Here is a 54,665-nt window from a genome sequence, read left to right as displayed (position 1 = left end):
CGCGCGGATACGTCAAGACCGTCGCGCACCTCGTGAAGGTTGAGGAGATCGACTGATGGCTGACGACGAGAAGGTCGAGGCCGCCGAGGCCCCGGCCGCGAAGAAGGCGCCGGCTCGGAAGCCTGCCGCCAAGAAGGCGCCGGCGAAGGCTGCGCCGAAGAAGGATGCGGCCGTGTCGCGTCCGACGGTGCTCAAGGTCCACCACCTCCGTCCCGTCCCCGGCGCCAACACGCCGAAGACGCGCGTCGGTCGCGGTGAGGGCTCGAAGGGCAAGACGGCGGGCCGCGGCACCAAGGGCACGAAGGCCCGCTACCAGGTCAAGGTCGGCTTCGAGGGCGGCCAGATGCCGCTGCACATGCGCACCCCGAAGCTGCGCGGGTTCAAGAACCCGTTCCGCGTCGAGTACCAGGTCGTGAACCTGTCGAAGCTCGCGGAGCTCTACCCCGCGGGCGGCGACGTCACGGTCGGCGACCTGGTCGCGAAGGGCGCCGTGCGCAAGAACGAGAAGGTCAAGGTGCTCGCCGACGGCGACATCGCGGTCAAGCTCAACGTCTCGGTCGACAAGGTGTCGGGCGCGGCGCAGCAGAAGATCGTCGCGGCCGGCGGCACGGTGACGGCTCTGGCCGTCGCGGTGGACAGCGCCGCGGAGTAAGACCCCGGAGGGGGCCGAGACATCCTCTCGGCCCCCTCCGCCATTTCCGGTGCAACCCGCGAGTTCGCTGCCTGAGCTAACCTGGGTCATTGTGCGCTGTTGGGGGCGCCGGAACCGTCTCTGGAGGAATCCTTGTTCAGCGCTATCGCGCGGGTGTTCCGCACCCCCGACCTGCGGCGGAAGATCGCCTTCACCCTCGGGATCATCGCGATCTACCGCCTCGGCGCTCACGTGCCGTCGCCGTTCGTCGACTTCCCGAACGTGCAGGTCTGTCTTGCGCAGACGTCCGGTGCCGAAGGGCTCCTCTCCCTCGTCAACCTCTTCTCCGGCGGCGCGCTGCTGCAACTGTCGATCTTCGCCCTCGGTGTCATGCCGTACATCACGGCGACGATCATCGTGCAGCTGCTCCGTGTCGTCATCCCGCACTTCGAGACCCTTTACAAGGAGGGCCAGGCGGGCCAGGCGCGGCTCACGCAGTACACGCGCTACCTCACGATCGCGCTCGCGCTCCTGCAGTCCACGACGCTCGTCACCGTCGCGCGCAGCGGCCAGCTCTTCGGCTCGACCGGTGTCCCGGCCTGTCAGAACCTGCTGACGAACGACGCCTGGTGGGCGCAGCTGCTCATGATCATCACGATGACCGCCGGCACCGGCCTCATCATGTGGTTCGCGGAGCTCGTGACCGAGCGCGGCGTCGGCAACGGCATGTCGATCCTCATCTTCACCTCGATCGTGGCGACGTTCCCGGTCGCGATGTGGACGATCCTGCAGTCGCGCGGCTTCGAGGTGTTCCTCCTGGTGCTCGCGGTCACGATCGTCGTGGTCGGGCTCGTGGTCTTCGTCGAACAATCGCAGAGGCGCATCCCGGTCCAATACGCGAAGCGGATGATCGGGCGTCGCACGTACGGCGGCACCAACACCTACATCCCGATCAAGGTGAACATGGCCGGTGTCGTGCCCGTCATCTTCGCCTCGTCGCTGCTCTACATCCCCGCGCTCATCGCGCAGTTCAACCAGCCCGCGGCCGGCCAGCCGGTGCCGGACTGGGTGGCGTGGATCTCGAACTACCTCACGCGCGGCGACCACCCGCTGTACTGGCTGATCTACTTCCTCCTCATCGTCGGGTTCACGTACTTCTACGTCGCGATCACGTTCAACCCGACCGAGGTCGCCGACAACATGAAGAAGTACGGCGGGTTCATCCCGGGCATCCGGGCCGGACGTCCGACCGCCGAGTACCTCGACTACGTGCTCACCCGCATCACGCTGCCCGGCTCGATCTACCTCGGCCTCGTCGCGCTGCTCCCGCTCATCGCCCTGTCCGCCGTCTCGGCGAACCAGAACTTCGCGTTCGGAGGCACGTCGATCCTCATCATGGTCGGCGTCGGGCTGGAGACCGTCAAGCAGATCGACGCGCAGCTGCAGCAGCGCCACTACGAGGGGCTTCTTCGATGACCGAGTCCGTTCTCGCCCGTCTCCTGATCGTCGGTCCGCAGGGCTCCGGAAAGGGGACGCAGGGCGCTCGCATCGCCGAGGCCCTCGGCATCCCCGCGATCTCGACGGGAGACGTGTTCCGCGCGAACATCGCGGGCGGCACGGAGCTCGGTCTGCAGGTGAAGGCGATCATCGACGCGGGCGACCTCGTGTCCGACGAGCTCACCGGCGCCGTCGTGCGCGACCGGCTCGCGCAGCCGGATGCCGCGAACGGGTTCCTCCTCGACGGCTATCCGCGCAACATCGCGCAGGTCCGCGACCTCGACGAGTTCCTCGCCCCTCGCGGTGAGGGCCTGAGCGCCGTCATCGAGCTCGACGTGCCGCGTGACGAGAGCATCGCGCGTCTCCACCAGCGGGCGGTCGACCAGGGTCGTGCGGATGACACGGAGGAGGTCATCGCCAACCGCCTCGCGATCTACGAGCGTGAGACCGCGCCGATCCTCGACGTGTACCGGGCGCGTGGCATCGTCGACGCCGTGGACGGCATCGGGGCGCTCGACGAGGTCACCGAGCGCATCCTGGGCGCCCTCGCGGCGCGCAGCATCTCGGTCTGACGTGCTTCGCCGCGCGATGTACAAGTCGCCCGCGCAGCTCCGGGCGATGGTCGAGCCGGGACGCATCACGGCGGCGGCGCTCGACGCGGTGCGCGCGATCCTGCGGCCGGGCGTGACGACGCTGGAGCTCGATGCGGCCGCGTCTCGCGCGATCACGGCGCGGGGCGCCCGCTCGAACTTCCAGCTCGTGCGCGGCTACTCGCACACGATCTGCGTGTCCGTGAACGACGAGGTCGTGCACGGCATCCCCGGTGCGCGGGTGCTCGAGCCGGGCGACATCGTCTCGGTCGATGCCGGCGCCGAGTACAAGGGGTGGAACGGCGACTCGGCGTTCACCGTGGTGCTCCCGGATCCGGAGCGGCCCGAAGTCGTCGCCGAGCGCGAGCAGCTCTCGACCGTGACGGAGGGCGCCCTCTGGGCCGGCATCGCGCGGCTCGCGACGGCCCGCCACCTCGGCGACATCGGCGCCGCGGTGCAGGACCACGTCGACGGCGCCGGCCTCGGCTACGGCATCCTGCGCGACTACGTCGGACACGGCATCGGCCGCAAGATGCACGAGTCGCCGTCGGTGTTCAACTACCGCGTGTCCGATCCCGGTCCCGAGGTGCGTCCGGGTCTCGTCGTCGCGATCGAGCCGATGATCGTCGCGGGTGACGAGGCGACGTACGTAGACGACGACGGCTGGACGGTCCGTACCGAGGACGGCACAGCAGGCTCACATTGGGAACATAGTGTGGCCGTGCATGATGGCGGTATCTGGGTGCTCACCGCGCCCGACGGCGGTGCGGCGGGCTTGGCCCCGTTCGGCGTCACGCCCCGAGAGATTCGATAAGGACGGGACATGGCACAGGTTCAGCGCAAGGTTCAGCCGAAGCGCAAGGTCAACTGGTTCGCGATCTGGATCAGCGTCGGCGTGGTCGTCGCGCTGGTCGTGATCGGCGGCGTCGTGGTGTTCGCGAACAACGCCGCGAACGGCCCCGGCACGGCGCCGCAGGCGTCCAACATCAACGCGGATACCGGCGCGATCACGGTCGGCACCGGCCCGAAGACGCTCGACACGTACATCGACTTCCAGTGCCCGATCTGCAACAACTTCGAGCAGACGTACGGCTCGTCGATCCAGGGCTGGGTCACCGACGGGACGATCACGCTCAACATCCACCCGATCTCGATCCTGAACCGCCAGTCGAACGGCACCAATTACTCGACGCGCGCGGCCAGCGCGATGTACTGCGTCGCGGCCGCCGACCCGAACGCGGTGCTGCCGTTCCTGCAGGCGATGTACGCGCAGCAGCCGCAGGAGGGCTCGAACGGCCTGACCGACGACCAGATCGTGTCGATCGCGACGGGCGCCGGGGTCACGAACGCCACCGACTGCATCAAGGCCGGCACGTACAAGACCTACGTCGACGCGCAGACGAAGAAGACGCCGATCCAGCCCGGTCAGTCCAGCATCGCGACGCCGACGATCGTCGTGAACGGCACCACGCTCAGCAACCAGACCGACCTCACGGGCAAGCCCGCCGACCTGCTGGCCAAGCTGCAGTCCTAGGGCTGCGCGGACGAGGGACCCCGGATGCCGCGGCGTCCGGGTCCCTCGTCGTTCGGGCGCCCGACCTGGCGGGGCGCCGGCCCGCGGGTCTAGAGTCGGGGCCCAAAGCGGGATCCTTCGATTCCGCGCGGGTCAGAGGGGGACGACGATGTCCGATCGGCGCAGCAGCCAGGCCATGGGGCGCTTCGAGCGGTGGTTCGAGGTCGAGGTCATCGACCCGATGGCGGACTTCCAGAACCCGCGGCAGGAGTGGCGCCGGTTGGTGTCCGAGATCTTCGGCACCTTCCTGCTCGTCACGGTGGCCGCCGGCGGCGGGATGATGAGCCAGGCCTACCCGGGCGTGATCAGCCGCACGGCGGCGGTCGTCGCCCCGGGTCTCATGGTCCTGGGCATCATCCTCTTCATGGGCAAGGTGTCGGGCGCGCACCTGAATCCGGCCGTGACGCTCGCCTTCTCCCTCCGCGGCGACTTCCCCTGGCGCCGGGTACCGGGCTACATCCTCGCGCAGCTGGCCGGCGCGACTCTCGCCGCCTGGCTCCTGCACGCGATCATCGGTGTCTCCGCGACGTACGGCGCGAACTATCCGGCGAGCGGGGCGTCGAACGTGCAGGCCTTCTTCATGGAGGCGCTGCTGACGCTGGGCTTGGTGAGCGTCATCCTGGGCACCGCGTCCGGCGCGCAGAACGTCGGTATCGTCGGCGCGCTCGGCGTCGGCGGCTACATCGCGCTCGCCGGGCTGTGGGGCAGCCCGATCTCCGGGGCGTCGATGAACCCGGCTCGCACGTTCGGGCCGGATCTTGTCGGCCTCGACTTCAGCGACTACTGGGTCTACGTGGCGGGCCCCGTCGCGGGTGCCTGCGTGGCCGTGCTGCTCGCGTTCGCGCTTCGCGGATACGGCGGTGGGCGCAGCGGATCCGAGGCCGCGCAGGGCGAGCTCGACACGGAGGCGCGGCGTCCGGAGAAGTCCTGACGCGTCCCAGCGGTGCCGAGGGGGATCACGTGCGGGCGGCCGAGGACCGGCTCGCGGATAACGGTCGCGGTCAGCCCGAACACCTCGGCGAGCATCGGCTCGGTCACCACATCCTCGGGGGCGCCGGAGGTGACGATCCGCCCCTCCTTCATGGCGACGATCCGCGACGCGTACCGCGCCGCGAGCGAGATGTCGTGGAGAACCATGACCACGGTCCGGCCGTGCCGCACGTTGAGCTCGCGCGCGAGCTCGAGCACCTCGACCTGGTGTGCGAGGTCGAGGAAGGTGGTCGGCTCGTCGAGGAGGACGATGTCGGTCTGCTGGGCGAGCGTCATCGAGAGCCAGGCGCGCTGACGCTGCCCGCCGGAGAGCTCGTCGACGGGGATGTCCGCGAAGGGTTCGACGCCGGTGGCCGCCATCGCCTCGCGCACGATCCGCTCGTCGCCGCGTCCGAACTGCTCGTACCAGCGCTGGTGCGGGTGGCGGCCGCGGGCGACGAGCTCCGCGACGGTGAGGCCGGACGGCGCGGACGGACTCTGCGGGAGCAGGGCGATCGTGCGGGCAACGGTGCGCGTGGGGATGCGGTGGAGCGGGACGCCGTCCAGGAGCACCTGGCCGGCGGTCGGTGTGAGCAGACGACCGAGACCGCGCAGCAGGGTGGACTTGCCGCAGCCGTTGGGTCCGATGATCGCGGTGACCTCGCCGTCGGGCACGGCGAAGTCGAGCCCCGCGATCACCGGCCGGTCACCGTATCCGAGCGTGATCCCGTGTGCGCTGAGCCGAGGCGTCATGCGGTCCTCCGTTGCGAGACGATGAGCAGCCAGACGAGGTAGGGCACGCCGAGCACCGCGGTGCCGATCCCCACCGGAAGCGGCACCGGCGAGAGGCGCGCGGTCAGCACGTCGGCGAGCAGCATCATGAGCGCGCCGACCAGAGCGGATGCCGCGAGCGGCGGGGTGGCGGAGCGGACGAGCAGTCGGGCGATCTGCGGCGCCGCCAGCGCCACGAAGCCCACGGGGCCGGCGAGCACGGTCGCGAGCGAGGCGAGAAGGACCGCGCACAGCAGTGCGGTACTGCGGACGAGGTTCGTGCGCACGCCGAGCGCGACCGTGGTCTCTTCGCCGAATCCGGTGAGGGCGAGCACCCGCGCGAGCGCGGCGGTGAGCACCACGAGGACGGCGGTCACCGCAGCCAAGGGGCCGACCATCGCCCACTCCTCGGCGTTGAGGGAGCCGGTCATCCAGGTCAGCGCCTGAGCCGCGTTCGTCACGTCCCCGAGGGTCAGGAGCCAGGTCACGAGGCTCGCGGCGAGCCACGAGATGCCGAGACCGACCAGCACGAGCCGGTAGCCGTCGACGGCGCCGCGGTACGCGAGCAGGTAGACCGCGACGCCGGCGATCAGTCCGCCGAGGAACGCGGCCGCGGGAAGGCCGAGGAAGGCCGCGGCGCCCGACAGGCCGCCCGCCCCGCCGCCGGCCAGGACGAGCACGCCGACGGCGCCGAGCGACGCGCCCGAGGTCACGCCGAGGATGTCGGGGCTCGCGAGCGGATTGCGCGCGATCGTCTGCGTGATCGCGCCCGCCACGGCGAGGGCGGTGCCGGCGACGATCGCGGCGATGGTCCGCGGCATCCGGAACTCGACGACGGCCAGCTGCGTGCGGGCGTCGGGCGGATCCCCGACCATCGTCCGGAGCACGGACAGCAGGTCGATCGACGTGCCGCCGAGCGAGAGGTGGACGGCGGTGGCGAGCACCGTCGCCGCGGCGAGGGCGGCGACCACCGCCAGACCGCGCGGGCGCCACAGCACGGACACGGCCCCCACGCGGACGACGCGGAGCAACGGGCGCGCCGTGACGGCCCCGCTCACAGCGATGCCATCCGACGGCGCCGGGCCAGGGCGATGAAGAAGGGCGCGCCGACGACCGCGAGCACGACGGAGACGGACAGCTCGCCCGGTCGCGCGATCACCCGCCCCACGGTGTCGGCCAGGATCAGGACGGCGCTGCCGATCACCGCCGCCGCCGGCAACTGCCAGCGGTAGTCGGATCCGACCGCAGCGCGAGCGAGGTGCGGCACGATGAGGCCCGCGAACGCGATCGGGCCCGCGAGCATCACCGCGGTGCCGGCGAGCACGGTGATCGCGGCGACGCCGACGATGCGGGCCCGTTTCCGCGAGACGCCCAGTGCGGCTGCGGCATCCGGTCCGAGCGCGAGCGCGTTGAGTGCGGGGCCGTTCACGAGAGCGAGGACGATGCCGAGGATCGCGAAGGGCCACATGTACGCGATCGCGCCGTTGCGGGTCGCGAGCGAGCCGACCTGCCAGAAGCGCAGCGTGTCGAGCGCGTCGAGGTTGACCAGCACGATCGCGGTCACGAGGGCGCCGCAGATCGCGGAGACCGCGACGCCCGCCAGGACGAGCGTCACCGGCGTCGCGCCGCCTCGCACCCGGGACGCGATCGCGAAGACCAGCGTGGATGCCGCGAGCGCGCCGACGAAGGCGAAGCCGGCCTGCACGAGGCCAGAGGGGTTCCCGAGCGCCGCCACGAGCACGACCGCCAGGGCCGCGCCCTGGAAGATCCCGAGCAGACCCGGGTCGGCGATCGGGTTGCGGGTGTGGCCCTGCACGAGCGTCCCGGCGAGTCCGAGGCAGGCGCCGACCACGATCCCGAGCAGCGTGCGGGGCAGCCGCAGGCGGGTGATCGCCAGGTCCGCGTCCGTTCCGGTCGGCGCGAAGAGCGCCCCCATCACCTGCGCGGGGGTGGTCGGCATCCCGCCCACGCAGACGCTGAGGACCACCGCGAGAGCGAGCACGAGCAGGATCCCCGACAGCACGAGCGGCCGCGGGAGCCTCCGGCGGCGCACGGCGGGAAGGGTGGTCACGGGCATCCTCGGGTCGGACGGTCTTGGGGGGAGTGGTACCAAGTTAGGTAATCCTTCGCTAACCTGGGCGCACCCATCCTACCCATGACGAGAAGGTTCCCCCGTTACATGACTCTCTTGCGCGCTTCCCTCGCCACCCTCGCCGCCGGCGTCCTCGCACTCGGGCTCGCGGCCTGCCAGGCCGCACCCGCGACCCAACCCACCGCCGGCGCGACCGCCGACAGCGGCTTCCCGATCACCATCACCCACGCGATGGGCGAGACCACCATCCCCGAGCGGCCGCAGCGGGTCGTGGCGCTCGACTCCAGCTACGTGGATGCCACGCTCCTGCTGGGCGCCGACCTCGTCGGATACGCCCAGTACCGCCAGGATCCGACGCATCCGTTCGCCCCCTACCTCGGCGACGTCAGCGCGGCGACCGCGGATGCGGTCAACGTCGGCACGGTCGCGGAGCCCGATCTGGAGAAGATCCTGGCCCTCAAGCCCGACCTGATCATCTCGGCGAAGGTACGGCAGGAGGCGCTCTACCCCCAGCTGGCCAAGATCGCGCCGACCGTGTTCTCGGTCAGCACCGGGCCGACGTGGAAGGAGAACGTGGTGCTCCTCGGCACCGCGCTCGGCAAGCAGTCCGAGGCCGAGGGCATCGTCGCCGCGTACGAGAAGCGTGCCGCCGCGGTGGGTGCCGAGATCCTCGCCCAGCGCCCCGACCTCACGTACTCGCTGCTGCGCTTCGCCGGCGAGGACACCGCCCGGCTCTACGCGAGCGACTCGTTCATCGGCGAGATCATGGCGGACATGGGCCTCCCGCGTCCGGCGAGCGCTCCGGACACGACCGCGTCGATCTTCGTGTCCCTATCGGCGGAGCAGATCCTCCAGGCCGATGCCGGCCTCGTGCTCGTGAGTACCTGGCAGCCCGACGGTGCCGAGGGCGACGCGTCGCGTGCGCAGCGCACCCAGTTCGAGTCGAACCCGCTGTGGCAGCGGCTGAGCGGCGACGTGCTCGAGGTCGACGACGGTACCTTCGTCGCGTCCGTCTCGATCCAGGGCGCCAACGCGGTGATCACGAAGCTGGCCGAGCACTTCGGCGTCGACCCGCTCGCCTGACGACCCCGTGGGGTCGTGGATTCAGGAGCGCGTCAGCGGTAGTTGATGAACTGGAGGTCGACGTCAAGGTCGGCGGCCTTCAGCAGACGGATGACCTCCTGCAGGTCGTCGCGGCTCTTGCTCGTGACGCGGAGCTCATCACCCTGGATCTGCGACTTCACGGCCTTCGGGCCCTCGTCGCGGATGATCTTCCCGATCTTCTTCGCGTTCTCCTGCGAGATACCGTCCTTGAGTGACGAGGTGATGCGGTACTCCTTGCCGCTCGCGACCGGGTCGCCGGAATCCAGGCTCTTCAGCGAGATCCCGCGTTTGATGAGCTTCGACTCGAAGACGTCGAGGACGGCTTTCGCGCGCTCCTCGCTGTTCGCCTTGATGAGGATCTGCTCGCCGCTCCACTCGATGGATGCACCGGTGCCCTTGAAGTCGTACCGCTGCTCGACCTCCTTGCGCGCCTGGTTGAGCGCGTTGTCCGCCTCCTGGTGATCCACTTTGCTGACGATGTCGAAGGAGCTGTCGGCCATGCGCGCGAGTCTAGTCGCCGGGGATCGGCATCCCGCCCTGTGGGAGGGGTTCGTAGACTGAGGGACATGCGTGCCCTGACCGAGGACGAAGTACGCGAGTCGTTCGTGAACGCAGCGGACGACGAACTGCGCCTGGTCGCCCTCCCCGCCGACTTCATGCTGACCGACTGGGACCACCTCGATTTCTTCGCGTGGCCGGATCCGCACATCCGCGGCCGAGGGTACCTCGTCACGGAGCGCGACGGGCAGCCGACGGGCATCGTGCTGCGGGCGGCGCAGGGCTCCTCGCAGGCGCACGCCGCGATGTGCAATCTCTGCCACACGATGCAGCCGGCCGATCAGGTCGCGCTCTTCACCGCGCGGAAGGCCGGCCCCGCCGGGCGGAACGGCGACAGCATCGGCACCTACATGTGCACCGACCTGTCGTGCCATGAGAACGTGCGGCTCGCGGCTCCCCTCGCCCCCAGCGAGGTGCGCGCGAGCGTGGACCACCGCATCGACGGCACCCGTGCCCGCACCGAGGCGTTCGTCGAGCGCGTGGTGGAATCGGCCGTGTGATGTCGGCGCCGGCGGGCAGGGTCGTGGTGGTGGGCGATGCGCTCATCGACGAACTGCGCGACGGGGCCAACGTGCGGGAGCTCATCGGCGGCGCCGCCCTCAACGTGGCGGTCGGGCTGTCCCGCCTGGGCGTGCCGGCGACGCTCGTCGCGATGGTCGGCGACGACACGGCGGGCGACCACATCCGCGCGTACCTCCGCGACTACGGGGTGGACCTGATCGCGACGCCGTCACCGCGGGGCACCGCGCGCGCCATCGTCACCCGCAGCGAGCGGGGCGAGCCGAGCTACCTCTTCACCGAGGCTGCGCGGGAGCGGCGCATCCGTTTCGGCCGGGTCGCGCGGGCGGCGTTCGCGGATGCCGCGCTGGTCGTCGTCAGCTGCTTCGCGTTCGACGACGCGGAGCAGACCGCCGAGCTCGAGGAAGCGCTCGCCGGTACGGACGCCGTGCTGGCGGTCGATCCGAATCCCCGGGAGGGCATGCTGCGCGACAGGGCGGCTTTCGTGTCGGGCTTCGAACGGATCACGCGCGGCGCGGCCCTCGTGAAGGTCGGCGCCGACGACGCACAGCTCCTGTACGGGGCGTCGCTCGACGACGTGCGTGCCCGCCTCCTGCGGAACGGCGTCGACGTGGTGCTCGCCACGCGGGGGAGCGCGGGCGCCGAGGTGTCCGTCTCCGGCGCGGGGGCGGAGGTGCGCGTGTCCCGTCCGATCGCGTCCGTGCCCGGCCGGGTCGTGGACACGACCGGCGCCGGCGACGCCGTCCTGGCATCGGTCGTCGCCACGCTGCGGACCGATCCGCCCGCGGATGCTGCGGCATGGGCGGCCGCGCTCGATCGAGCGATGGGGATCGCCGCAGCCACGTGCCGGTTCGAGGGTGCGCTGCTGCGCCTGCCCTCCGCGCTCGACGACATCGACCTCGACGCGCTCGGTACCTGAGGTCGATTTCACGGGCCGCCGACGCGACGATAGGATAGGTGATCGCGCCTCCGGTCGACTGCACAAGCCGGGCGGGTGCGCACTGGCGAGTTACCCAAGCGGCCAAAGGGATCTGACTGTAAATCAGCCGGCGTAGCCTTCGGGGGTTCGAATCCCTCACTCGCCACTCATCGAAGAAAGCCCCGATCAGTTGCGTATTCGCACTGATCGGGGCTTTCTCGCTGGTCGGGGTCCCGACCTGCTGGAGACCTGTCGTGTATGCGATGTGTGTCCCTCGTTCTTGAAGATCTGGAGGCCGGCTCTGCGGTCGAGGTGAGCGCGTTCGCCTCGACCCAGGCACGTACAGGTCGCCGCTAGTGAGCGTCTCCGGTTCGATCCTCTTCCTCCGATGATCAGTCAACTGCTCACGGGCTGAGCCACCGGCGTTAAACGGAGATGTGAAACGAGCGATACTCGTCGGATCCGTCGGTCGCATATCGGTACTTGATAGTCAGCTTCTCGGGTGATGGGCCACCAACCCGGACGACAGCGAACGTGAACGAATCGCCGTACTCGTATCTCCCGTCGTCGTGACTCGTCAAGATCGGCACGAGGCTTTTAACCTCGTTTGGCGTCACGAGCATCTCGCTCACGAGGAGTAGCTGCCGCGACGAGTTCGTTGCTCGAAACGAGTTGTTGCCAATCTGGGCCAGGGACCAGTCGTCGGGCCGCGACTCCTCCCTCCGTAAGCGGTTCGCTTCCTCCTGCGCCTCCGCCTGTCGCACGAACGCAGCGTTTGCTTCCCCAGCCAGACGTGCACTCTCGTCCCGGGCTCGACTCGCTTCATCCCGCGCCTCGTCCGCATCCCGCCGGCTATCGGTCGCTGCCTTTGCCTGCACAAAGGCGAACACCGCTGAGGCGATCGCCGCGCACGCAGCGACCCCCGTGAACCACAACATAGCGGTATCCATCAGAGTGCCCAGCGCGCGATGAAACCGGGGGAGTTGGTGTATGTGACCGCCGTCAGTGTTGCGTCCTGCTGAACGACGAACGTAATCCAACCGCGTCGACACTCGCCGGGCGCGACGGTCTCCTCGCCGAAGGTGTAGTCCGGCTCCGGGAACTGGTTGTAGCCGATGCTGGATGGCTGAAATCTGAGGTTCCCGTTGCCGACGAGACGCCACGGCTGCGACGAGGTCGAGATCGCTGCGTTACCCGTGTTGCAGACCTCGACGTCCGCCGACGCCCACTTGCTGTTCGCGCTCTGGGGGGCGGGTGCATTGGGCGCTGAGTTGGCGTCAAGCGCGTGCACGGTGACGGTGGCGCCGTTGGCTGTTGCGGTGCTGCCGAGTGCGAGCGGGGTCGCCTGGGCAGGCGAAGGGACCGGGGCGGGCGACGCCGTGACTGTCACGGTTCTCGTTACGGTGACCGTCGGTACGGGGCCCGGCGTGCTACACCCCGAGAGGGCGACAGTGCCGGCGAGCGCAGCAACAGCAATCAGCTTCTTCACGATGATCTCCCCACGGATCCAATTCGAGAAACGACCACAGCGTACCGGCGCGTCACCTTCGCCGACAGCTCAGCCGTGTCATCGTATCCGCCGATTTCGCCAGGAGAAGAGTGCGAATTCCCGCCGTGCGGGTCGCTCTGTCGGTGGCGGGGTGCAGACTGTAGAGTCAGGGAACCGGGGCACCGGGGCAAGGAGGGGGATACGATGACGGCCGTCCAGACCCGTCTCTTCGAACTTACGAGCACCGTGAAGTTTCACGCCGTGGAGGCTGACGAGCTGGGGACGTTTGCTGCGAAGCTGAGCGCCTCGCTCGGTGATGTGCTGCCGGACTATCCGGCGGTGATCGCGTTCCTGGTAGACCCGCACCCGGGATCGAATGACATCACCTATGGTCTGCGATTCTCGACGGTTGATCCGGACTTCGCCGAAGACATGGCGACTGAGATCCTGGAGAAGGCGGTGGATCAGATAGGGGCGAGCGAGGGGGCGCAGATCAAAGCTGAACGAGAGGAGTCAGTACTCGTCCTCACACGATGAGGGACTGGCGCCATGCGACGGTCGATCGCGTGGCCGCAGCGGTGTTGTGGCTCTTCCGGCTTATCAAGGGATGGCTGCCGCGAGTACTCGGCGCAGCCGCTTCGCTGGCATTCATCATTTGGGGCGTGAGCGACGGTGACGTCTGGGAAGCGAAAGCGTGGCTGTTCTGGACCGGTGTGGGCCTCGCGGTCGTAGCATTCATCTCCGAATTCCTGGTTCAGCGCCCGAGCTACATGCGCCTCTCGCAGCTTCGTGAAGAAGCTGAGCGCAAGGCCCTCATGAAGTCCGAAGCCCTGGAGCGTGCCCTGGAGATCATGCTCGCTCAACTCGCTAGCTACTGCGGTCTCGAGAGCCACTCTGACCGGATGAGCGTCTATCACTTCCACGAGGACACGTTCTTCTTGGTGGCGCGCATCGCAAAGAATCCCGCGCTTCAGGCCCGTGGGCGCAACAGCTACCCCATGGGACAAGGCGCGATCGGTCGAGCATGGGACGAAGAAGCGGGACTTGCTCTCGTCAACATGCCCACCGGCAGTCGATGGCGTAGCGCCGCGATCAAGCAAGGATTTCCGGCTGAAGTGGCTGATGGGATGAGAATGAAGTCCCTCGGCCTGGGTGCATACCGGCTCGAAGCAGACGGACGTTCCGTCGGGGTTCTCGTAGTGGAATCTAAGAACGCTGGCCGGATCAAGCAGACCCACCTGGACAAGATCGCTGACTCTCACATCGTGGCCGCGATCGCCGAACTTGCCGCAGCATTCGCTCTCATGACTCCAGCTGGTGAAACCTTCGCCGCGACGTCATCGCCGCCCCGGCGACCCTGGCAGTCGGTTCCACCACGAGCGCCCGTGACATCGTGACGCCCTACGGGGATCGATGGCCGCGCCAGGATCGTGGCAACCAGACGATGACACCGTTGGTGGCCTCCGGCCTCGTCCCGGCCTGAGGCCCTGGGACTGGCGTGTCGATCGGCGTCACTTCGGCCTCGCAGGCCACCCGGGCCCCTCACTCAGTCTCGGGTTCCGCGCTATGGCCCACTGCGGCCAGCGCAGCCGACCATAGGCAATGCCGCGGGCTTCACTGTAAATCAGCCGGCGTAGCCTTCGGGGGTTCGAATCCCTCACTCGCCACTTTGTGTGGTCTGCGACATTCGGTGTCATCCGGACGTCAGCTCTCCGCGAGATCAGGTGATTTCGCGGAGACAGGACGTTTGCGTTCCCGAATGTCCTGCGTAGGCGCGATCACCTGATCCGGACGCGCGAGAGCGATCAGGCGGCCTCGGTCAACGGGGCGAGGTGGAGCAGGGCGCGATAGGTCTCGACCAGGTCCGTGGTGACGTCGAGCTCCACCGCCATCCCGCCGGTATGACCCTCGTGGAGGAGCTCGGCGCGGCAGTACTCGCTGAGCGCGATCAGGTGCCGCGCGGCCCACTGGTCCGCCCGCCGCTCCTGCCTCGCGTTCGCCGGGCCGAAGGGGCTCGGGACGTCCTCGAACACGGCGTGCGCGCACTCGTGCGCGAGCACGGAGCGGTGAAGTCGCCGCGGCATCCCGCGCTCGAGCCGGATCAAGCGCCGGCGGTGGTGGTACTCCCCGACGCGATCGTCGGGGAGCCGGCGGGCGTACGCGACGGAGACGCCGAGTGCGTCCAGCGTCGCGAGGAGGTCCTGCTCGTTCATGGGGTGTCCGGTGTCGTCCCTGGGTCGTCCGGGCGAGGCTTCGCCGCGGGTCTCCGAGTCTGCCGGGAGCCTCGGACACGACGACGCTCCGCCAGCTCGTCCGGCTGGGACATCCGTCGCTCCGCGTGATCGAGGACCTCCAGCACCGAGACGCCCAGGATCTGGCAGAGCCCGTTGAGCTGATCGACGTCGATGCCCTTCGAGTGGTGGAAGAAGCGCGACACCTGCGACTGCGAGATGTGCATGGGCGAATCGAGGTGATGCCGCCCGATGGCGGCCTGTGACACGCCCTTCTCGTTCGCGATCGACATCAGCACCGTTGCGACAGCGACCGTCAGCGGACCGGGCGGGAGCTTCTTCCCTGTGGGCATGGTCCGACGCTATCGCATATGGCATATCCGTGCCACCCGATCCGCCTGGGGAAAACTCCTTGACGAGTAATGCCATGTGGCATAGATTCGCGTCATGGACATCACGGGCGGAGACGTGGCGGCGGCACTGAGGGGCCAGCGCGCGATGAGCAAGAAGACGGTCTCTGCCGCGGTGACGGAAGCCGCCCGCCTCTGCGGCACCAGCCCGCGAACACTGCACCGTCGCCTCGGCAGTGGCACCGGTCTGACTCTCGACGAGGTCTCCGCGCTCGCGACAGTGCTGGGCGTGAAGGCGTCGCACATCTACCGGCTCGCGCAGCTCCACCACGAGTCGAGAACGAAGGCGCGGGCGTCGTAGACGCCGCGCGCCCACAGACCTGCATTCACCGACCGCGGCGACGCTGCGGCCTGCCATTGGAGTGGACATGACCATGACCCGTGCCGAGCCGGAGAGGCTCGTCGCGCTCGATCCCGCGCGGCCTCGAGCGCCGCGCCGCCGATCCGGTTCACGCGCGCCGTATCGCGCGCCGAAGCGTGTGCTGCTGGGGATCGGCGGGACCGTGTTCCTCCTCCTCGTCGCGGAGCTCGTCGTGCGGACGGGGGTGGTCGTCGACCCGCAGTACCTCCCGCCAGTCTCTGCTGTGCTGGCCAGGTCGCTGCAGCTGGCGGGGGACCCGGCGTTCCTCGCCGACATCGGCTCGACGATGGCGGCTTGGGTCTTCGCGCTCCTCATCGCGGTCGTGGTCGGCGTTCCCGGCGGCATCGCCCTCGCCACCTCGCGAACGGGTTATGCGGCCAGCTCGTCGGTGATCGCGGCGATCCGCCCGATCCCCGCGGTGGCCCTCATCCCACTGGCCCTCCTCGTGTTCGGCAACGGTCTCGGCATGAAGGTGGGCCTGGCCGCGTTCGGGATCGTCTGGCCGATCCTCTTCAACACGATGTACGGGGTTCGCGACGTCGACCCGGTCGCGCGTGACACGGCGCGCAGCTACGGTATCCGCGGTCCTCGGATGCTGCGTCGCGTGATCCTCCCCAGCGCGGCGCCGTTCATCCTCACCGGGGCGCGGATCGCCGCGAGCCTGGCGTTCGTCATCATCGTCAGCACCGAGCTGTTCGCCGGTGCGTCGAGCGGGATCGGGGCGTTCATCCTGCTCGCCAGCTCCGGCGGCGGCGACACGCTCACCGTCATCGCGGGGGCCGTTTGGGCGGGAGTCATCGGCCTGCTGATCAGCATCGCGCTCCTGTGGGTCGACGGCCGCTTCTTCCGCTGGGCACGTCGAGGGGAGGCCGGCTGATGGCGGCCGCGACGGTTGCTGCGACCCCTCCCCGCGCGCGCAGCGTCGCGGGCGACGTCGGGCGGGGCGTCGCCTGGGTCCTGATCCGGATCTCCGTGCCCGTGATCCTGATCGTCCTGTGGGAGATCGCGGCGCAGAGCGCGCGATCGCTCTGGTTCCCTCCGCCGTCCGCGATCGTCGCGGAGATGTACCGGCTGTGGCTCGCCGGCCCGGCGCCGCTGTTCTTCACGCCCGCCGTCTTCGCCGACATCCTCCCGAGCGTGGGGCGGATGCTGGCGGGTCTCGCCGTCGCGATCGTGGTCGGGATCGTCCTCGGCGTCGTGATCGGGCGTTCGCGCTTCGTGTCGGCGACGACCGAGCCGATCATCCACTTCCTCCGGTCGACGCCCGGGCCCGCGTTGCTCCCCGTGTTCCTGCTCCTGCTCGGCACCGAGACGCCGATGCGGATCGTGTTGATCGCGTTCGCCGCCCTGTGGCCGATCCTGCTCAACACGATCGACGGCGTCCGCGGGGTCGACCCGACGCAGCTGGAGACCGCCCGCGCGTTCGGGCTTCCTCCCTTCGCCCGCGTCATCCGCGTCCTGCTGCCCGCCGCGCTGCCGAGGATCTTCGCCGGCATCGCGATCGCGCTCGCGGTCTCGTTGACGCTCATGGTCGTGAGCGAGCTCACGGTCGCGACCGACGGCATCGGCTACCAGATCCAGCGGGCGACGCAGGTCTTCCAGATGACCGCGATGTGGGCCGGGATCCTGCTGATCGCCGTGCTCGGCGTCGTGCTCAACACGATCTTCGAACTGATCGAGCGCGGCACCCTCCGCTGGTACCGCGGCTCCAAGCGCCATCACGACTGACCGCCCGAGAGAGAGGACTCCCATGGCACTGTTGGACGTCACGTCCCTGCACCACGAGTACGGACCCGGCAACGTTGCCATCGACGACGTCACCTTCGGTGTGCCGGAGGGGCGGTTCACGTCGATCGTCGGCCCCTCCGGCTGCGGCAAGACGACCCTCATGAAGTCGATCGCCGGTCTGCTCCCGTTCACGTCGGGCGACGTGCGCCTCCTCGGGCGGGCGGTGTCGGACGTGCCGGCCGACCTCGCGATGGTCTTCCAGGACTACAGCCGCTCCCTGTTCCCCTGGCTCACGATCGGGGAGAACATCGAGCTCCCGCTGCGCTACCGACACCTGAGCGCGCGCACCCGGCGAGACCGGGCGACGCGCAGCCTCGAGGAGGTCGGCCTCGGCAACAAGGCCGACAAGTACCCCTGGGAACTGTCCGGCGGAATGCAGCAGCGCGCCGCGATCGCGCGCGCCCTCGCCTACCAGCCGCGGATCATGCTGATGGACGAGCCGTTCGCCTCGGTCGACGCGCAGACCCGGGCCGACCTGGAGGATCTCGTCGCCCGGGTGCACCGGGAGCTCGAGATGACGATCCTGTTCGTCACGCACGACATCGACGAGGCCGTCTACCTCGGTGACGAGATCCTCGTCCTCTCGAAGTCGCCGAGCAGGGTCGTGGAGCGGATCACCGTCGACCTGCCCGAGGCCCGCGATCAGGTCGAGACGAAGAAGACCCCCGGCTTCGTCGAGCTGCGGACGCGCGTGGCGGAGCTGATCCGCCGCCCCCGTCCCCAGACCGTGCCGACGACCCCCTGACGTCCCGCACCCCTGCAGCACCCGACACTCGAAGAGGAGAGTTCCATGCCCATGACCCGAGCAGCAGCACGACGGGCAGCCCCGTTGATCCTCGCGGCGGCGGCCGTCGCGCTCGCCGGCTGTGCCGGTGGAGCGGCGCCCGGCAGTCCGGCGCCCGCCGGCACCGGCGCTCCGGAGACGACGGCGATCACCTTCGGCATCCTGCCCACACCCGACTACGCACCGGTCCAGATCGCGATCGACAAGGGCTACTTCGCCGACGAAGGCCTGCAGGTCACGACGCAGGTCATCAATCAGACCGCCGGGCTCGGTCCGTTGCTCAACCAGAGCATGCAGGTGCGGGGCGTGCCCTGGACCCTGTTCGTCTCGAGCGTCGGTCAGAACGTGCCGATCGTCGCGATCGCGCCATCCGACGTGGGCGTTCTGAACCAAGGCGAGATCATGGTGAAGGCCGACTCGTCGATCCGGACTCTCGCGGACCTCGACGGCAAGAAGGTCGCGGTGATCTCGACACCCGGAAATTGCGACCTGATCCCGCTGAAGCAGCTGCACGACGAAGGGTCCGCGGCCAAGCCCAACTTCGTCAATCTCGGTATCCCCGACATGCCGGCGCAGCTGGTCCGCGGCGGGGTGGACGCGGCCTGCGTGCCTGAGCCGACCCTCAGCGCCCTGAAGGCCCAGGGCGGTTTCCGCTCGATCTACGACCTGTTCGCCGGCGACAACCAGAACTTCCCCATCGTCGGCTTCGTCGGGTCGAAGGCCTTCGTCGACGGCAACCCGAACACCGTCGGCGCGCTCCAGGGCGCTCTTGCCAAGGCCCGCGCCGATGCGGCCGCCGACGACGTTGTCGTCCGGGCGGCGTTGAAGGAGTACACCCAGGTCCCGCCCGCGGCGATCGACCACATGATCCTGCCGAGATACGTCGAGACCATGACCCCTCAGGAGCTCCAGGTCGTGGTGGACGCCGTCCGGGCAAGTGGGCTGGATCCCTCGGCCTCGATCCCGGCCGGCGCGCTCCAACTCGGATGACGGGCGGCGGCCGCCGCGCGGGATAGCCTTCGGGGGTCCGAACCACCGCCGACGCGGAGGAGCCCGATGAGCGTCGTCATCGCCCTCGACAGCTTCAAGGGCTCCCTCCGCGCGGCGGATGCCTGCGCCGCGGTCGCCGAGGGTTGGCGCGATGTCGACCCCGACGCGGTGATCGTGCTCCGGCCGATGGCGGACGGCGGCGAGGGCACCCTCGCCGCGTTCGCGGCGGCGGTCCCCGGAGCCGAGCCCATGCCGGTGCGGGTGGCGGGGCCGGACGGGGCGCGCATCGACGCGGCCTGGCTCCGGCTCCCGCCCGCACCCGACGCCCCCGGCGGGACGGGCGTCGTCGAGCTCGCCTCGACGTCCGGCATCGAGCTCCTCCACGGCCGGCTGCTGCCGTACGACGCCTCGACCCGAGGATTCGGTGAGGCGATCGCTGCGGCCCTCGACCACGGCGTCGACCGGCTCGTGCTCGGGATCGGATCCAGCGCCTCCACCGACGGCGGTGTCGGCCTGCTCACGGCCCTGGGGGCGCGGTTCGCGGATGCCGCGGGCGCCGCGGCGCCGCCCGGGCTGCGCGGCGTCGAACGCCTCGCGACCGTCGACCTCGCGGGTCTCCGGCCGCTGCCGCCCGGCGGCGCGGTCGTCCTCTCCGATGTGCGGGCGCCCCTCCTCGGTCCGGGCGGCGCCGCAGCCGTGTTCGGCCCGCAGAAGGGGCTTCGCGAGATCGACGCCGCGGATGCCGCGCTCGCGCGCCTCGCGGGGCTCCTTCCCGCCGATCCGCAGACGCCCGGCGCCGGCGCCGCGGGCGGCGCGGGCTTCGGCCTCCTCGCCTGGGGCGCGGTGCTGGTGCCGGGCGCGCCCGAGGTCGCGCGGCTCGTCGACCTCGCGGGGGCGGTGGCCGGGGCATCCTGCGTCATCACGGGGGAGGGGCGGTACGACGCGCAGTCCGCCACGGGCAAGGCCCCGGGCTTCGTCGCCGACCTCGCGGCGGCGCGCGGGGTGCGCGCGGCGCTCGTCGCCGGCGACATCCGAGCGTCGACCGAGCGCTTCGCCGACGCGATTGCCCTCACCGAGCTCGCCGGGTCGGCGGAGGCCGCGCTCGCGGAACCGAGTCGCTGGTTGCGCGCCGCGGGCCGCGAACTGGCCGCGCGGACGCGCCTCGCCTAATTTGGGGTCATGACGATCGCCTGGGACGCCGCCGGCGACGATCTCATCGTCGAGTCCGACAACCTCGAGTTCGTCCGCACGCTGCCCGACGCGAGCTTCCGCCTCATCTACCTCGACCCGCCGTTCAACACCGGTCGCACCCAGCAGCTCCGATCCGTCTCGGCGACGCGCTCGACGTCCGGCTCGCACGTCGGCTTCCACGGCCAGACGTACGACGTCGTCCGCCGCGTCCTCGCCGGGTACGACGACGACTTCGCCGACTACTGGGCGTTCCTCGAACCGAGACTGGAGGAGGCGTGGCGGCTGCTCGCCGACGACGGCACGCTCTACCTGCACCTCGACTACCGCGAGGTGCACTACGCGAAGGTCGTGCTCGACGCCCTCTTCGGGCGGGACAGCTTCCTCAACGAGATCATCTGGGCCTACGACTACGGTGCCCGCACGCGGAGCCGGTGGCCCACGAAGCACGACAACATCCTCGTGTACGTGAAGGACCCGCGGAACTACGTCTGGAACGGATCGGACGTCGACCGCGAGCCCTACATGGCGCCCGGTCTCGTGACGCCCGAGAAGGTCGCGCTCGGGAAGCTCCCGACCGACGTCTGGTGGCACACGATCGTGTCGCCGACGGGCCGCGAGCGCGTCGGATACGCGACGCAGAAGCCAGTCGGCATCCTCCGCCGCATGATCCAGGCGAGCACGCACGAGGGCGACTGGGTGCTCGACTTCTTCGCCGGCAGCGGTACGACCGGCGCGGCCGCACGCGAGCTCGGACGCCGCTTCGTGCTGGTCGACAGCAACCCCGAGGCGGTCGCGGTGATGCGCCGCCGGCTCGGCTGAACCGCATCGGTTTCATTCACAGGGGCGGGATGCTCCACAGACCCGGGATCCGGCCTGCCCCGCGACCGCCCGGCGTGCCAGGATGGGGACCGCGCGCATCGTCGCAGGGGAGAGGAGACGCCATGACCGCACCTCAACCGGGGCCGCCGGCTCCGCAGGGGAGGCCCGCCAGCGCGTCCGCGCTCCGCGCCGCCATCTGGGTGGCGATCGGGGCGCTCATCGCCGCGGCGATCGTGTGCGTCATCTGGGTCCTCGTCGGTGCGCAGAACGGCATCGTCGGCCGGGCGTTCCTCACGATCCTCCTGCTCGCCGCGTTCGCGGGCGTCGCGATCCTCGACGTCCATCTCGCCGCCCGCCGCCCCACCTGGTTCGCGCTCGTCAGCATGGGCAGCTGGATCGTGTCGCTCCTCATCGGGGCGTTCCTGATCTGGATGCCGCAGCCGCTGTACTCCTGGGGCGTCACGCGGCTCTTCTCGTTCCTGCTGATCGTGCTCGTCCTGCAGCTCGCGGTCCTGCATCTGCGCCTCTATACGCGGGCGTACCTGCGGCACCCGATGCTGTTCACCGCCATCGTCACGTGGGTCACGGTCGGCTTGGTCGCGGTGCTCGTGATCATGCTGGTCCTCCCGCTCATGCTCTGGGAGTGGGTCGACTTCCACGATGTGTATTGGCGGATCGTCGTCGCTGTGACGATCCTGGCGACCGTCGGCACGGCGCTCGTCCCGCTCGTGAACGCGCTGTTCGCGCCGCGGCGTCCGCGGCCCGTCGCGCCGCCGGCGGCGGCACCGGTCGCCTGGCCGACCTACGTCGACGGCGTGACGCCGTTGCCGATCCTGCCCGACGGCACGCCGGACTGGAACGCGTACTACACCGGGCATCCGACCTATGCGCCCCCGCCTGCCGGATCGGTCCCGCCGGCCCCGCACGCGCAGCCCGGGTACCAGGGCTATCCGCCGCCGCCCCCGCTCCCGCCGTCGTCCTGAGCCCGCGGGGTAGCGTGGACGGGTGACGACGTCCGCAGAGCCCCGTGACCTGTCCGTTCTCGCCATCGACATCGCCCGGGAAGCGGGGGGTCTCGCCGCCCGGCGCCGTCGCGAGGGTGTCGCGATCGCGGCGACGAAGTCCGGCCTCGCCGACATCGTGACGGAGGCGGACCGGGAGGTCGAGGCGCTCATCCGGGCCTGGCTCGCGGAGAGTCGCCCGTCGGACGGGTTCCTCGGCGAGGAGTCGGGTGCGAGCGAGGCGACGTCGGAGATCACGTGGGTGGTCGACCCGATCGACGGGACGGTCAACTACACGTATGGCATCCCGCAGTACGCGGTGAGCATCGCGGCGGTGTCGGGGTCCGCGGATCCCGCGACCTGGACGGCGCTGGCCGGTGTCGTCTTCAACCCCGCGTCGGGCGAGCTCTTTCACGCGTCAGCCGGTGGCGGCGCCTGGCTCGGGGACGAGCGCCTGGCCGTCGCCGAGCCCGGACCGGCCGGAGCGCTGCTCGCGACCGGCTTCGGCTACGACCCCGCGACCCACGCCCCGACCCTGGAACGCCTGGCGCGCGTCATGCCGCTGGCGCGCGACATCCGTCGGCTGGGCTCGGCCGCGCTCGATCTGGCGTTCGTCGCGGCCGGTCGACTGGACGGCTATTACGAGCGCGGCCTGCACGCCTGGGATCACGCGGCCGGGGCGCTGCTCGTCGACGAGGCGGGCGGCCGGACCGGGGGCGCGCCGCACGGGCGCCCGGGTCGGGAGATGACGATCGCCGCCGGACCGGGACTTTTCGATCGTCTCGCGGCCGCCGTCGCGGACTGACCGGCCGTAATACATGGCATTCCCAGCGCACCCCCGCTAGGGTTTATCCGTTCGTTATCTTCGCCGCTCGCGACGGGGATGATCATCTATCCGAGATGAGCCCGTCGCCGTTCCGGTGGCAAAAGATCTGAGACCCGCTGCGCCTTGACTTCTGAGAGCACGACCGAATCCGTCCCGACGCGGCGTTCACGACGCACCTCCCCGGCACCGGAATCGGCTCCCGTCGAGCAGCCCCTGACGCGCGCAGCCCTGCGCCGCGCCGCCCGGACGTCGCCCTCACCCGTAAGCGCCGGCCCGGAGCTTCCCCTCGACGCACCGGATGCCGTGACCATGGCCCCTGCGCCGGCGATCGCCGCCGCCCCGGTGCCCCTCGCGATCGCCGCCCCCGCGCAGCACGCCGCGATCGCCGCGCCGGCGCCGGAAGCCCTCGAGCCGGAAGCCGCAGAGCCGGAGGTCGACGAGTTCGCGTCGGCCGCCCGGCTCTTCTCCTTCACCGGCGAGGTCCCGACCACCCCGGTCGCCGAGGCCGCGGCCGAGCCGGAGCCTGCCCCCGACGCACCCGCGTCCGACGCGGTCGCCCGCGGCGGACGCCGCCGGCTGTCCGCGCGTCGCGCGGTGACGGCATCCTTCTCGGTCGGTGTCCTCGGCGTCGTGGGGATGCTGACGGTCGGCATGACGATGGCTCCGCAGGCCGTCGCGGCCGTGGCGGGCACGGACACGACGCGCGCGTCGTCGAACATCGTGGTCGCCGGCGACGTCCGGCCCGGTTCGGGTGACGAGATCCAGGCATACGTCGCGCCGGCGACCGTGCAGAACTCGAGCCTCGACCGCTCCGACTACTCGACGGGATCGATCGCGGCGACCGCGGCCTCCCTCGGGATCACGCAGACCTCGAACTTCTTCGTGAACAACCCGAACTCGCCGATCCAGTGGCCGTTCGCGGTCGGCGTCCCGATCAGCTACGGCTTCGGTTGGCGGACCGACGTTGACACGGGCACGGAGTTCCACGAGGGTGCGGACTTCACGCCGGGCAACGGCGCGCACGTGCAGGCGATCGCGGACGGCACGGTCCGCATCGCGACGGAGAACGGCGGGGCGTACGGTGTCACGATCGTCCTCGACCACCAAATCGACGGGCAGCTCATCTCGACCCGCTACGCGCACATGCAGGTGGGCTCGCTGCAGGTGAAGGTCGGCGACCGGGTGAAGGTCGGCCAGTACATCGGCCGCACCGGCGACACGGGCTTCTCGTTCGGCGCGCACACGCACGTCGAGGTGCTCGTGAACGGCATCACCCCGATCGACCCGATCGCCTGGCTGCGGCAGCACGCCGGGGGCTGATCGACGCGCTCGAGCGGCGCGGTCGCTCTGGTATTCTCGTCTAGTTGCCCGGGCGGATCCGGGCGCGCCCCGATAGCTCAGTGGCAGAGCACTTCCATGGTAAGGAAGGGGTCGTCAGTTCAATCCTGACTCGGGGCTCGCAGCATCCGACAGGATGCGACGCGGCAGGGTAGCTCAGTTGGTGAGAGCGCACGACTCATAATCGTGAGGTCGCGGGTTCAAGCCCCGCTCCTGCTACCAAAACCTCAGGCCCCGGAATCGGGCAGGCCGGCGAGGAGCAGCTCCTCGCGCACGGCCGTCGCCGCCAGCTCGGCTCGGGTGCGGCAACCCAGCTTCTGGAGCAGGTGCTCGACGTGGGTCGCCACCGTGCGGGTGGAGACGAAGATCCGCCGCGCGATCTCGGGGTTGGAGGCGCCGCCGGCGACCCAGTGGAGCACCTCCAGTTCGCGGATGCTGAGCCGGAACGGCGCGTCGACCTCCACCTCGGTGACCAGTCTCGCGTCGCTGCGGCACGCGATGACGTGCACACGATGGACCTTGCGGTCGGCGTCGATCCAGAGCGAGCGGCCCACCGGCGGACGCCCTCCGTTCGCGGTCAGAAGACGCCACAGGTGCCCGGTGTCGGACAGATGCGGACCCTGCTCGCGGAAGTCCAGGCTCGCGGGATCGCCGCTTCGGCTGATCAGACGGGCGGAGAAGGTCGGCGGCAGCCGACGTGCGAGGCTGTTCGGCTCCCGCATGAGGTCGAGGTCGTTCGCGAGGATCGGCATGAGCCGGGCGATCGCGTCCCGCCTCTGGTCGGTCGCCGCGCTGGCCTGGTTCCAGCTGACGTGCAGCCCGCCGACGTACCGGCCGCGCGCGAGCCGGAGGCTGGCCGACGCTCCTTCGTGGTACCCAGCCGGCGTGAGGAGGTCCTCGCCGGTCGCGGAATGCGCGAAGTCGATGTCCCAGTCGCGGCGCAGGTCCCGCCAGCGGAGCGGCATGCCCGCCGTCAGGGTCAGGCGGTGCACCGGATTCTCGAGAAAAGCGGATGTCGCGTGCCGGAGGACTTCTTCGGAGTAGCCGGTCGAGGCGAGGACGACGTGTCGATCGTCGGTGCGCAGGGGATCGAGCCCCACGAGCGTGATCGCATCGGGCTCGACGAATCCTCGGAGAGCCTCCAGCCAGGCATCCGCGCACTCGACGACGTCGGCATCGGGCGATATCGCCGTCGAGTGGATCATCGGGTTCACCTCGCAGCCCCACCGCTCCGTTGCGGAGGCCCTGTGCGTCGATGATACGAGGCCCGCGCCCGTCCCGTCGCCCCGTCGATATCGGTCGATTGACGGATATCCGTACGGATGCGCCCGATCCACGATGGGTTCCGCCGTATTCACGTGACACCCGATGGAGGGCGACGGACATGAGCGAGGATCTGTACCGCAGGGGTGCTGCGGAGTTGGCCGAACTGATCAGGACCGGGCAGGCGACCTCGGTCGACGTCGTGCAGGCCCACCTCGACCGCATCGAGGCCGTGAACCCCGAGCTGAACGCGATCACGACCGTGCTCGCCGACCAGGCGCTCGCCGAGGCGAGGGCGGCGGACGAGCGGCTCGCCGAGGGCGGTCCGGTCGGCCGGCTGCACGGCGTGCCGGTCACCGTCAAGGAGAACATCGACGTCACCGGCACGCCCACGACCTCGGGTGTGCCGGCGCTGGCTGAGGCGATCGCGATGACCGACTCCCCGGTCGTGGCCCGGATGCGCGACGCCGGGGCGATCGTGATCGGCCGCACCAACCTGCCCGACCTGGGCCTGCGGATCGCCACGGAGAGCTCCCTCAACGGGGTCACGAAGAACCCCTGGCATCCTGCTCGGACGGCGGGGGGGTCGTCGGGCGGCGAGGCATCCGCGATCGCGTCGGGGATGTCGCCGCTCGGGGTCGGCAACGACATCGGCGGCTCGCTGCGCAACCCCGCCCACTGCTGCGGCATCTCGTCCCTCAAGCCCACGACCGGGCGCGTCGCCCACGCCACGGAGATCCCGCCCGAGGACGGGGGCCTGTCCTGGCAGCTGATGCTCGTCAACGGACCGATGGCGCGCACGGTGGCGGACGTCCGTCTCGGGTTCCAGGTCATCTCCGGTCTGGATCCGCGCGACCCCGCCAGTGTTTCGGCGCCCCTGGAGTTCCCCGGCTGGGACGTGCCGACGAAGGTCGCGGTCATCGCCGAACCCCCGGGCGGACGCACGGACCGGGGCGTGGCCGAGGTCGTGTGGAATGCCGCCGCGCATCTCGCGGATGCCGGCTACGAGGTCGAGGAGATCACCCCGCCCGAGTACGAGGCCGTGCTCGAGCTCTGGAGCGACTTCCTGATGACCGAGCTGCGACTGATGCAGCCGACGCTCGACGCCGTGCTCGGTGACAGCGGGAAGCAGTTCCTGTTCGCGGCGCTCGAGGATGCCCGCGACCTGGACCTCGCCGCGTACGCCGGGCTCTTCGCCGAGCGGCGGCGTCTGCAACGGGCGTGGGCCGCCTTCCTGGCGGAGTATCCGGTGATCCTCTCCCCGACGTGGAGCCAGCCCGCGTTCGAGCACGGCTGGGACGCGCAGTCGACCGAGAACTCGCTCGCGACGCTGGAGCTCCTCCGCCCGGTCATGCCGGCGAACGCCCTCGGCCTGCCGGCCGCCGCCACCCCCGGCGGCATCGCCGACGGGATGCCTGTGGGCGTGCAGCTGATCACCGCGGCATTCCGCGAGGACCAGGCCCTTCGCGCGGCCGCCGTGATCGAGGATGCCGTCGGCCTCACCCGCCCGGTGGATCCCTTCGTCAACTACTGAGCCCAAGGAGAACCCTTGTTCCGCAGCCGGTATCCGGACGTCGAGATCCCCGACGTCTCGATCCACGACTATCTCTTCGCCGACCTCGACGGCGAAGCGCTCGATCGGATCGCGATCGTCGACGGCGCGACCGGGGCCGAGACCACCTACCGGCAGCTGGTCGCCCAGATCGGTCTGTTCGCGGGCGCGCTCGCGGCTCGCGGCATTGGGATCGGCACCCGCGTCGGCGTGCTCTGCCCCAATGTGCCCGCCTTCGCCACGGCGTTCCACGGCATCCTCCGGGCCGGGGCCACCGCGACGACGATCAACTCGCTGTACACCGCGGAGGAGATCGCGAACCAGCTGGAGGATGCCGGCGCGGACTGGCTCGTCACCGTGTCGCCCCTGCTTCCCGGTGCCCGGGAGGCCGTGGCGCGGCGGGGCATCCCGGCCGACCACCTGATCGTGCTCGACGGCGTCGCGGGGCACCCGAGCCTGGGCGACCTGCTCGGGGAGGGCCACGCGGCGCCGGACGTGGGTTTCGACCCGGCCACGCACCTCGCCGTGCTGCCGTATTCGTCCGGCACGACGGGGCGCCCGAAGGGGGTCATGCTCACCCACCGCAACCTCGTCGCTAACGTCGCACAGCTCCGCCCGGTGCTCGACGTCCGGGGCGCCGACCGCGTGCTCGCGGTACTGCCGTTCTTCCACATCTACGGCATGACCGTGCTGCTCGATTTCGCCCTCCGTCAGCGCGCGGGACTCGTGACCATGCCGAAGTTCGAGCTCGCCGAGTTCCTGCGGGTCATCGCCGCGCACCGCACGACGTGGGTGTTCGTCGCCCCGCCGATCGCGGTCGCGCTCGCCAAGCATCCGATCGTGGATCAGTACGATCTGTCCTCCGTGCGCGTGATCTTCTCGGGCGCCGCGCCGCTCGACGGTGCGCTCGCGGCGGCGGTCGCCGCGCGGCTCGACTGCCAGGTGGTGCAGGGCTACGGCATGACCGAGACCAGCCCCGTGGTCAGCCTGATCCCCGCGGATCGCACCGAGATCGATCGGTCGTCCATCGGCCCCCTGGTGCCGAACACCGAGGCGCGCCTCGTGGACCCGGATGCCGGCACGGACATCGCGCCGCCCGACGAGGGCGCCAGTGCGCCCGGCGAGCTGTGGGTACGCGGTCCGCAGGTCATGGCGGGGTACCTGAACCGTCCCGAGGCGACCGCGGAGATGCGGGATGCCGACGGCTGGCTGCATACCGGCGACATCGCCACCGCGACGGCCGACGGCGTCTTCCGTATCGTCGATCGGCTCAAGGAGCTGATCAAGTACAAGGGCTACCAGGTCGCGCCCGCGGTGCTGGAGGCGGTGCTGCTGGAGCATCCGTCGATCGCGGATGCCGCGGTCGTCGGTGCCGCGGACGAGGACGGCCAGGAGGTGCCGAAGGCGTTCGTGGTCCGACAGCCGGATGCCGAGCTGTCGGCGGGCGACGTCATGGCATTCGTCGCCGCGAGGGTCGCGCCGCACGAGAAGGTTCGTCAGGTCGAGTTCATCGACGTGATCCCGAAATCCAGCTCGGGAAAGATCCTCCGCAAGAATCTTCGCGAAGTCGGCAAACACCTCTAGCCGGCGCGGTTCTCGCGCGTTACACTAAGCACACGGCGGGCGGAAGCCCCTTAGAGCCTGGCAGTCTTCCTGGACGGTGAGACGCCAGGCTCACGTATTTCTCCCCGCAGTTCAGGCGCCCCAGCCGGCGTGCGGGACGAGTTCCTCGGCCTCGTCGAACACCTCGCCGCGGTCGCGCGTGCCGTCGGTGATCCGGCTCCACGGGGCCCGCAGGCCCTTCTCGCGACGCTCGGTCTCGATGTCGTCGTTCTCGAGGAGCTTCCGGCGCTCGTCGATGTCGATGCCGTGGATGCGCGCCATGTTCTCGCCCATGATCTTCCGCTTGATCTCCGGGGTGACCTCCGGGTATCCGCCGTCGAGCATGTCCTGGGGCATCTCGAAGTCCATGAAGGCCTCGATCACCGGACGACCGTGGGAGAACGAGCATCCGGTGGCGAACAGCAGCTTGTCCTCGCCGCCCATGAGCAGCAGTTCGCCCATGATCTGGGCGAACTTGCGCTTCTGGCTCATCGCGTAGTGCGCCGTGACCTCCATGTTGATGTACATGTTGGGGTAGCGGGCGATCTGGAAGGCCGACTCGTCGAGGAATGCCATCCCTCCGTGCACGACCTCGAAGGTCAGGTTCGGGAAGTCGCGGGCCGCGTAGTCCATGTCGCCGACGCGGTAGGGATCCATCGGGGTGACGCCCAGCGGTGCGGCCTTGTGGACGGCGACGGACTTGATGCCGATGTCCTCGATGTGCTGGAGGATCGGGTACAGCTCATCCTTGTCGGCGAGGGACATCGACTTGAACTCGCCGTCGATGAAGTCCGTCGGGTAGAACTTGACCCCCGAAAGCCCGTACTCCTCGTGCTGCCGGTCGATCTCGTCGATCGAGGCCTGCACGCCGAAGAACGTGCTGATGGGGCCGTAGAGGAGCGTGCGGTTCGGGTACCGCTTCTTGATCTCGTAGCCGATCGTGATGGGCGAGTAGTCCTTGAAGATGCCCGGCATCGGAACGCCGTGGAACACGCCCATGTCGGTGTAGCTCTCGTTGAAGACCGCCGAGATGAGGGTCTCCACGCCGGGCAGGGAGTGGAACCACTCGCCGCGCCGGTACTGCTCCGGCATGATCGACGTCTCGTAGCCGTAGTCGCCCTCCACGACAGGCTGCACGAACTTCACGGTCTCGGGTGTGGCCGCGCCATCCACTCGGCGGTTGTCGAGTGCGTGGATGACGGAGTCGATGACGAACACGTCGTTGTATGACATCTGTGTCAGCTCCTGCGTGTGAAATCGGATGTTACCCACACGCTTGCCCCGAGCCGCCCGCCCGTCACTGGCCAAGTGGCCAGAACGCCCCACGGTGAGGAGGCCGGGCTGTGAGGGTCGCGTCGAGGCTCTGAAGCGGATCGGTCACTGGAACGGACGGCTCGGGTCTCGGGGAGCCGCGGCGTTAGCGTGAAGGGTGACCGAAGAGTCGATATCCGCCTCCGATTCGACGGCAGCGAGCCGGGAGGCCGGCGCTCTCGCGGATGCGGCGCCCGGCGCCGATGCTGCACCGCTCACCCCCGGGCAGCGGAGGCTGAGGTACTGGGTCGTCGTGGGCGTCGCCGCGCTCACGGTGCTCGACCTCAGCAAGATGAACGTCGCGCTGCCGGCGATCCAGGCCGGGGTGCAGGCCGGGCCCACGGAGCTCCAGCTGATCATCGCGGGGTACATCCTGACCTTCGGGCTCGTTCTCGTGCCCGCCGGACGGCTCGGCGATCAGCGATCCCGCCGGACCCTCCTGCTCGTCGGGCTCACCCTCTTCCTGATCGCGAGCATCGGGTGCGCGCTCGCGCCGAACGCCGGCTTCCTGTTCGCCGCGCGCGTCGTGCAGGGAATGGCCGCCGGCCTGCAGATGCCGCAGGTGATCGGCCTCATCCAGCAGCTCTTCCGGGGCGAGGCCCGAGGCCGGGCCTTCGGCCTTTTCGGGGCCACGATCGGCGTCGCGACCGCGATCGCGCCGACCATCGGCGGGCTCCTCATGGTGATCGGCGGCGGAGCGGATGCCTGGCGCGTCATCTTCTGGGTCAACGTCCCCATCTGCCTCACCGGGATCATCCTCGTCGCGCGGTTCTTCCCGCGTTCCCGCCCCGCATCCAAGAGTCGGGTGGACCTCGACATCCTCGGGGTCGTGCTGCTCGGCCTGACCGTCGTGTGTCTGATGATCCCCTTCCTCTTCACGACCGGAGGACCGCAGGACGACCCGAACCGGTGGTGGTTCCTGGCCGGGTCGGCGGTGTTCCTGTTCTGCTTCCTCGCGTGGGAGCGGCGGTATGAGTCGAGAGGCCGGACGCCGCTGATCCGGCTCGGGATGTTCGCGGTCGGATCGTTCCGCAACGGCGTCCTCGTCGCATCCGCGTTCCTCGCCGCGATGAACGCCACGCTGGTCCTGACGCTCATCTACCTCCAGGTGGGCGTGGGTCTCGTCCCCGTTCAGGCGGCCCTGGTCGTCGCCGGCTTCGCGCTCTCGGAGGCGCTCGCGTCGTGGTTCGGCGGAACGCTCGTCGCGCGCTACGGACGGACCCTCGTGATCACCGGGCTGACCTCGATGCTCGGGATCATGGCGGCGCTCGTGCTCGTCGCCTGGTTGAGCGCCCCCGACGTGCTCCCCTGGGCGATGGCGATCGTCCTGACGATCGGCGGGCTGGCGTCGGGCATCATCCTCGCCCCGAACCAGACCCTCATGCTCTCCGAGGTGCCGATCACCGAGGCGAGTCTGGCGGGCTCGATCGGCCAGCTCGGCCAGCGGATCGGAACCGCGATCGGCGCGGCGATGGTCCTCGCGTCGTTCTACGCGATCGCCTCGACGCCCGGCGGCGGGACGGACTCGCACCAGGCCCTCGGCGGGTACGCCGCCGGCATGGCGGGTGCGGCCGCGATCACGGGGCTCGGCGTCGTGGCCGCCGCGTTCGACATCGCCGGCCAGCGTCGCGCCCGCCGCGCCGCGGCGAGGTCGCGTCCCTGAAACCGCTAGGCTCGGCACCGTTCACCGTGGGGAGTGATTCATGACTGTTGACGTGCTTCTTGTGCAAAGGCTGCTGACGCCGATCCGCGGGGCCGAGCAATGAGGAAGGCGCTCGCGATCGTCGCTCTTCTGAGCGCCCTGGCGCTCGCCGGATGCTCGACCAACGTCGCACGTCCGGCACCGTCGGCGCCCGCGCAGGTCGCGGCACCGAACGTGACCGGACTCGCTGGTGACGTCGCCCGCGACGCGATCCAGGCATCGGGACTCGCCGTCGAATGGGACTCGGATCGTGCCGTCGTCCTGCCCTCGAACTGGACTGTCGTGGGGCAGGACCCGGCCGCAGGTACGCTGGTCGCGGCAGGAGGGAAGGTCACCCTGAAGGTGACCAAACCCCAGCCCGCGACTCCTTCACCGGTACCGGTCGAACCCTCGCGGCCGGTGGTCCAGGAGCCGCAGCAGGTGGAACAGCCGCCTGCCCAACAAGCGCCGGCGGAGCAGCCGCCCGCGCAGGCTCCGTCATCGAACGTCTCCTATAAGAACTGCGATGCGGTGCGTGCCGCCGGGGCTGCTCCGCTCTACCGCGGTCAGCCCGGATACACCGCCAAGCTCGACCGCGACGGTGATGGTATCGCCTGCGAGTAGCCCGCCGCGCAGCGGCGAGGTCCCGCCCCTGACCCGGCGGGGGATCAGCGGGCCTTCAGGGCCGGGGGGTTCCAGGTGCCGTCGAGCGCGCTGCGCTTCGGGGCGTAGAGGCGCGTGATGATGCGGAGCGGGCCGGCCGGGGCGGGGAGCCAGTTCGCGGTCCGCTCGCCGCCCGGATCGGTCGGGCCGTAGTACAGGTCGAGGGATCCGTCCGCGTTGTAGTGGAGCGGGTCGCGGTCGCCGAGGGCGAAGCGGTTCAGCGGGTTCGGGGCCTGGAAGCTGTCCTTGTCGTACATCGTCACCGACCAGAACGCGTGGACCGGGGGCAGCTGGCCGGCGGCAAAGTGCTGCACGTAGTCCTTCTCGCCGACGATCGGATGCCCCTCGGCGTCGGCGACGACGATCGGGTAGATGGCATCCTCCGGCTGGTTGGCGCCGAGACCGACCATCGAGACGACGGCGCGCTTGATGTAGAAGTCCCCGTACACGCCCATCGTGTCCGTGTTCATGCTCCACCCGTTGCTGATGCGCGCCATCGTCGCGACCGTCGCGCGCAGGCGGGCCAGAGCGTCCTCGCGACCGGCCTCCAGCGCGTCGAGCTGCTCGCCGTCGAACGCCTCGGCATCGAACCGGTGGCCGGGGACGATCCCGATGCGCGCGATGCGCGCGAGCGTCGAGAAGTCCGTCGGATGCGGGCCGTACTCGGTGAGGAGGTCGGTCGCGTACGTGAAGAAGTCGACCGCGTGCAGACCGTTCACGATCCCGAGCGGATCCCCGCTCAGGTCGACGCTCGCGGGAGCGACCGAGGCGCGGGTCGCGGTCGACGGGGCTCCGCCGCTCGGCGTCGAGAGCCCCAGCCCGTCCTGGAACGCGTTGACCGGGGCATAGTCCGCCGGGCCGTTCGTCTGCGTGCGCCCGATCAGCCAGACGACCGAGGTCGGTGCGTGGATGACCGCGGCATCCGCCGGGATGTCCCCGCTCCAGCCGGGCGGGACGAGCACGAACCGCCCGGCGCCGTCCCCCGTCGTGCGCGTGCCCGGTACGGCGAAGGCGTCCGTCCACATGTCGAGGAGGGGCAGGAGGTAGTAGCGGCCGGCGCTGTCGGGCACGTCGATCACGACGGGCCCGTTCGCGAGGTCGATCCACGCGCTCGAATACAGCGTGTCGAAGTTCGGTGCCACGACGGCGCGGAAGTCCGCCGGTGGGAACTCCCGGATGTGGGCGAACGTGTTCGGTGCGGCGTGCCCCATGCCGCCCGCCGTGGTGGTGAACTTCGCCCGCGAGACGTCCATCGTGACCAGGGGATAGAGGTAGGTGTACGCCTCATCGGCGAGCGCGCGGATGTCGGCCAGAGCAGGAGTGGTCATGCGGCGACGCTAACCGCGCGCCTGGTTCCGGTGCATCACCCCTCCGGGGTGACGCTCGCCCGTGCCCCCTCCCTTCCTCGATCCCACCCCCTCCTCGCGGGATCACCCCCTCATCGCGCTGCGAGGGGGTGGGCTCGCGAGGAGGAGGTGGGACCGGGGGAGGGGAACCCAGGGTGGGCGCGAGGGCGGGTGCACCGGTATGGTCGGGCAGATGGAGGATCCCGTCCCCACTGTCGCCGGATCGGACCGCTGATGGATGCGGCGACCGCCACGAGTCTCTGGTGGCTGCTCGCGGTCCTCGTCGACCTCGCGATCAAAGTGATCGCGCTCATCGTGATCCCGCGGGATCGCAAGCCGACCGCGGCGATGGCGTGGCTGCTGCTGATCATGCTGATCCCGTTCGTGGGGCTGCTGCTGTTCCTCCTCATGGGGAGCTACCGGCTGCCGCGGCGCCGCCGCCGCGAGCAGGCGCGCATCGACGAGGTCATCACAGAGCGGTCCGCGGGCGTCGGCATCCATGACGCCGCATGGCCTCGCGGGTTCCAGCGCGTCGTGCAGCAGAACGAGGCACTCACCCGGCTCCCGGCCGCGGGCGGGAACGCCCTCGCCCTGATCGCGGACTACCAGGAGTCGATCGACGCCGCCGCGCGCGCGATCGAGCGGGCGACGCGGTTCGTGCACGTCGAGTTCTACATCGTGGCGTGGGACGAGACGACGCGGGCGTTCTTCGCCGCCATGGAGACGGCCGTCGCCCGCGGGGTCACGGTGCGCGTCCTCGCCGACTACGTCGCGTCGCGCCGCATCCCGCGGTGGAAGGAGACGTTCGCGGAGCTCGACCGCATCGGGGTCTCTTGGTCGTGGATGCTGCCCGTCCAGCCGTTCCGGGGGCGCTACCAGCGCCCGGACCTCCGCAACCACCGCAAGATCGTCGTGGTCGACGGGGTCCTCGCCTTCACCGGCTCGCAGAACCTCATCGACCGCACATACGACTCGCCCAAGAACCAGAAGCGCGGGCTGAAGTGGCAGGAGCTCGTCGCCCGGGTGGAGGGCCCCGCGGTCGCCGCGCTCAACGCCGTCTTCCTGTCCGACTGGCTGATCGAGACGGGGGAGAACCTCGAGTCCGAGCACGTCCCCGCGCGTGAGATCCCCGCCCGCGACGCGGACCTCGTCTGCCAGGTCGTGCCGAGCGGGCCCGGCTACGAGACCGAGAACAACCTCCGGCTCTTCCTGTCCCTCATCCACGGCGCGAATGAGCGCGTCATCCTCACGAGTCCCTACTTCGTGCCGGACGAGGCGATGGTCTACGCGATCACGACCGCCTGCCAGCGCGGACTCGACGTGCAGCTGTTCGTGTCCGAGATCGGCGACCAGGGCCTGGTCTACCACGCGCAGCGCTCGTACTACTCGGCGCTGCTCGAGGCGGGCGTGCGGATCTTCCTCTACCCCGCGCCGTTCATCCTCCACGCGAAGCACTTCTCGATCGACGACGACATCGCGGTCATCGGCTCCTCGAACATGGACATCCGCTCCTTCAGCCTCAACGCCGAGGTGTCGACGATGGTCCGCGGGGCGTCGTTCGTCACGGAGATGCGCGCGGTGGAGGAGGAGTACCGCCGTCTCGGCCGCGAGCTCACGCTCGAGGAGTGGCGCCGGGAGCCGCGTCGCGCACGGTTCCTCGACGGCCTCGCGCGGCTCACGTCCGCGCTCAACTGATCGGGCGGATCAGGCGCGCGCCGGGCGGCTGTACGTGCCGATGAGGCGGTTCATCTCCAGCACGTGGTCGCCGTAGCGGGCGAGGAACTCCTCGCGGCCGGGCTCGCCCTCGACTTTCGTATCGAGCGCGTACACCCAGAAGTAGTAGTGGTGCGTCCCGTGGCCGGGCGGGGGCTTCGGACCGAAGTACTCCGTCGTGCCGGCGTCGTTGCGACCCGCGCGCGCCGCCGCGGCGGACAGATCCGTCGCGTGTGCGGCGATGCCGTACCGCAGCCAGTGCGTGAAGCCGTGCGGCATCGGCGCATCCGGATCGTGCATGATGAGCGCCAGCTCGGCAGTGCCGTCCGGCACGCCCGTGACGGTGATCGTGGGCGTGCGGTTCTCGCCGTACGCGCTGAAGGCGTCGGCGATCGCGTGGCCCTCGGCGAGGTCGGGGCTGGAGACGGCGAGGTCGCGGGGTGCGGGCATGCGTGACCCTTCTGGGATTGTCGCGTCGGGTGTGCCGACGGCGCGAGGGGGACGTCCCGACGATAGCGCCGGCGTCCCGCCCCGGGGAAGAGCGGCGGGCCGGATAGGATGGCCGGCACCGTGATGACCTCCGCCGCCCTCTCCCGCCTGCGTCCCGTGCACGGGGAGCGGCTGCATCTCGGCCTGATGCTGGCGCTCACGCTCTCCACGGGGGTCGTCGACGCCGTCGGATACCTCGGTCTCGACCGCGTGTTCGTCGGGAACATGACCGGCAACATCGCGATCCTCGGCATGGGTCTCACGGGGGTCGACGGGCTCCCCGTCGTCGGTCCGCTCGTCGCGCTCGCGGCGTTCATCGCGGGCGCGATCCTCGCCGGCGCCGCACTTCGCCGCGTCCCTTCGGGCTGGACGCGGGAGGCGACCCTCATCCTGGGCGGAGTCGCGCTGCTCCTCGCCGCCGCGCTCATCCCGGCGCTGCTCTCGCCGCCGGAGAAACCGATGCTGCCGATGCTCACCGCAACCGCGTTCATGGGCGTCGCGATGGGGGCGCAGGCCGGGGTAGCGCGTCATGTCGCGGTCGCCGACGTCACGACGGTCGTCGTCACCTCGACCCTCGTCGCGTTCGCGTTCGACTCACGGCTCGGGAAGAACAAGCCGCAGCGCTGGTTCCGCCGCGCGGCCGCCGTCGTGGCCCTGCTCCTCGGGGCGCTCGTCGGCGCGCTCCTGCTTAAGGGCGGCGTCGCGTGGGGGATCGGCGCGGCCGCCGTCGTCGTGGGCGGCGTCGCGCTCGTCGGGGCTGTCGGCCGGCCCGAGGAGAAGCCGGCAGAAGCCTGACGTCGCGGCGTAGGTTGGACGCGTGCCCGAACCGACGCCGCCCCTGGACGAGCACGTCTGGGACGTGGTCGTGATCGGCGCGGGTCCCGCGGGATCGACCGCTGCCCGGGTCGCCCGGGAGCACGGCGCCGACGTGCTGCTCATCGACCGGGCCGAGTTCCCGCGGTACAAGACGTGCGGCGGCGGGCTGCTGGGCGTCAGCCGGTCGCTGCTTCCGCCGGAGGCGCGCGGCGCGATCGAGCTCGAGATCTCCGAGGTCGTCTTCACACACCGCGGCGGAGCTCCGGTGCGGCTGACCCGCGACGAGCCCTTCCTCGCCCTGAGCGACCGGGAGCGCCTGGATGCCGGCCTGCTCGACGCCGCGCGGGCAGCGGGCGTGCGCGTCGCGGAGGGCGTGGCCGTGCGCGGGATCGCGGAGGAGGAGGACCGCGTCGCGGTGATGACCGACCACGGCACGGTGCGCGCTCGCTTCGCCGTCGGGGCCGACGGGACCGGCGGACGCACGTCCCGGTACGTCGGGGTCCGGCCCGCGCGCGTCGACCTGGGCCTGGAGGACGAGATCGCCCGTCCGCCGGCGGCATCCGGGGTCGTGCGGATCGACTGGGGCCCGGGTCCCGGGAGCTACGGGTGGGTGTTCCCCAAGCGGGGCGTCGACACGGTCGGCGTGATCGAGACCCGCGGCCACGCCGACCGCACGCGGACGTACCTCGGCGACTGGCTCGCCCAGACGGGGCTCGCGGACCGGGAGGCGGAGCACTCGGGCGGCCACCTCACGCAGTGGCGGGCGGAGGGCTCGCCGCTCCGGCGCGGACGGGTCCTCGTGACGGGGGATGCCGCCGGGCTCCTGGAGCCCCTCACGCGAGAGGGCATCTCGTTCGCGCTGCGGTCGGGCGGTATGGCCGGGCGGGTCGTGGCGCGCGCCGTCGCCGAGCGCTCGGTGCAGGCGCTCGACGCGTATGCCGCCGAGGTCGCGGCCGTGCTCGAGCCGGAGATGCGGATGGGCGCGCTGCTGCTGCGCGTGTTCGAGAAGCGACCGCGTCTCGTCCACCTCGTGATGCGCCGCTCCCGGCGGGCGCGCCGGTTCTTCGTCGGGTTCTGCGTCGGGGCCGAGAGCCTCGCCGACCTCGGCCGGCGGCGCTGGCTCGTGCGCGTGGCGCGGGCGCTCGCAGGGCCGGAGGCCGAGGGGGTCGCGGACACCGCCGGATAGGATGGGCTCCGTGCCCGTTGACGCCGCGCTCTTGGGGCGCTCGTTCCCCGCGACATCGTCCTACCTCGTCGGCCGGGAGAAGGTGCGCGAGTTCGCGCGCGCCGTCTTCGCGACCGATCCCACGCACACCGACCCCGAGGCCGCCCGCGCTCTCGGTTACCCGGATGTCGTGGCTCCGCCGACGTTCGCGATGGTCATCCAGGATCTGACGCTGCAGCAGCTGCTCGCCGAGCCCGACTCGGGCATCGCGCTGGAGCGGCTCATCCACGCGGAGCAGCGGTTCCGCTACACCCGCCCGATCGTCGCGGGCGACGAGCTCACCGCGCAGCTCTCGATCACCGGCCTGCGCGCGCTCGGGAAGGGCGCCATGGTGACGAGCGAGTCGGAGATCACGGATGCCGCGGGGGAGCACGTCGTGACCGCCATCTCCGTGCTCCTGGTCGGAGGCGACGAGTGAGCGCGCTCGAGGTCGGCAGCGCGCTCGAGGTCGGCGACATCGTCGCGGAGCGCACCGTGCACCTGACGCGCGAGGCGCTCGTGCGCTACGCCGGGGCGTCGGGTGACTTCAACCCGATCCACTACCGCGACGACGTGGCCGCCCGCGTGGGCCTGCCCGGTGTGCTCGCGCACGGGATGCTCACGATGGGCCTCGCGATCGAGACGATCGTGACGTGGCTCGGCGACCCCGGCCGGCTCGTCGAGTACGGCGTGCGGTTCACCCGCCCGGTCGTGGTCGACCCCGAGGAGGGCGCCGACGTGCGGATCGTCGCGACCGTGGGCGTCGTCGAGGACGAGCACGCGCGGATCGACCTCACGGTCACGCACGCCGAGACGACCGTGCTCGGCAAGGCGCACGCCCGCGTGCGCACCGTCTGACATGCCGGAGATCGAGCCGATCCCCCTGTCGCAGCTGACGACGCTGCAGACCGGTGCCGCGCCCGCCCGCATGGTGGACGCGGCGACCCGCGACGAGCTCGTCGCGGAGCTGCTCGAGACCTGGGGCCGCGGCGATGCGTGGTTCGTGCTCGGCGGCGGCTCCAACCTGTTCGTCGGCGACGAGCCGTTCGACGGCACCGTCGTGCGCATCCTCACGCGGGGGATCGAGCGCATCGACGCGCCGGAAGGACGCGCGCGCGTCCGGGTCGAGGCCGGCCACGACTGGGACGCGCTCGTCGCGCACGCCGTCGAGAACGGGTGGGCGGGGATCGAGGCGATGTCCGGCATCCCCGGGACCGTCGGGGCTGCGCCGGTGCAGAACATCGGCGCGTACGGGCAGGAGATCGTGCAGTCGCTGCTCGAGGTGGAGCTGATCGACGAGGCGACGGGCGAGATCTCCGTCGTGCCCGCGGCGGACCTGGGCCTCGGGTTCCGCACGTCCGTGCTGAAGCACCACTACGGCTCCGTACCCGCCCGGTCCGCCGTGATCCTCTCCGTCACGCTCGACCTCGCCGACGTGGGGCCGGATGCCCGGGTCGAGCCCGGCGAGCAGCTGCGGACCTCGCTCGGGATCGAGCGGGGGGCCGGGGCCGGGCTCGCGGAGATCCGCGAGCGGGTCCTGTCGACGCGGCGCGGGAAGGGGATGGTGCTCGACCCCTCCGATCCCGACACGGCGAGCGCGGGCTCGTTCTTCCAGAACGCCATCGTCTCGGAGCAGTTCGCGCGGACGCTGCCCGACGCCTGCCCGCGCTGGCCGCTCGTGCCGGACGCGGATCCCGTGCTCGTCATCCCGCTCGACGCGTTCGACGGATACGTGCCCCGGGCCGCCGCGCGGTCGACCGACGTCAAGGTGAGCTCCGCGTGGCTCATCGAGCAGTCCGGGTTCCGGAAGGGGTTCGCGCTGCCGCGCTCGCGCGCCGGCCTGTCGACGAAGCACGCCCTCGCCCTGACGAACCGCGGCGGTGCGACGGCCGAGGAGCTCGCCGAGCTCGCCCGCTACATCGGGCAGCGCGTGCAGTCCGAGTTCGGCCTGCTCCTGCAGCCCGAGCCGGTCCTGGTCAACGTCGAGCTCTGACCCGGCCCCTCCGCCGGGCACCCCCGGCCTCGCCCCGGGCCCTCCGCCGGGCACCCCGGTCCCGGCCTCGGCCCCGCGGTCCCGTCACGCCGTCCCGGGGCCTGGCACGCTCCACGTGAGAACGCGCTTGTGTCACAGACACGCCGGCAAAAGATGACAGACGCGCGTTGTCGCGAGGGGGAGGACAGGGACGGGGAGGAGAGGGACCGGGGAGGTCGGCGCGGGTCAGGCGAAGAGGGCCTCGAGGCGGCGGATGCCGGCCACGAGCTGATCCTCGCCCAGGGCGTACGACAGGCGGAGGTATCCGCTCGGACCGAACGCCTCGCCCGGCACGACCGCGACCTCGGCCTCCTCGAGGATGAGGTCCGCGAGCTCCAGCGTCGTGTCGATACGGCGGCCGCGCCACTCCCGACCGAGGAGGCCGGTCACGTCGGGGTAGACGTAGAACGCCCCGAGCGGCCGGGGCACGGTGACCCCCGGGATCCGCGAGAGCTCCTCCACGATCAGCCGGCGGCGCACGTCGAACGCGCGGCGGAATCCCTCGGCCTCGTCCTGCGAGCCGGTCAGCGCAGCCAGCGCCGCCCGCTGCGCGATGTTGTTCACGTTGCTCGTCAGGTGTGACTGCAGGTTCGCGGCGAGCTTGATGGCCGCGGCGGGGCCGATCATCCAGCCCACGCGCCAGCCGGTCATGGCGTACGTCTTCGCGACGCCGTTGACGAGGATCGTCTGGCCCGCGACCTCGGGGACCGCCTCGACGACGGACGTCGCGCGCGCGCCGTCGTACGTGAGGTTCTGGTAGATCTCGTCGGAGATGATCCAGATGCCGTGCTCGAGCGCCCACTCCGCGATCGCGCGCGTCTCCTCCGGCGTGTAGACCGCCCCGGTCGGGTTCGAGGGGGACACGAACACGAGCGTCGTCGTGCGGTCCGTGCGCGCGTCCTCGAGCTGCGCGACGGTCACCTTGTAGTCCTGCGAGGCATCCGCGAACACCTCGACGGGCACGCCGTCGGCGAGACGGATCGCCTCGGGGTACGTCGTCCAGTACGGCGCGGGGAGGAGCACCTCGTCGCCGGGGTTCACGACCGCCTGGAACGCCTGGTACACGGCCTGCTTGCCGCCGTTGGTCACGACGATCTGCCCGGCCGACACCTCGAGGCCGGAGTCGCGGAGGGTCTTCGCCGCGATCGCCTCGCGCAGGACCGGGAGGCCCGCCGCGGGTGTGTACCGGAAGTTCGCGGGGTCCTGAAGGGCCGCCGCCGCGGCATCCACGATGAACTGCGGCGTGGCGAAGTCGGGCTCGCCCGCGGCGTAGGAGATGACGGGCCGCCCCGCTGCCTGCAGGCTCTTGGCCTTGGCGTCGACCTTCAGGGTGGCCGACTCGGCGATCGCGGAGAGTTTGCGGGATAGGCGGGGCGTTTCGCTCACTCCTCCGAGCGTAGTCCTCGCCCCCTCACGCGAGAACGCGCGTATGTCTCGAAATCGTGCTCGAAAGGGGACATACGCGCGTTCTCGCGTGGGTGGGGGACAGGCCCCGCGCCCGGGCTCCCGGGTGGGGGACAAGCCCCGCGGGTTAGGCGGCGGGGTCGGTCAGGAAGCGGAGATAGGCCGGGACCGTCAGGAACGCGGGGAAGTCCTCGCGCAGCGCGACCTCGCGGAAGACCTCGGCCGCGTCGGCGAACCGGTCGCCCTCGCCGCGCTCGACCTCGGCGAGCACCTGCGCGATGATCCCCTCGACGTAGTCGCGGGTGATGCGGGTGCCGTCCTCGGTCTCGCGGTCCTGGTGGATCCACTGCCACACCTGCGAGCGGGAGATCTCCGCGGTCGCGGCATCCTCCATGAGGTTGTCGATCGCGACGGCGCCGATCCCGCGCAGCCAGGCCTCGAGGTAGCGGATCGCCACGGACACGTTCGCGTGCACGCCGGCGGCCGTGATCGGCCGGCCGATCCGCAGATCGAGCAGCTGGCGCCCCGTCACCTCGACGTCGTCGCGCTGACGCTCGAGCTGGTTGGGCCGGTCGCCGAGCACCGCGTCGAACTCCGCCATCGCGACGGGGATCAGATCCGGGTGCGCCACCCACGTGCCGTCGAAGCCGTCGCCGGCCTCGCGCTTCTTGTCCGCGGCGACCTTCTCGATCGCGCGCGCGGTCACCTCGGGGTCGCGGCGGTTCGGGATGAACGCGCTCATGCCGCCGATCGCATGCGCGCCGCGCTTGTGGCACGTCTTCACGAGCAGTTCGGTGTACGCCCGCATGAACGGCACCGTCATCGTGACCTCGCTGCGGTCGGGCAGCACGAAACGTGCGCCGCGGCCGCGATAGTTCTTGATGATCGAGAAGATGTAGTCCCAGCGGCCGGCGTTGAGGCCGGCGCAGTGGTCGCGCAGCTCGTAGAGGATCTCCTCCATCTCGAACGCCGCCGGCAGCGTCTCGATCAGCACCGTGGCGCGGATCGTGCCGTGCGGCAGGTCGAGGTAGTCCTCGCTGAACGTGAACACGTCATCCCACAGCCGGGCCTCCTCCGCACTCTCGATCTTCGGGAGGTAGAAGTACGGCCCACGGCCGGCCGCGATGAGGGCCGTCGCGTTGTGGAAGAAGTACAGGCCGAAGTCGACGAGCGAGCCGGATGCCGCCATCTCGCGTCCGGTGCGGTCGAGGAAGCGCACGTGCTTCTCCACGAGATGCCACCCGCGAGGACGCATGATGATCGTCGGCGTGCGCTCCGCGGTGACCGCGTAGCGCTTGCCCTCGGGGCTCGTGTAGCTGAGCTGTCCGCGGATCGCGTCGTAGAGCGAGAGCTGCCCCTCGATCACGTTGGCCCACGTCGGGCTCGTGGCGTCCTCCTGGTCGGCGAGCCACGCGCGAGCACCGGAGTTGAGCGCGTTGATGGTCATCTTGGGATCGGTCGGCCCCGTGATCTCGACGCGGCGGTCCTCGAGCCCCGGACCCGCCCCGGCGACGCGCCAGTCGGCATCCTCGCGGATGTGGGCGGTGTCCTCACGGAACTTGGGGTCGTGGCCGTTGCCGATCTCGAAGCGCCGCCGCATGCGGTCGGCGAGCCGGTCGTGACGGCGTCCCGCGAAGCGGTGGTGGAGCTCCGCGAGGAACGCGATCGCCTCGGGAGTGAGGATCTCTTCGTAGCGCGGGTCGATCCGACCCGTGATCTCGATCGCCGGTCCCACCGCGGTCGTCGTGTCGGGCGTCGAGCCCGTCGAGGAGGTCATTTCCGTGTCCTGTCTGTGTAGCGTCAAGGGGCGACTGTGTTCTTCTACCTTGCGGGAAGTTCCTCTGGGTGTCCCCCCATTTCTCAAGTGAAATTTGTCTATTTTTCCGTATGCGTGACAGAATCTCCGCATGACGCTTCTCACGGACCCCGAAGAGAACCTCGAGGCCGACGCTCTGACGATCGGTCGTCGCCTCCGGCAGCTGCGCACCGCGCAGGGTCTCACGCTCGAAGAGCTCGCGCAGCGCGTCGATCGCGCGCCGAGCCAGCTGTCGATGATCGAGACCGGCAAGCGGGAGCCGAAGCTGACGTTCCTGCGCGCGATCGCGCGCGCCCTGGGCACCTCCATCGACGCGCTCCTGGAGGCCGAGCCGCTCGACGAGCGGAACGTGCTCGAGATCTCGGTCGAGCGCGCGATGCGCGGGCAGAACTTCCGGGCCCTCGGCATCGAGCCGTTCCGGATCGGCAAGTCGGTGCCGACCGAGGTGCTGAAGGCCATGATGGCGCTCGAACAGGAGATCGACCGGCTGCGCGACGAGCGCGCGGCGACCCCCGAAGAGGCGCGGCGCGCCAACGTCGAGCTGCGCCACCTCATGCGCCGGCAGGACAACTACTTCGCCGAGCTGGAGGAGGAGTCTCGCCGGGTGTTGGCCGCGGTGGGGCACGCGAGCGGTCCGCTGACCCAGCGCACGGCATCCGACATCGCGGCCTACCTGGGGTTCGAGATCCACTACGTGCCCGACCTGCCGAAGACGACCCGCAGCGTCGCCGACCTCGCGCACGGGCGGCTGTACCTCTCCAGCACGGTCACCTCGCGGGGTGACTCGCGGACAGCCGTGCTGCAGGCGCTGTCGAGCCGCATCCTCGCGCACCGCGAGCCGACGAGCTACGCCGAGTTCCTCCGGCAGCGCGTCGAGACGAACTACCTGACCGGCGCGCTCCTCATGCCCGAGGCGCACGTGGTCCCGTTCCTCACCGACGCGAAGACGCGGCGCGCGCTCTCGATCGAGGATCTGCGCGACGCGTACGCGGTCTCGTACGAGACGGCCGCGCACCGGTTCACGAACCTCGCGACCGTGCATCTCGGACTGCCGGTGCACTTCCTGAAGGTGCACGAGTCGGGCACGATCACGAAGTCGTACGAGAACGACGACGTCAACTTCCCGACCGACCGGCTCGGCGCGATCGAGGGGCAGATGTGCTGCCGGCGGTGGACGAGCCGCGTGGTCTTCGACATCCCGGACCGGTTCAACCCGTACTACCAGTACACGGACACCGGCAACGGGACGTACTGGTGCACGGCCCGCGTCGAGAACTCGAGCGAGGGCGCGCACTCCGTGAGCGTCGGGGTGCGCTTCGACGACACGAAGTGGTTCGTGGGGCGCGACACCCCGAACCGCGGCGTCTCGCGGCACGCGGTGGAGGTCTGCTGCCGCCGTGCGCCGGCCGACCTCGAGGCGCACTGGCGGGACAACGCCTGGCCGAGCGTGCGCACGCCGCGCACCCTCCTCGCGACCCTGCCCACGGGCGCGTTCCCCGGCGTGGACACGACGGACGTGTACGAGTTCCTGGAGGCGCACGCCCCCCAGTCCTGACCCCTGACTCGTTGCGACGGGAGGGGATGTGACGGAGGGAGGGCCGGATCCCCGGGTTTGATCCTCCGCCCGTCACATCGCCTCCGCTCGTGACCGCGAGGCGAGCGGGGGCTCAGGTGGCGTCGAGCTGGAGGGCGGCCCAGAGCTCGGCGCGCGCGGGGAAGGTGCTCAGGTCGAGCCCCAGTACACGCTCGGCGTGGGCGATCCGGGCGCGCACGGTGTGCCGGTGCACCCCCAGGGCGAGGGCCGTCGTGTCCGTGCGGGCGTCGTGCTCGAGCCACGCCCGCACGGTCGGGAGTAGGGCCGTGCCGTGGGACTCGTCGTGGCGGCGGAGCGGCTCGACGTAGGCGTGGGCCAGGGCCCGGGCCGCGCCCGAGTCGAGCGCGGACAACAGGCCGGATGCCGCGACGTCGGCGAACCGCGAGACCCCGCCCGCCCCGCGGTCGAGCGCGGTGGCCGCCTCGCGGCGGGCGCGGGAGATCTCGGCGTAGGACGCCGGCTCGGAGACGCCCGCGGCGAGCTCGAACGCCTCGACGAGGTCGCGCGGGAGCTCGGCATCCTCGCTCCCGACGAGAACGAGGATCCCCTCCGGTCCGGGGCCCCAGAATGACGCGTCGCGCGTGTGCGCCGCGCGGGCTTCCAGCCAGTCCACGACGGCGTCGCGGCGCGCGCGGTCGAGGTCGAGCAGCACGACCTCGACCGGCTCGGGCGGCAGCGCGCCCCCGCGCTCCCGTGCGAGGCCTTCCGCCACGGACTCCGCGCCGCCCACCAGTGCCTGCATGATTCCGCCGCGCAGCGCGGCATCCGCCCGCCGGATCCCGCGGCTCTGCTCGAGAGCCAGGCCTGCCATCGCGACGACGGCGGTGACCACGCCGCGCGCCTCCTGGTCGAGGGATCCTGCGCCGATCGCGATGACCCCGAGCGGGCGCGCGCCGCCGACCGTCTGCAGCAGGAACGGGCGCGCCGCGACGCGGAGCGAGGAGGATGCCTGGCCGCCGTGGCCGAGCACGGCGCGGACCTCCGCCGCGAGCGCGGTCGCCGCGGGTCCCTCGAGCTCGCTCGGGAACTGACGGACCAGGTCGCCGCCCGCGTCGTACTGCGCCACCCAGGCGCCGAGCTGTCGGGACAGCTCGGCGAGCGTCGCCGCGAGGCCCTCCGGGCGCAGGGCTGCGATCGCGATCGCGCGCTGCGCGGCGAGCGCCCAGCTGCGTCGCGCGTAGGCCTCGGCCGCGATCGCGTCTGCGGCGGCGCGCGCGACCGCGATGAACGGGGTGCGGTACGGCACCTCGAACAGCGGCATCCGCGCCGCGCGGCACGCGTCGACGAGCGCGTCGGGCACGCCGGCGCGCACGACCTCCGTCCCGAAGCCGAGCGCGAGCACCCCGCGCGCGGCGAGGCGTCGGACGTAGGCGTCGGCGTCCGCGGGTCCGGCATCCGCGAACTGCGTGCCCGTCGTCATCAGCACGCAGTCCTCGGTGAGGAACGGCGTCGGATCCTCCAGGTCGGAGCTGTGCACCCATCGGATGCGGTGCGCAGTCGCGCCGGGATCGAGCTCGGCCGGCGCGGAGACCAGGCGAAGGTGCAGGTCGCCGCGCGCGAGCAGCGACCGCAGCGTCAACCCATCCATCCCGAAGGGCTCCTGTACGCGACGGACATCATGATCGCTCGAATGTACACCGGGGCGAGTGCGGGGGGCGCGCCGGCGACCTAGCATCCGAGTCATGAGCATCGACATCGACATCGCCGCGCCCGTGGGCGGACCCGCACTGCCGCAGGAGCGGCGCCTCGTCACGAGCATTCCGGGGCCCCGGTCCCAGGAGGTTCTCGACCGCAAGGCCGCGGCCGTGTCCGCCGGCATCGGGCACACCGTCCCGGTCGCCGCCGTCGCGGCGGGTGGCGGCGTCGTCGTCGACGCGGACGGCAACTCGCTCATCGACCTCGGCTCCGGTATCGCGGTCACGACGGTCGGCAACGCGCACCCCGCGGTGGTCGCCGCGGTGCAGGAGCAGGCCGCGCGCTTCACGCACACGTGCTTCATGATCTCGCCGTACGAGCCGTACGTCGCCGTCGCGGAGGCCCTCAACCGCCTCACTCCCGGCGACCACATGAAGAAGAGCGCGCTGTTCAACTCGGGCGCCGAGGCGGTCGAGAACGCCGTCAAGATCGCGCGCATCCACACCAAGCGCCAGGCCGTCATCGCGTTCGACCACGCCTACCACGGCCGCACGAACCTCACGATGGCGCTCACCGCGAAGGCGATGCCGTACAAGAGCGGGTTCGGTCCGTTCGCCGGCGAGGTCTACCGCGCGCCGCTGTCCTACCCCTTCCACGACGGGCTCAACGGAGCGGATGCCGCGGCGCGCGCGATCTCGGTGATCGAGAAGCAGGTGGGCGCGGGCAACGTGGCGGCCGTCATCATCGAGCCGATCCAGGGCGAGGGCGGCTTCATCGTCCCCGCGGACGGATTCCTCCCGGCGATCGTCGAGTGGTGCCGCGCGAACGGCGTCGTCTTCATCGCCGACGAGGTGCAGACCGGCTTCGCCCGGACCGGCGCCATGTTCGCCTCCGAGCTGTTCGGCATCGTGCCCGACCTCATCACGACCGCGAAGGGGATCGCCGGCGGCCTCCCGCTCGCGGCCGTCACGGGGCGCGCGGAGATCATGGATGCCTCGCACACGGGCGGCCTCGGCGGCACGTACGGCGGCAACCCGATCGCGTGCGCCGCGGCGCTCGCCGCGATCGACGCGTTCGAGAACGACGGGCTGATCGAGCGGGCGAACGCGATCGGCGACATCCTCCGCTCCCGTCTCGAGGCGATGCAGGCGGCGGACCCGCGGATCGGCGACGTGCGCGGCCGCGGCGCGATGTCTGCCGCCGAGTTCGTCGATCCCGCGACGGGAGAGCCGGATGCCGCGCTCACCGCCGCGGTCGCCAAGGCGTGCATCGCGGAGGGCGTGATCGTCCTCACGTGCGGCACCTACGGGAACGTGATCCGCTTCCTGCCGCCGCTGTCGATCGGCGACGACCTGCTGAACGAGGGCCTCGACGTCGTCGCTGCCGCCCTCGCCGCCCACTGATTCGGCCGCCCTCGCGCGGCGCACGCATAAGGAGAAGACATGACAGCTCAGAACGAGACCGACCTGCTCGCCCGGATCCCCACCGGGCTGCTCATCGGCGGGGAGTGGATCGCGGCGGAGGGCGGGAAGACCTTCGACGTCCGCGACCCGGCCACCGGTGAGGTCATCCGCACGATTGCCGACGCGAGCCCCGCGGACGGCATCCGCGCGCTCGACGCCGCCGTCGCCGCGCAGGATGCATGGGCGGCCACGGCCCCGCGGAAGCGCAGCGACATCCTGCGCGGCGCGTTCGAGCTCGTCCGTGACCGGGCGGAGGAGATCGCCCTGCTCATGACGCTCGAGATGGGCAAGCCGCTGTCCGAGGCGCGCGGCGAGCTCGCGTACGGGAACGAGTTCCTCCGCTGGTTCAGCGAGGAGGCCGTCCGCATCTCCGGCCGCTACGGGCTCAACCCGGAGGGCACGGGGAACATGATCGTGTCGCAGCGACCGGTCGGTCCCTCGTACTTCATCACGCCGTGGAACTTCCCGCTGGCGATGGCGACGCGCAAGATCGCGCCGGCGCTCGCGGCCGGCTGTACGACCGTGATCAAGCCCGCAGCCCAGACCCCGCTCACGACGCTGTACTTCGCGTCGATCCTCCAGGAGGCGGGGCTCCCCGCCGGCGTGGTGAACGTCATCCAGACGTCCACGTCGGGCGCGGTGTCGGCGCCGATCATCGCCGACCCGCGGCTGCGGAAGCTGTCGTTCACCGGATCGACGGAGGTCGGCCGCCGGCTCATCGCCCAGGCCGCCGAGGGCGTCCTCCGGGTCTCGATGGAGCTCGGCGGGAACGCGCCGTTCCTCGTGTTCGCCGATGCCGACCTCGACAAGGCGGTGGACGGCGCGATGCTCGCCAAGTTCCGCAACATCGGCCAGGCGTGCACGGCGGCCAACCGCTTCATCGTCGAGGAGTCGATCGCGGACGAGTTCGCGCGCCGCGTGACCGAGCGCGTGCAGGCCATGCGGATCGGCCGCGGCACGGAGGAGGGCGTGCAGATCGGCCCGCTCATCGACGAGGCCGCCGTCGCGAAGGCGAAGAGCCTCGTGGCGGATGCCGTCGAGCGCGGCGCGACGGTGCGCACCGGCGGCGAGGCGATCGAGGGCGCGGGCACGTTCTTCCAGCCGACCGTGGTCGCGGGAGTCCGGCCGGGCAGCGACATCCTCTCCGAGGAGATCTTCGGCCCGGTGCTCGCGATCGCGACGTTCCGCGACGAGGACGAGGCCGTGCGCCTCGCCAACGACACGGAGTTCGGCCTGGTGTCGTACGTGTTCACGACCGACCTCGCGCGCGGCCACCGCATGATCGACCGTCTCGAGACCGGCATGATGGGCCTGAACGCGGGGGTCATCTCGAACGCCGCGGCCCCGTTCGGCGGTGTCAAGCAGTCCGGCGTCGGCCGCGAGGGCGGCTTCGAGGGCATCCACGAGTACCTCTCGACGAAGTACACCCTGCTCCCCGTCAGCTGACGCGCGTCCCGGGGGCGGGCTTCGTCCGCTCCCGGGGCATGCCGTACACTGGAAGGACGCAGTTGAACTCTGCATTCTTTTGCCATGCCCGGGGTTCGGGCAGCATCCTCCCTCCGTCGCCCTCTCGGTCGGCTGCGGGCGGGTGCGGTGCGAGAGTGTGGAATCCGAGGCCGAGAGGTCTCTAGGGCGGTAGCTCAATTGGCAGAGCAGCGGTCTCCAAAACCGCAGGTTGCAGGTTCGATTCCTGTCCGCCCTGCGCGTCAGCGCACGCTGGCACGAGGAAACTGATTCAGGTGGTGTGATGGTCCAGGACGAGCCGAGCGGCGAGGTCGTCGCCGCGGGCGGCGCCGTGGGGCGCGAGAAGAAGCTCAACTTCTTCCAGCGCATCGCCCTCTTCATCCGCCAGGTGTTCGGTGAACTCCGCAAGGTCGTCACGCCGACGCGGCGCGAGCTGATTCAGTACACCATCGTCGTGCTCGTGTTCGTGGCGGTCATGATGGGGATCGTCTACGGGCTGGACGTCTTGTTCGTCTGGCTGACGACGATCGTCTTCGGTGTGCCGGGTGGCGCGTCCTCCTGAGGCGCACCCCGCGCCTTGGACGATCCCCCGAAGGAAGAGAACGAGAACGTACGTGTCAGAGAGATATAGCGACGACGCCGACTGGGCGACCGCTGCCGAGCAGTCGAGCGAAGACGACGAAGCCCAGGAGGGCAACGTCCTCGCCGACGAGGAGCGGTCGGTGCGCGCCGCCGAAGAGGTCGCGCTGCACATCGAGGGCGACGAGCCCGAGGATGACGCCGAGTCGGACGACGACGATGACGATGACGACGAGGCCACGGACCCCGAGGCCGACGCGATCGTCGACGACGCTCTGAATCTCGACGAGGCTTCCGAGGCGGAAGCCGCCGCGGAAGTGCTGACCGAGGCTCTCGCAGAGGAAGAGGCGGAGCTCGCGGCGGAGGAGGCCGAAGAAGTGACCCCATACGACGGACCCGACATCAACGGACCCGAGGACGAGCCGGTGCTCGACGAGGAGTTCGTCGCCGAGATCCAGGGCGCGGCCGAGACGGTCGACGAGATCGAGGAGGAGCTCTCTCCGGCGGATGCCGACGTGAGCGACGCCGACGAGGACCCCTACGAGGCGTTCCGCAGCGAGCTGCGCTCCCTCCCGGGCAAGTGGTACGTGCTCCACTCTTACGCCGGTTTCGAGCGCAAGGTGAAGGCGAACATCGAGCAGCGCAAGTCGACGCTCGAGGTCGAGGACGACATCTACCAGATCGAGGTCCCCATGGAGGACGTCGTCGAGATCAAGAACGGGCAGCGCAAGATGGTCACGCGCGTCCGGATCCCCGGCTACGTGCTCGTGCGCATGGAGCTCAACGAGGACACGTGGTCGGTCGTGCGGCACACGCCCGGCGTCACCGGCTTCGTCGGCAACGCGCACAACCCCACTCCGCTCCGCTTCGAGGAGGCCTTCACGATGCTGAAGTCCCTCGTCGAGGTCAAGGAGGTCGCCCCGGCCAAGGTCGGCGCCGCGAAGGGTGGCCCCGCGGTCGCGCGCAGCGTCATCACCGAGGTCGACTTCGAGGTCGGCGAGACCATCACCATCAAGGAGGGCTCGTTCGCGGGCCTGCCCGGCACGATCAGCGAGATCAAGCCGGAGAGCGGCAAGCTCACGGTGCTCGTCTCCCTCTTCGAGCGCGAGACGCCGGTCGAGCTCTCGTTCGAGCAGGTTCAGAAGCAGCTCTGACACGCAGACCACCGCGGTCCGGAAAGGCCGGATACGCGGGAGAGGCGGATGCCCCGGCATCCGGTTCGAGAAAGGAAAAGGAATGGCACCCAAGAAGAAGGTGACCGGCCTGATCAAGCTCCAGATCAACGCCGGCGCCGCCAACCCGGCGCCGCCGATCGGGCCCGCGCTCGGTCAGCACGGCGTCAACATCATGGAGTTCTGCAAGGCGTACAACGCGGCGACCGAGTCGCAGCGCGGCAACGTCATCCCCGTGGAGATCACCGTCTACGAGGACCGCAGCTTCACGTTCATCCTGAAGACCCCGCCGGCCGCTGAGCTCATCAAGAAGGCCGCGGGCGTCGCGAAGGGGTCGAAGACCCCGCACACGGTGAAGGTGGCGAAGCTCACGAAGGAGCAGGTCCGTCAGATCGCCGAGACCAAGCAGCCCGACCTGAACGCGAACGACCTCGAGGCCGCTTCGAAGATCATCGCGGGCACGGCGCGCTCCATGGGCATCACGGTCGAGGACTGAGGGAGTACCGATAATGGCTAAGTCCAAGGTCTACGAGGCCGCGGCGGCGAAGGTCGACCGCGACAAGTTCTACTCGGCCGCTGAGGCGGTCGCTCTCGCGAAGGAGACCGGGTCGAAGAAGTTCGACTCCACGGTCGAGGTCGCGCTCAAGCTCTCGGTCGACCCGCGCAAGGCGGACCAGATGGTCCGCGGCACGGTCATCCTGCCGCACGGCACGGGCAAGACCGCGCGCGTCATCGTGTTCGCGACGGGTCCGGCCGCCGAGGCCGCGATCGCCGCGGGCGCCGATGAGGTCGGCGGCGCCGAGCTCATCGAGAAGGTCGCCGGCGGCTACACGTCATTCGACGCGGCTGTCTCGACCCCGGAGCTCATGGGCCAGGTCGGTCGTCTCGGCAAGGTCCTGGGTCCGCGTGGTCTCATGCCGAACCCCAAGACCGGCACCGTGACCCCGAACCCGGCGAAGGCCGTCGAGGAGATCAAGGGCGGCAAGATCGAGTTCCGCGTCGACAAGCACGCCAACGTGCACTTCGTCGTCGGCAAGGCCTCGTTCACGCAGGAGCAGCTCGACGAGAACCTGAAGGCCGCGATCGACGAGATCGTGCGCCTTAAGCCGTCGAGCTCGAAGGGCCGCTACATCCAGAAGGGCGCCCTGTCGACGACGTTCGGCCCCGGCATCCCGCTGGACGTCAACGCCTTCGCCTGACCCGCAGCATACGAAGAAGGGCCCTCGCCGATCCGGCGGGGGCCCTTCCTCGTGCGTTCGCGGGCGTGCTCGTTTGTTCGCAGGCGCGGAGTCAGAGGACGGGGTCGCGCGGGGCATCCCCGAGGCCCGCGGGGCCTGCGGGTCCGGCGGACTCGGCCGCGAGCCGCTCCGCCGCGAGGTCTTCGTAGAGCCCGGGCTGCTCGCCCGTGCCGAGCGCGTGCAGCAGCACCGCGAGCCGGCGCACGTCCTCCAGGGGCCACTGTGCGAGGCGGTCGAGGAGTGGGCTCCGGTGCGTCGCGCGGAGCGCCTCGAGCCGCTCCCGCCCGGATGCCGTCACGCTGAGGAGGCTCGAGCGGCCGTCGGTGGGGTCGGGCGTGCGCTCGATCAGGTCCAGCTCCTCGAGCGTGCGCACCGTGCGGCTGAGGAGCGACTTGTCGAGGAAGAGCAGCTCGGCCAGAGCCGACGACGTGATGGGCCCGCGGAGCGCGATCGTCGCGAACGTCTTGTACGCCCCGGGATGCAGGCCCGGGCTGAGGCATTCGGCGGAGTCGCGCATCGCCTGGCGGAACCGCGCCACGAGGCCGGACATCTCGATCTCGAGGACGCGCACGGCCTGAGCGTGCGCGTCCTCGATCACGGGGGTGGGGTTCGTCATCGAGGGATGCTGTCCTTGGTCGGGTCCGCGGCGGGATCGTTCGTCCCATTGTCTCGCGCCGCGGCATCCTCGTCGTCCAGGGTCTCGGTGACCTCCGCGGCCGGCGTGAGCGTCGCCATCCCCTCACTCACCGACACGGTGGCGAGGTCGGCCTCGATGGCCTCGCGGCGCTCGCTCGTCGTCATCCGGGTGAGGGAGACGTTCGGCAGGAACAGGATCGCGAGGAGGCTCACGATCGCGACCGGCACGGCGATCAGGAACGAGTGCGCGATGCCCGTTGCGTAGATGTCCTCGATGACCGACCGCACCGGCTCGGGCAGGGTCGCGACGGCGGGAAGCGCGCCGGACTGGAGCTGCTGGCCGAGTGCGGCGCCCTGCTGGCCGAGCGACATGATCGCCGCGACGATGTCGTCCTTCCGGTCCGTGAACCCGTTCGCGATGCTCGTGGCCAGCGCGGCGCCCATGACGGAGACGCCGATCGTGCCGCCGAGGCTCCGGAAGAACGTGACGCCCGAGCTCGCGACGCCGATCTCGCTCGGCTTCGACGTGTTCTGCACGATGAGCACCAGATTCTGCATCGTCATGCCGACGCCCGACCCGAGCAGGAACATGTAGAGCGAGACGAGCACGAAGTTCGTGTCGTAGTGGATCGTCGACAGCAGGAACGAGCCGATCGTCAGGAGCACGCCGCCGACGATGAGGTACGGCTTCCAGTGCCCGAAACGCGAGATCAGGGCGCCGACGACGACGGATGCCACGAGCAGGCCGCCGATCATCGGGATCGTCATGAGGCCGGCCTCGGTCGGGGTCGCCCCCCGCGCCGACTGCATGTACTGGCTGAGGAACACGGCCGTGCCGAACATCGCCATCCCGGTCGCGATCGAGGCCACGACCGCGAGGGTGAACGTGCGGTTGCGGAACAGCGTGAGCGGGACGAGCGGCTCCGCGGACCGCAGCTCGACGACGATGAACAAGACCGCAGCGAGGATTGCGCCGCCGACCATGAGCACGGTCGGCAGGCTCCACCAGTCGAAGTCGTGGCCCGCGAGGCTCACCCAGATGAGGAGGAGCGAGACCGCCGCGGACAGCAGGACGATGCCGAGGTAGTCGATCCGGGTCTTGGCCGCGGCGTGCCGGGGGAGGTGGAGCGTGCGCTGCAGGATGACCAGCGCTACGACCGCGAGGGGGAGGGCGACGAAGAAGTTCCAGCGCCAGCCCCATGCGTCGGTGATGACGCCGCCGAGGAGCGGGCCGCCGACTGTCGCGACCGCCATGACTGCGCCGAACAGGCCCATGTACCGGCCGCGCTCGCGCGGGCTGATGATGTCGGCCAGGATGACCTGGCTGAGGGCGGCGAGACCGCCCGCGCCGATGCCCTGGACCGCGCGGAAGCCGATCAGCATCCCGGGGTTCTGCGAGAAGCCGGCGGCTGCCGTGGCGAGGACGAAGATCGCGATCGCGAGCTGGATGAGGAGCTTGCGGTTCACGAGGTCGGCGAGCTTGCCCCAGATCGGGGTCGAGATCGCCGTGGTGAGGAGGGTCGCGGTGACGACCCAGGTGT

General features: G+C 70.4%; 55 protein-coding genes, 4 tRNA genes and 1 pseudogene (2 of these 60 running past the window's edge). 43 read left to right on the top strand and 17 right to left on the bottom strand.

The window, feature by feature from the left end:
• From rpmD to ABCS02_RS10755, 7 genes and pseudogenes are all read left to right on the top strand, one after another.
• Positions 1-56 carry the 3' portion of a 50S ribosomal protein L30 gene (rpmD, locus tag ABCS02_RS10785; RefSeq protein ID WP_345835636.1) on the top strand. It extends 130 nt beyond the left edge of the window, so only the last 56 of its 186 coding nucleotides appear in the window; the start codon falls outside the window, past its left edge; its stop codon occupies positions 54-56.
• The gene (rplO, locus tag ABCS02_RS10780; protein ID WP_345835635.1) at positions 56-652 is read left to right on the top strand and encodes a 50S ribosomal protein L15; all 597 of its coding nucleotides are present in this window, start codon (positions 56-58) and stop codon (positions 650-652) included. Before rpmD ends, rplO begins: the two co-directional genes overlap by 1 nt.
• A 132-nt stretch (positions 653-784) precedes the next feature.
• Positions 785-2,107 (top strand): preprotein translocase subunit SecY, encoded by a 1,323-nt coding sequence (gene secY / locus ABCS02_RS10775; protein ID WP_345835634.1) that lies wholly within the window; start codon positions 785-787, stop codon positions 2,105-2,107.
• Positions 2,104-2,700 carry an adenylate kinase gene (locus tag ABCS02_RS10770; protein ID WP_345835633.1) on the top strand — a complete coding sequence of 199 codons (597 nt, stop codon included), beginning with the start codon at positions 2,104-2,106 and terminating at the stop codon, positions 2,698-2,700. The genes secY and ABCS02_RS10770 overlap by 4 nt, the downstream gene beginning before the upstream one ends.
• A 16-nt stretch (positions 2,701-2,716) precedes the next feature.
• A complete protein-coding gene (gene map, locus ABCS02_RS10765; RefSeq protein WP_345836330.1) occupies positions 2,717-3,532 on the top strand; it encodes a type I methionyl aminopeptidase in 816 nt (271 codons plus the stop codon).
• Between the two features lie 9 nt (positions 3,533-3,541).
• Entirely contained in the window at positions 3,542-4,252 is a 711-nt protein-coding gene (locus tag ABCS02_RS10760) for a thioredoxin domain-containing protein (RefSeq protein ID WP_345835632.1), read from the top strand.
• Positions 4,253-4,400: 148 nt separating this feature from the next.
• A pseudogene (locus ABCS02_RS10755) lies at positions 4,401-5,066 on the top strand (aquaporin); the annotation flags it as partial.
• Between the two features lie 14 nt (positions 5,067-5,080).
• On the opposite strand, the gene ABCS02_RS10750 reads toward ABCS02_RS10755, so the two are convergent.
• The 3 genes from ABCS02_RS10750 to ABCS02_RS10740 are packed head-to-tail and all read right to left on the bottom strand — an operon-like array spanning position 5,081 to position 8,102.
• Positions 5,081-6,013, bottom strand: a complete 933-nt coding sequence (locus ABCS02_RS10750; RefSeq protein ID WP_345835631.1) for an ABC transporter ATP-binding protein — start codon at positions 6,011-6,013, stop codon at positions 5,081-5,083.
• A complete protein-coding gene (locus ABCS02_RS10745; protein ID WP_345835630.1) occupies positions 6,010-7,089 on the bottom strand; it encodes an iron chelate uptake ABC transporter family permease subunit in 1,080 nt (359 codons plus the stop codon). Before ABCS02_RS10745 ends, ABCS02_RS10750 begins: the two co-directional genes overlap by 4 nt.
• Positions 7,086-8,102 (bottom strand): iron ABC transporter permease, encoded by a 1,017-nt coding sequence (locus ABCS02_RS10740; protein WP_345835629.1) that lies wholly within the window; start codon positions 8,100-8,102, stop codon positions 7,086-7,088. Before ABCS02_RS10740 ends, ABCS02_RS10745 begins: the two co-directional genes overlap by 4 nt.
• 108 nt (positions 8,103-8,210) lie before the next feature.
• On the opposite strand from ABCS02_RS10740, the gene ABCS02_RS10735 reads away from it, so the two are divergent.
• Complete coding sequence (locus tag ABCS02_RS10735) at positions 8,211-9,206, top strand: iron-siderophore ABC transporter substrate-binding protein (RefSeq protein ID WP_345835628.1); 996 nt, start codon at positions 8,211-8,213, stop codon at positions 9,204-9,206.
• Between the two features lie 32 nt (positions 9,207-9,238).
• Here ABCS02_RS10735 and ABCS02_RS10730 read toward each other — a convergent pair whose 3' ends face one another.
• Positions 9,239-9,727 (bottom strand): YajQ family cyclic di-GMP-binding protein, encoded by a 489-nt coding sequence (locus ABCS02_RS10730; protein WP_345835627.1) that lies wholly within the window; start codon positions 9,725-9,727, stop codon positions 9,239-9,241.
• 66 nt (positions 9,728-9,793) lie between these two features.
• On the opposite strand from ABCS02_RS10730, the gene ABCS02_RS10725 reads away from it, so the two are divergent.
• The 3 genes from ABCS02_RS10725 (at position 9,794) to ABCS02_RS10715 (ending at position 11,389) form a co-directional block, all read left to right on the top strand.
• Entirely contained in the window at positions 9,794-10,285 is a 492-nt protein-coding gene (locus ABCS02_RS10725; RefSeq protein ID WP_345835626.1) for an FBP domain-containing protein, read from the top strand.
• Positions 10,285-11,223 carry a PfkB family carbohydrate kinase gene (locus ABCS02_RS10720; protein ID WP_345835625.1) on the top strand — a complete coding sequence of 313 codons (939 nt, stop codon included), beginning with the start codon at positions 10,285-10,287 and terminating at the stop codon, positions 11,221-11,223. Before ABCS02_RS10725 ends, ABCS02_RS10720 begins: the two co-directional genes overlap by 1 nt.
• An 84-nt stretch (positions 11,224-11,307) precedes the next feature.
• Positions 11,308-11,389: transfer RNA gene (locus ABCS02_RS10715), tRNA-Tyr, on the top strand.
• A 259-nt stretch (positions 11,390-11,648) separates the two neighbouring features.
• On the opposite strand, the gene ABCS02_RS10710 is transcribed toward ABCS02_RS10715, so the two are convergent.
• On the bottom strand, positions 11,649-12,161 hold the full coding sequence (locus tag ABCS02_RS10710; protein WP_345835624.1) for a hypothetical protein: 513 nt from the start codon (positions 12,159-12,161) through the stop codon (positions 11,649-11,651).
• 11 nt (positions 12,162-12,172) lie between these two features.
• On the bottom strand, positions 12,173-12,712 hold the full coding sequence (locus ABCS02_RS10705; protein WP_345835623.1) for a DUF4352 domain-containing protein: 540 nt from the start codon (positions 12,710-12,712) through the stop codon (positions 12,173-12,175).
• A gap of 204 nt (positions 12,713-12,916) precedes the next feature.
• On the opposite strand from ABCS02_RS10705, the gene ABCS02_RS10700 reads away from it, so the two are divergent.
• Both ABCS02_RS10700 and ABCS02_RS10695 read left to right on the top strand, forming a co-directional pair.
• Positions 12,917-13,249, top strand: coding sequence for a hypothetical protein (locus ABCS02_RS10700; RefSeq protein WP_345835622.1), 333 nt, complete (start codon positions 12,917-12,919; stop codon positions 13,247-13,249).
• A 29-nt stretch (positions 13,250-13,278) separates the two neighbouring features.
• Positions 13,279-14,109 (top strand): hypothetical protein, encoded by an 831-nt coding sequence (locus ABCS02_RS10695; RefSeq protein WP_345835621.1) that lies wholly within the window; start codon positions 13,279-13,281, stop codon positions 14,107-14,109.
• A gap of 408 nt (positions 14,110-14,517) precedes the next feature.
• Here ABCS02_RS10695 and ABCS02_RS10690 read toward each other — a convergent pair whose 3' ends face one another.
• Complete coding sequence (locus ABCS02_RS10690) at positions 14,518-14,925, bottom strand: ImmA/IrrE family metallo-endopeptidase (RefSeq protein WP_345835620.1); 408 nt, start codon at positions 14,923-14,925, stop codon at positions 14,518-14,520.
• On the bottom strand, positions 14,922-15,296 hold the full coding sequence (locus tag ABCS02_RS10685) for a helix-turn-helix transcriptional regulator (protein ID WP_345835619.1): 375 nt from the start codon (positions 15,294-15,296) through the stop codon (positions 14,922-14,924). The genes ABCS02_RS10690 and ABCS02_RS10685 overlap by 4 nt, the downstream gene beginning before the upstream one ends.
• Positions 15,297-15,390: 94 nt before the next feature.
• Between ABCS02_RS10685 and ABCS02_RS10680 the strand changes: the two genes are divergently transcribed.
• The 12 genes from ABCS02_RS10680 (at position 15,391) to ABCS02_RS10625 (ending at position 24,673) form a co-directional block, all read left to right on the top strand.
• Positions 15,391-15,654, top strand: a complete 264-nt coding sequence (locus tag ABCS02_RS10680; RefSeq protein WP_345835618.1) for a hypothetical protein — start codon at positions 15,391-15,393, stop codon at positions 15,652-15,654.
• A 67-nt stretch (positions 15,655-15,721) separates the two neighbouring features.
• On the top strand, positions 15,722-16,591 hold the full coding sequence (locus ABCS02_RS10675; RefSeq protein WP_345835617.1) for an ABC transporter permease: 870 nt from the start codon (positions 15,722-15,724) through the stop codon (positions 16,589-16,591).
• On the top strand, positions 16,591-17,442 hold the full coding sequence (locus ABCS02_RS10670; RefSeq protein WP_345835616.1) for an ABC transporter permease: 852 nt from the start codon (positions 16,591-16,593) through the stop codon (positions 17,440-17,442). Before ABCS02_RS10675 ends, ABCS02_RS10670 begins: the two co-directional genes overlap by 1 nt.
• 22 nt (positions 17,443-17,464) lie before the next feature.
• Positions 17,465-18,247: an ABC transporter ATP-binding protein gene (locus ABCS02_RS10665; protein WP_345835615.1), complete on the top strand. Its 783-nt coding sequence runs from the start codon at positions 17,465-17,467 to the stop codon at positions 18,245-18,247.
• 45 nt (positions 18,248-18,292) lie between these two features.
• A complete protein-coding gene (locus ABCS02_RS10660) occupies positions 18,293-19,276 on the top strand; it encodes an ABC transporter substrate-binding protein (protein WP_345835614.1) in 984 nt (327 codons plus the stop codon).
• Positions 19,277-19,342: 66 nt separating this feature from the next.
• Positions 19,343-20,446, top strand: coding sequence for a glycerate kinase (locus ABCS02_RS10655; protein ID WP_345835613.1), 1,104 nt, complete (start codon positions 19,343-19,345; stop codon positions 20,444-20,446).
• Between the two features lie 9 nt (positions 20,447-20,455).
• Positions 20,456-21,286, top strand: a complete 831-nt coding sequence (locus ABCS02_RS10650) for a site-specific DNA-methyltransferase (RefSeq protein WP_345835612.1) — start codon at positions 20,456-20,458, stop codon at positions 21,284-21,286.
• Positions 21,287-21,408: 122 nt separating this feature from the next.
• Positions 21,409-22,269, top strand: coding sequence for a hypothetical protein (locus ABCS02_RS10645; protein ID WP_345835611.1), 861 nt, complete (start codon positions 21,409-21,411; stop codon positions 22,267-22,269).
• Positions 22,270-22,291: 22 nt separating this feature from the next.
• Complete coding sequence (locus tag ABCS02_RS10640; RefSeq protein WP_345835610.1) at positions 22,292-23,092, top strand: inositol monophosphatase family protein; 801 nt, start codon at positions 22,292-22,294, stop codon at positions 23,090-23,092.
• A gap of 330 nt (positions 23,093-23,422) precedes the next feature.
• Positions 23,423-24,433 carry a M23 family metallopeptidase gene (locus tag ABCS02_RS10635; protein ID WP_345835609.1) on the top strand — a complete coding sequence of 337 codons (1,011 nt, stop codon included), beginning with the start codon at positions 23,423-23,425 and terminating at the stop codon, positions 24,431-24,433.
• A 66-nt stretch (positions 24,434-24,499) separates the two neighbouring features.
• Positions 24,500-24,571: transfer RNA gene (locus ABCS02_RS10630), tRNA-Thr, on the top strand.
• 25 nt (positions 24,572-24,596) lie between these two features.
• Positions 24,597-24,673, top strand: a tRNA-Met gene (locus ABCS02_RS10625).
• Between the two features lie 5 nt (positions 24,674-24,678).
• On the opposite strand, the gene ABCS02_RS10620 is transcribed toward ABCS02_RS10625, so the two are convergent.
• Positions 24,679-25,656: a helix-turn-helix transcriptional regulator gene (locus tag ABCS02_RS10620; protein WP_345835608.1), complete on the bottom strand. Its 978-nt coding sequence runs from the start codon at positions 25,654-25,656 to the stop codon at positions 24,679-24,681.
• Positions 25,657-25,835: 179 nt separating this feature from the next.
• On the opposite strand from ABCS02_RS10620, the gene ABCS02_RS10615 reads away from it, so the two are divergent.
• The gene (locus tag ABCS02_RS10615) at positions 25,836-27,248 is read left to right on the top strand and encodes an amidase (protein ID WP_345835607.1); all 1,413 of its coding nucleotides are present in this window, start codon (positions 25,836-25,838) and stop codon (positions 27,246-27,248) included.
• A gap of 15 nt (positions 27,249-27,263) precedes the next feature.
• The gene (locus ABCS02_RS10610) at positions 27,264-28,850 is read left to right on the top strand and encodes an AMP-binding protein (RefSeq protein WP_345835606.1); all 1,587 of its coding nucleotides are present in this window, start codon (positions 27,264-27,266) and stop codon (positions 28,848-28,850) included.
• A 111-nt stretch (positions 28,851-28,961) separates the two neighbouring features.
• Here the strand turns inward: ABCS02_RS10610 and ABCS02_RS10605 are convergent, their stop codons facing one another.
• On the bottom strand, positions 28,962-30,101 hold the full coding sequence (locus ABCS02_RS10605; protein WP_345835605.1) for an amidohydrolase family protein: 1,140 nt from the start codon (positions 30,099-30,101) through the stop codon (positions 28,962-28,964).
• Between the two features lie 196 nt (positions 30,102-30,297).
• Between ABCS02_RS10605 and ABCS02_RS10600 the strand changes: the two genes are divergently transcribed.
• Positions 30,298-31,842: an MFS transporter gene (locus ABCS02_RS10600; protein WP_345835604.1), complete on the top strand. Its 1,545-nt coding sequence runs from the start codon at positions 30,298-30,300 to the stop codon at positions 31,840-31,842.
• A gap of 99 nt (positions 31,843-31,941) precedes the next feature.
• Positions 31,942-32,484, top strand: coding sequence for an excalibur calcium-binding domain-containing protein (locus tag ABCS02_RS10595; RefSeq protein WP_345835603.1), 543 nt, complete (start codon positions 31,942-31,944; stop codon positions 32,482-32,484).
• Positions 32,485-32,528: 44 nt separating this feature from the next.
• On the opposite strand, the gene ABCS02_RS10590 is transcribed toward ABCS02_RS10595, so the two are convergent.
• Positions 32,529-33,851 (bottom strand): DUF1254 domain-containing protein, encoded by a 1,323-nt coding sequence (locus ABCS02_RS10590; RefSeq protein ID WP_345835602.1) that lies wholly within the window; start codon positions 33,849-33,851, stop codon positions 32,529-32,531.
• 252 nt (positions 33,852-34,103) lie between these two features.
• Here ABCS02_RS10590 and cls point away from each other — a divergent pair, with 252 nt between their 5' ends.
• The gene (gene cls / locus ABCS02_RS10585; RefSeq protein WP_345835601.1) at positions 34,104-35,564 is read left to right on the top strand and encodes a cardiolipin synthase; all 1,461 of its coding nucleotides are present in this window, start codon (positions 34,104-34,106) and stop codon (positions 35,562-35,564) included.
• Between the two features lie 9 nt (positions 35,565-35,573).
• Here cls and ABCS02_RS10580 read toward each other — a convergent pair whose 3' ends face one another.
• Positions 35,574-36,032: a YbhB/YbcL family Raf kinase inhibitor-like protein gene (locus ABCS02_RS10580; RefSeq protein WP_345835600.1), complete on the bottom strand. Its 459-nt coding sequence runs from the start codon at positions 36,030-36,032 to the stop codon at positions 35,574-35,576.
• Positions 36,033-36,155: 123 nt separating this feature from the next.
• On the opposite strand from ABCS02_RS10580, the gene ABCS02_RS10575 reads away from it, so the two are divergent.
• From ABCS02_RS10575 to ABCS02_RS10555, 5 genes are read left to right on the top strand one after another with little or no spacing between them, the layout of a single operon-like run.
• Positions 36,156-36,866 carry a YoaK family protein gene (locus ABCS02_RS10575; protein WP_345835599.1) on the top strand — a complete coding sequence of 237 codons (711 nt, stop codon included), beginning with the start codon at positions 36,156-36,158 and terminating at the stop codon, positions 36,864-36,866.
• Between the two features lie 22 nt (positions 36,867-36,888).
• Positions 36,889-38,073 (top strand): geranylgeranyl reductase family protein, encoded by a 1,185-nt coding sequence (locus ABCS02_RS10570; protein WP_345835598.1) that lies wholly within the window; start codon positions 36,889-36,891, stop codon positions 38,071-38,073.
• Positions 38,074-38,083: 10 nt separating this feature from the next.
• The gene (locus tag ABCS02_RS10565; RefSeq protein WP_345835597.1) at positions 38,084-38,530 is read left to right on the top strand and encodes a MaoC family dehydratase N-terminal domain-containing protein; all 447 of its coding nucleotides are present in this window, start codon (positions 38,084-38,086) and stop codon (positions 38,528-38,530) included.
• A complete protein-coding gene (locus ABCS02_RS10560; RefSeq protein WP_345835596.1) occupies positions 38,527-38,949 on the top strand; it encodes a MaoC/PaaZ C-terminal domain-containing protein in 423 nt (140 codons plus the stop codon). Before ABCS02_RS10565 ends, ABCS02_RS10560 begins: the two co-directional genes overlap by 4 nt.
• 1 nt (position 38,950) lies before the next feature.
• Entirely contained in the window at positions 38,951-40,084 is a 1,134-nt protein-coding gene (locus ABCS02_RS10555; protein WP_345835595.1) for a UDP-N-acetylmuramate dehydrogenase, read from the top strand.
• A 225-nt stretch (positions 40,085-40,309) separates the two neighbouring features.
• On the opposite strand, the gene ABCS02_RS10550 is transcribed toward ABCS02_RS10555, so the two are convergent.
• Together ABCS02_RS10550 and aceB are read right to left on the bottom strand one after the other, a co-directional pair.
• Positions 40,310-41,509 (bottom strand): pyridoxal phosphate-dependent aminotransferase, encoded by a 1,200-nt coding sequence (locus ABCS02_RS10550; protein WP_345835594.1) that lies wholly within the window; start codon positions 41,507-41,509, stop codon positions 40,310-40,312.
• A 145-nt stretch (positions 41,510-41,654) separates the two neighbouring features.
• A complete protein-coding gene (gene aceB, locus ABCS02_RS10545) occupies positions 41,655-43,304 on the bottom strand; it encodes a malate synthase A (RefSeq protein WP_345835593.1) in 1,650 nt (549 codons plus the stop codon).
• A gap of 130 nt (positions 43,305-43,434) precedes the next feature.
• On the opposite strand from aceB, the gene ABCS02_RS10540 reads away from it, so the two are divergent.
• A complete protein-coding gene (locus tag ABCS02_RS10540; protein ID WP_345835592.1) occupies positions 43,435-44,898 on the top strand; it encodes a helix-turn-helix domain-containing protein in 1,464 nt (487 codons plus the stop codon).
• A 112-nt stretch (positions 44,899-45,010) separates the two neighbouring features.
• Here ABCS02_RS10540 and ABCS02_RS10535 read toward each other — a convergent pair whose 3' ends face one another.
• A complete protein-coding gene (locus tag ABCS02_RS10535) occupies positions 45,011-46,525 on the bottom strand; it encodes a PucR family transcriptional regulator ligand-binding domain-containing protein (protein ID WP_345835591.1) in 1,515 nt (504 codons plus the stop codon).
• A 94-nt stretch (positions 46,526-46,619) separates the two neighbouring features.
• On the opposite strand from ABCS02_RS10535, the gene gabT reads away from it, so the two are divergent.
• The 7 genes from gabT to rplA all read left to right on the top strand — a co-directional run bounded on the left by gabT (position 46,620) and on the right by rplA (position 52,449).
• Positions 46,620-47,975: a 4-aminobutyrate--2-oxoglutarate transaminase gene (gabT, locus tag ABCS02_RS10530; protein ID WP_345835590.1), complete on the top strand. Its 1,356-nt coding sequence runs from the start codon at positions 46,620-46,622 to the stop codon at positions 47,973-47,975.
• A 39-nt stretch (positions 47,976-48,014) separates the two neighbouring features.
• Positions 48,015-49,481 carry an NAD-dependent succinate-semialdehyde dehydrogenase gene (locus ABCS02_RS10525; protein ID WP_345835589.1) on the top strand — a complete coding sequence of 489 codons (1,467 nt, stop codon included), beginning with the start codon at positions 48,015-48,017 and terminating at the stop codon, positions 49,479-49,481.
• Positions 49,482-49,664: 183 nt separating this feature from the next.
• Positions 49,665-49,737: transfer RNA gene (locus ABCS02_RS10520), tRNA-Trp, on the top strand.
• 45 nt (positions 49,738-49,782) lie between these two features.
• A complete protein-coding gene (secE, locus tag ABCS02_RS10515) occupies positions 49,783-50,061 on the top strand; it encodes a preprotein translocase subunit SecE (protein ID WP_345835587.1) in 279 nt (92 codons plus the stop codon).
• Between the two features lie 52 nt (positions 50,062-50,113).
• Positions 50,114-51,232, top strand: a complete 1,119-nt coding sequence (gene nusG / locus ABCS02_RS10510) for a transcription termination/antitermination protein NusG (protein WP_345835586.1) — start codon at positions 50,114-50,116, stop codon at positions 51,230-51,232.
• Positions 51,233-51,314: 82 nt separating this feature from the next.
• Positions 51,315-51,746, top strand: coding sequence for a 50S ribosomal protein L11 (rplK, locus tag ABCS02_RS10505; RefSeq protein ID WP_345835585.1), 432 nt, complete (start codon positions 51,315-51,317; stop codon positions 51,744-51,746).
• 13 nt (positions 51,747-51,759) lie between these two features.
• Entirely contained in the window at positions 51,760-52,449 is a 690-nt protein-coding gene (gene rplA, locus ABCS02_RS10500) for a 50S ribosomal protein L1 (protein WP_345835584.1), read from the top strand.
• A gap of 91 nt (positions 52,450-52,540) precedes the next feature.
• On the opposite strand, the gene ABCS02_RS10495 is transcribed toward rplA, so the two are convergent.
• Together ABCS02_RS10495 and ABCS02_RS10490 are read right to left on the bottom strand one after the other, a co-directional pair.
• The gene (locus ABCS02_RS10495; protein WP_345835583.1) at positions 52,541-53,104 is read right to left on the bottom strand and encodes an SMC-Scp complex subunit ScpB; all 564 of its coding nucleotides are present in this window, start codon (positions 53,102-53,104) and stop codon (positions 52,541-52,543) included.
• Positions 53,101-54,665 carry the 3' portion of an MDR family MFS transporter gene (locus tag ABCS02_RS10490; RefSeq protein WP_345835582.1) on the bottom strand. It continues 166 nt past the right edge of the window, so the window shows 1,565 of its 1,731 coding nt (coding positions 167-1,731); the start codon falls outside the window, past its right edge; it ends in the stop codon at positions 53,101-53,103. Before ABCS02_RS10490 ends, ABCS02_RS10495 begins: the two co-directional genes overlap by 4 nt.

It is taken from the genome of Microbacterium sp. X-17 (genome assembly GCF_039615055.1).
The sequence above is the reverse complement of the archived record's forward strand: the minus strand, read 5'-3'. Positions and strand labels throughout refer to the sequence as shown.

Excerpts from the sequence above, each read along its gene's own strand:
- gabT (WP_345835590.1), top strand. The coding sequence starts at position 46,620 with ATGAGCATCGACATCGACATCGCCGCGCCCGTGGGCGGACCCGCACTG.
- ABCS02_RS10660 (WP_345835614.1), top strand. The coding sequence starts at position 18,293 with ATGCCCATGACCCGAGCAGCAGCACGACGGGCAGCCCCGTTGATCCTC.
- ABCS02_RS10720 (WP_345835625.1), top strand. The coding sequence starts at position 10,285 with ATGTCGGCGCCGGCGGGCAGGGTCGTGGTGGTGGGCGATGCGCTCATC.
- map (WP_345836330.1), top strand. The coding sequence starts at position 2,717 with ATGTACAAGTCGCCCGCGCAGCTCCGGGCGATGGTCGAGCCGGGACGC.
- ABCS02_RS10650 (WP_345835612.1), top strand. The coding sequence starts at position 20,456 with ATGACGATCGCCTGGGACGCCGCCGGCGACGATCTCATCGTCGAGTCC.
- ABCS02_RS10645 (WP_345835611.1), top strand. The coding sequence starts at position 21,409 with ATGACCGCACCTCAACCGGGGCCGCCGGCTCCGCAGGGGAGGCCCGCC.
- ABCS02_RS10680 (WP_345835618.1), top strand. The coding sequence starts at position 15,391 with ATGGACATCACGGGCGGAGACGTGGCGGCGGCACTGAGGGGCCAGCGC.
- ABCS02_RS10770 (WP_345835633.1), top strand. The coding sequence starts at position 2,104 with ATGACCGAGTCCGTTCTCGCCCGTCTCCTGATCGTCGGTCCGCAGGGC.
- ABCS02_RS10655 (WP_345835613.1), top strand. The coding sequence starts at position 19,343 with ATGAGCGTCGTCATCGCCCTCGACAGCTTCAAGGGCTCCCTCCGCGCG.
- ABCS02_RS10735 (WP_345835628.1), top strand. The coding sequence starts at position 8,211 with ATGACTCTCTTGCGCGCTTCCCTCGCCACCCTCGCCGCCGGCGTCCTC.
- ABCS02_RS10710 (WP_345835624.1), bottom strand. The coding sequence starts at position 12,161 with ATGTTGTGGTTCACGGGGGTCGCTGCGTGCGCGGCGATCGCCTCAGCG.
- ABCS02_RS10590 (WP_345835602.1), bottom strand. The coding sequence starts at position 33,851 with ATGACCACTCCTGCTCTGGCCGACATCCGCGCGCTCGCCGATGAGGCG.
- ABCS02_RS10595 (WP_345835603.1), top strand. The coding sequence starts at position 31,942 with ATGAGGAAGGCGCTCGCGATCGTCGCTCTTCTGAGCGCCCTGGCGCTC.
- ABCS02_RS10725 (WP_345835626.1), top strand. The coding sequence starts at position 9,794 with ATGCGTGCCCTGACCGAGGACGAAGTACGCGAGTCGTTCGTGAACGCA.
- ABCS02_RS10635 (WP_345835609.1), top strand. The coding sequence starts at position 23,423 with ATGGCCCCTGCGCCGGCGATCGCCGCCGCCCCGGTGCCCCTCGCGATC.
- ABCS02_RS10540 (WP_345835592.1), top strand. The coding sequence starts at position 43,435 with ATGACGCTTCTCACGGACCCCGAAGAGAACCTCGAGGCCGACGCTCTG.
- ABCS02_RS10580 (WP_345835600.1), bottom strand. The coding sequence starts at position 36,032 with ATGCCCGCACCCCGCGACCTCGCCGTCTCCAGCCCCGACCTCGCCGAG.
- ABCS02_RS10495 (WP_345835583.1), bottom strand. The coding sequence starts at position 53,104 with ATGACGAACCCCACCCCCGTGATCGAGGACGCGCACGCTCAGGCCGTG.
- ABCS02_RS10555 (WP_345835595.1), top strand. The coding sequence starts at position 38,951 with ATGCCGGAGATCGAGCCGATCCCCCTGTCGCAGCTGACGACGCTGCAG.
- ABCS02_RS10525 (WP_345835589.1), top strand. The coding sequence starts at position 48,015 with ATGACAGCTCAGAACGAGACCGACCTGCTCGCCCGGATCCCCACCGGG.
- ABCS02_RS10760 (WP_345835632.1), top strand. The coding sequence starts at position 3,542 with ATGGCACAGGTTCAGCGCAAGGTTCAGCCGAAGCGCAAGGTCAACTGG.
- ABCS02_RS10575 (WP_345835599.1), top strand. The coding sequence starts at position 36,156 with ATGACCTCCGCCGCCCTCTCCCGCCTGCGTCCCGTGCACGGGGAGCGG.
- rplO (WP_345835635.1), top strand. The coding sequence starts at position 56 with ATGGCTGACGACGAGAAGGTCGAGGCCGCCGAGGCCCCGGCCGCGAAG.
- ABCS02_RS10615 (WP_345835607.1), top strand. The coding sequence starts at position 25,836 with ATGAGCGAGGATCTGTACCGCAGGGGTGCTGCGGAGTTGGCCGAACTG.
- ABCS02_RS10665 (WP_345835615.1), top strand. The coding sequence starts at position 17,465 with ATGGCACTGTTGGACGTCACGTCCCTGCACCACGAGTACGGACCCGGC.
- aceB (WP_345835593.1), bottom strand. The coding sequence starts at position 43,304 with ATGACCTCCTCGACGGGCTCGACGCCCGACACGACGACCGCGGTGGGA.
- ABCS02_RS10675 (WP_345835617.1), top strand. The coding sequence starts at position 15,722 with ATGACCATGACCCGTGCCGAGCCGGAGAGGCTCGTCGCGCTCGATCCC.
- rplK (WP_345835585.1), top strand. The coding sequence starts at position 51,315 with ATGGCACCCAAGAAGAAGGTGACCGGCCTGATCAAGCTCCAGATCAAC.
- ABCS02_RS10535 (WP_345835591.1), bottom strand. The coding sequence starts at position 46,525 with ATGGATGGGTTGACGCTGCGGTCGCTGCTCGCGCGCGGCGACCTGCAC.
- rplA (WP_345835584.1), top strand. The coding sequence starts at position 51,760 with ATGGCTAAGTCCAAGGTCTACGAGGCCGCGGCGGCGAAGGTCGACCGC.
- ABCS02_RS10730 (WP_345835627.1), bottom strand. The coding sequence starts at position 9,727 with ATGGCCGACAGCTCCTTCGACATCGTCAGCAAAGTGGATCACCAGGAG.
- ABCS02_RS10750 (WP_345835631.1), bottom strand. The coding sequence starts at position 6,013 with ATGACGCCTCGGCTCAGCGCACACGGGATCACGCTCGGATACGGTGAC.
- ABCS02_RS10605 (WP_345835605.1), bottom strand. The coding sequence starts at position 30,101 with ATGTCATACAACGACGTGTTCGTCATCGACTCCGTCATCCACGCACTC.
- ABCS02_RS10690 (WP_345835620.1), bottom strand. The coding sequence starts at position 14,925 with ATGAACGAGCAGGACCTCCTCGCGACGCTGGACGCACTCGGCGTCTCC.
- ABCS02_RS10620 (WP_345835608.1), bottom strand. The coding sequence starts at position 25,656 with ATGATCCACTCGACGGCGATATCGCCCGATGCCGACGTCGTCGAGTGC.
- ABCS02_RS10685 (WP_345835619.1), bottom strand. The coding sequence starts at position 15,296 with ATGCCCACAGGGAAGAAGCTCCCGCCCGGTCCGCTGACGGTCGCTGTC.
- cls (WP_345835601.1), top strand. The coding sequence starts at position 34,104 with ATGGATGCGGCGACCGCCACGAGTCTCTGGTGGCTGCTCGCGGTCCTC.
- ABCS02_RS10700 (WP_345835622.1), top strand. The coding sequence starts at position 12,917 with ATGACGGCCGTCCAGACCCGTCTCTTCGAACTTACGAGCACCGTGAAG.
- ABCS02_RS10670 (WP_345835616.1), top strand. The coding sequence starts at position 16,591 with ATGGCGGCCGCGACGGTTGCTGCGACCCCTCCCCGCGCGCGCAGCGTC.
- secE (WP_345835587.1), top strand. The coding sequence starts at position 49,783 with ATGGTCCAGGACGAGCCGAGCGGCGAGGTCGTCGCCGCGGGCGGCGCC.